General features: G+C 38.3%; 46 protein-coding genes, 1 rRNA gene and 1 other RNA gene. 18 read left to right on the plus strand and 30 right to left on the minus strand.

What is annotated here, in order from left to right; translation table 11 throughout:
* Nucleotides 1–72: 72 nt before the first annotated feature.
* The 5 genes from rrf to KO521_RS03825 all read left to right on the plus strand — a co-directional run bounded on the left by rrf (nt 73) and on the right by KO521_RS03825 (nt 7228).
* Nucleotides 73–182, plus strand: a 5S ribosomal RNA gene (gene rrf, locus KO521_RS03805).
* Nucleotides 183–437: 255 nt separating this feature from the next.
* Nucleotides 438–2324: a family 16 glycoside hydrolase gene (locus tag KO521_RS03810; RefSeq protein ID WP_215938590.1), complete on the plus strand. Its 1887-nt coding sequence runs from the start codon at nt 438–440 to the stop codon at nt 2322–2324.
* A gap of 10 nt (nt 2325–2334) precedes the next feature.
* Complete coding sequence (locus KO521_RS03815; protein ID WP_215938591.1) at nt 2335–4284, plus strand: sulfocyanin-like copper-binding protein; 1950 nt, start codon at nt 2335–2337, stop codon at nt 4282–4284.
* Nucleotides 4285–4329: 45 nt separating this feature from the next.
* On the plus strand, nt 4330–4950 hold the full coding sequence (trhA, locus tag KO521_RS03820; RefSeq protein WP_252729845.1) for a PAQR family membrane homeostasis protein TrhA: 621 nt from the start codon (nt 4330–4332) through the stop codon (nt 4948–4950).
* Between the two features lie 46 nt (nt 4951–4996).
* Nucleotides 4997–7228, plus strand: a complete 2232-nt coding sequence (locus KO521_RS03825) for a DUF7133 domain-containing protein (RefSeq protein ID WP_215938592.1) — start codon at nt 4997–4999, stop codon at nt 7226–7228.
* Between the two features lie 8 nt (nt 7229–7236).
* Here the strand turns inward: KO521_RS03825 and KO521_RS03830 are convergent, their stop codons facing one another.
* Genes KO521_RS03830 through KO521_RS03840 form a run of 3 tightly spaced genes read right to left on the minus strand, consistent with a single transcriptional unit; the run spans nt 7237 to nt 10036 of the window.
* Nucleotides 7237–8052, minus strand: a complete 816-nt coding sequence (locus KO521_RS03830) for a DUF6503 family protein (protein ID WP_215938593.1) — start codon at nt 8050–8052, stop codon at nt 7237–7239.
* A 37-nt stretch (nt 8053–8089) separates the two neighbouring features.
* The gene (locus tag KO521_RS03835) at nt 8090–9004 is read right to left on the minus strand and encodes a ThuA domain-containing protein (RefSeq protein ID WP_215938594.1); all 915 of its coding nucleotides are present in this window, start codon (nt 9002–9004) and stop codon (nt 8090–8092) included.
* Nucleotides 9005–9019: 15 nt separating this feature from the next.
* The gene (locus KO521_RS03840) at nt 9020–10036 is read right to left on the minus strand and encodes a LacI family DNA-binding transcriptional regulator (protein ID WP_215938595.1); all 1017 of its coding nucleotides are present in this window, start codon (nt 10034–10036) and stop codon (nt 9020–9022) included.
* Between the two features lie 336 nt (nt 10037–10372).
* Here KO521_RS03840 and KO521_RS03845 point away from each other — a divergent pair, with 336 nt between their 5' ends.
* The 5 genes from KO521_RS03845 (at nt 10373) to uxuA (ending at nt 15490) form a co-directional block, all read left to right on the plus strand.
* Nucleotides 10373–10576 (plus strand): carboxypeptidase-like regulatory domain-containing protein, encoded by a 204-nt coding sequence (locus KO521_RS03845; RefSeq protein WP_215938596.1) that lies wholly within the window; start codon nt 10373–10375, stop codon nt 10574–10576.
* Between the two features lie 17 nt (nt 10577–10593).
* Complete coding sequence (locus tag KO521_RS03850) at nt 10594–11970, plus strand: Gfo/Idh/MocA family protein (RefSeq protein WP_215938597.1); 1377 nt, start codon at nt 10594–10596, stop codon at nt 11968–11970.
* Nucleotides 11971–12089: 119 nt separating this feature from the next.
* Nucleotides 12090–13466, plus strand: a complete 1377-nt coding sequence (locus KO521_RS03855) for a putative oxidoreductase C-terminal domain-containing protein (RefSeq protein WP_215938598.1) — start codon at nt 12090–12092, stop codon at nt 13464–13466.
* Nucleotides 13467–13471: 5 nt separating this feature from the next.
* Nucleotides 13472–14290 (plus strand): SDR family oxidoreductase, encoded by an 819-nt coding sequence (locus tag KO521_RS03860; protein ID WP_215938599.1) that lies wholly within the window; start codon nt 13472–13474, stop codon nt 14288–14290.
* Nucleotides 14291–15490: a mannonate dehydratase gene (gene uxuA, locus KO521_RS03865; protein WP_215938600.1), complete on the plus strand. Its 1200-nt coding sequence runs from the start codon at nt 14291–14293 to the stop codon at nt 15488–15490. It begins immediately after the preceding gene.
* Between the two features lie 2 nt (nt 15491–15492).
* On the opposite strand, the gene KO521_RS03870 is transcribed toward uxuA, so the two are convergent.
* Entirely contained in the window at nt 15493–15921 is a 429-nt protein-coding gene (locus tag KO521_RS03870; RefSeq protein WP_215938601.1) for a DUF4268 domain-containing protein, read from the minus strand.
* A gap of 1 nt (nt 15922) precedes the next feature.
* The gene (locus KO521_RS03875; RefSeq protein ID WP_215938602.1) at nt 15923–16594 is read right to left on the minus strand and encodes a ZIP family metal transporter; all 672 of its coding nucleotides are present in this window, start codon (nt 16592–16594) and stop codon (nt 15923–15925) included.
* A gap of 204 nt (nt 16595–16798) precedes the next feature.
* Between KO521_RS03875 and KO521_RS03880 the strand changes: the two genes are divergently transcribed.
* A complete protein-coding gene (locus tag KO521_RS03880) occupies nt 16799–17968 on the plus strand; it encodes a THUMP domain-containing class I SAM-dependent RNA methyltransferase (protein WP_215938603.1) in 1170 nt (389 codons plus the stop codon).
* A gap of 22 nt (nt 17969–17990) precedes the next feature.
* Here the strand turns inward: KO521_RS03880 and KO521_RS03885 are convergent, their stop codons facing one another.
* The 4 genes from KO521_RS03885 to KO521_RS03900 all read right to left on the minus strand — a co-directional run bounded on the left by KO521_RS03885 (nt 17991) and on the right by KO521_RS03900 (nt 22075).
* The gene (locus KO521_RS03885; protein ID WP_215938604.1) at nt 17991–18818 is read right to left on the minus strand and encodes a DUF6048 family protein; all 828 of its coding nucleotides are present in this window, start codon (nt 18816–18818) and stop codon (nt 17991–17993) included.
* The gene (locus tag KO521_RS03890; RefSeq protein ID WP_215938605.1) at nt 18799–19287 is read right to left on the minus strand and encodes a DUF6452 family protein; all 489 of its coding nucleotides are present in this window, start codon (nt 19285–19287) and stop codon (nt 18799–18801) included. The genes KO521_RS03885 and KO521_RS03890 overlap by 20 nt, the downstream gene beginning before the upstream one ends.
* Nucleotides 19288–19291: 4 nt before the next feature.
* Nucleotides 19292–20701: a 23S rRNA (uracil(1939)-C(5))-methyltransferase RlmD gene (rlmD, locus tag KO521_RS03895; protein ID WP_215938606.1), complete on the minus strand. Its 1410-nt coding sequence runs from the start codon at nt 20699–20701 to the stop codon at nt 19292–19294.
* 198 nt (nt 20702–20899) lie between these two features.
* Complete coding sequence (locus tag KO521_RS03900; protein WP_215938607.1) at nt 20900–22075, minus strand: mechanosensitive ion channel; 1176 nt, start codon at nt 22073–22075, stop codon at nt 20900–20902.
* A 230-nt stretch (nt 22076–22305) separates the two neighbouring features.
* Here KO521_RS03900 and rocD point away from each other — a divergent pair, with 230 nt between their 5' ends.
* On the plus strand, nt 22306–23586 hold the full coding sequence (gene rocD, locus KO521_RS03905) for an ornithine--oxo-acid transaminase (RefSeq protein ID WP_215938608.1): 1281 nt from the start codon (nt 22306–22308) through the stop codon (nt 23584–23586).
* Between the two features lie 78 nt (nt 23587–23664).
* Here rocD and KO521_RS03910 read toward each other — a convergent pair whose 3' ends face one another.
* The 3 genes from KO521_RS03910 to KO521_RS03920 are packed head-to-tail and all read right to left on the minus strand — an operon-like array spanning nt 23665 to nt 24620.
* Nucleotides 23665–23970: a CCC motif membrane protein gene (locus KO521_RS03910; RefSeq protein ID WP_215938609.1), complete on the minus strand. Its 306-nt coding sequence runs from the start codon at nt 23968–23970 to the stop codon at nt 23665–23667.
* A gap of 4 nt (nt 23971–23974) precedes the next feature.
* On the minus strand, nt 23975–24304 hold the full coding sequence (locus tag KO521_RS03915) for a CCC motif membrane protein (RefSeq protein ID WP_215938610.1): 330 nt from the start codon (nt 24302–24304) through the stop codon (nt 23975–23977).
* A gap of 4 nt (nt 24305–24308) precedes the next feature.
* Entirely contained in the window at nt 24309–24620 is a 312-nt protein-coding gene (locus KO521_RS03920) for a DUF2752 domain-containing protein (RefSeq protein ID WP_215938611.1), read from the minus strand.
* Between the two features lie 62 nt (nt 24621–24682).
* On the opposite strand from KO521_RS03920, the gene KO521_RS03925 reads away from it, so the two are divergent.
* Nucleotides 24683–25228: a Smr/MutS family protein gene (locus KO521_RS03925; protein WP_215939553.1), complete on the plus strand. Its 546-nt coding sequence runs from the start codon at nt 24683–24685 to the stop codon at nt 25226–25228.
* On the opposite strand, the gene KO521_RS03930 is transcribed toward KO521_RS03925, so the two are convergent.
* Nucleotides 25225–26238, minus strand: a complete 1014-nt coding sequence (locus KO521_RS03930; RefSeq protein WP_215938612.1) for a hypothetical protein — start codon at nt 26236–26238, stop codon at nt 25225–25227. The genes KO521_RS03925 and KO521_RS03930 overlap by 4 nt on opposite strands.
* Before the next feature lie 102 nt (nt 26239–26340).
* Between KO521_RS03930 and KO521_RS03935 the strand changes: the two genes are divergently transcribed.
* Nucleotides 26341–27489, plus strand: a complete 1149-nt coding sequence (locus KO521_RS03935; RefSeq protein WP_215938613.1) for a cysteine desulfurase family protein — start codon at nt 26341–26343, stop codon at nt 27487–27489.
* A 28-nt stretch (nt 27490–27517) separates the two neighbouring features.
* Here the strand turns inward: KO521_RS03935 and KO521_RS03940 are convergent, their stop codons facing one another.
* Genes KO521_RS03940 through KO521_RS03950 form a run of 3 tightly spaced genes read right to left on the minus strand, consistent with a single transcriptional unit; the run spans nt 27518 to nt 32350 of the window.
* Nucleotides 27518–28171, minus strand: coding sequence for a hypothetical protein (locus KO521_RS03940; protein ID WP_215938614.1), 654 nt, complete (start codon nt 28169–28171; stop codon nt 27518–27520).
* A gap of 11 nt (nt 28172–28182) precedes the next feature.
* Nucleotides 28183–30651 (minus strand): TonB-dependent receptor, encoded by a 2469-nt coding sequence (locus KO521_RS03945; RefSeq protein ID WP_215938615.1) that lies wholly within the window; start codon nt 30649–30651, stop codon nt 28183–28185.
* Nucleotides 30652–30658: 7 nt separating this feature from the next.
* A complete protein-coding gene (locus KO521_RS03950; RefSeq protein WP_215938616.1) occupies nt 30659–32350 on the minus strand; it encodes a M23 family metallopeptidase in 1692 nt (563 codons plus the stop codon).
* A gap of 193 nt (nt 32351–32543) precedes the next feature.
* Between KO521_RS03950 and KO521_RS03955 the strand changes: the two genes are divergently transcribed.
* The 4 genes from KO521_RS03955 to rny all read left to right on the plus strand — a co-directional run bounded on the left by KO521_RS03955 (nt 32544) and on the right by rny (nt 35001).
* Nucleotides 32544–32834, plus strand: a complete 291-nt coding sequence (locus tag KO521_RS03955; protein ID WP_215938617.1) for a hypothetical protein — start codon at nt 32544–32546, stop codon at nt 32832–32834.
* Between the two features lie 15 nt (nt 32835–32849).
* The gene (locus KO521_RS03960; RefSeq protein WP_194527991.1) at nt 32850–33146 is read left to right on the plus strand and encodes a cell division protein ZapA; all 297 of its coding nucleotides are present in this window, start codon (nt 32850–32852) and stop codon (nt 33144–33146) included.
* Nucleotides 33147–33201: 55 nt separating this feature from the next.
* A non-coding RNA gene (ssrS, locus tag KO521_RS03965) (6S RNA) lies at nt 33202–33312 on the plus strand.
* A 120-nt stretch (nt 33313–33432) separates the two neighbouring features.
* Nucleotides 33433–35001, plus strand: coding sequence for a ribonuclease Y (rny, locus tag KO521_RS03970; RefSeq protein WP_215938618.1), 1569 nt, complete (start codon nt 33433–33435; stop codon nt 34999–35001).
* 75 nt (nt 35002–35076) lie between these two features.
* Here the strand turns inward: rny and KO521_RS03975 are convergent, their stop codons facing one another.
* The 14 genes from KO521_RS03975 to KO521_RS04040 all read right to left on the minus strand — a co-directional run bounded on the left by KO521_RS03975 (nt 35077) and on the right by KO521_RS04040 (nt 57633).
* Nucleotides 35077–36558, minus strand: a complete 1482-nt coding sequence (locus tag KO521_RS03975; protein WP_215938619.1) for a sulfatase-like hydrolase/transferase — start codon at nt 36556–36558, stop codon at nt 35077–35079.
* 66 nt (nt 36559–36624) lie between these two features.
* A complete protein-coding gene (locus KO521_RS03980) occupies nt 36625–38229 on the minus strand; it encodes a sulfatase (RefSeq protein ID WP_354668192.1) in 1605 nt (534 codons plus the stop codon).
* 17 nt (nt 38230–38246) lie between these two features.
* Nucleotides 38247–40262 carry a glycoside hydrolase family 127 protein gene (locus tag KO521_RS03985; protein ID WP_215938621.1) on the minus strand — a complete coding sequence of 672 codons (2016 nt, stop codon included), beginning with the start codon at nt 40260–40262 and terminating at the stop codon, nt 38247–38249.
* 63 nt (nt 40263–40325) lie between these two features.
* Entirely contained in the window at nt 40326–42371 is a 2046-nt protein-coding gene (locus KO521_RS03990; protein ID WP_215938622.1) for a glycoside hydrolase family 127 protein, read from the minus strand.
* 185 nt (nt 42372–42556) lie between these two features.
* Complete coding sequence (locus KO521_RS03995; protein ID WP_215938623.1) at nt 42557–44527, minus strand: glycoside hydrolase family 127 protein; 1971 nt, start codon at nt 44525–44527, stop codon at nt 42557–42559.
* Between the two features lie 14 nt (nt 44528–44541).
* Entirely contained in the window at nt 44542–46122 is a 1581-nt protein-coding gene (locus KO521_RS04000) for an MFS transporter (RefSeq protein WP_215938624.1), read from the minus strand.
* A gap of 39 nt (nt 46123–46161) precedes the next feature.
* Nucleotides 46162–48243, minus strand: a complete 2082-nt coding sequence (locus KO521_RS04005) for a glycoside hydrolase family 127 protein (protein ID WP_215938625.1) — start codon at nt 48241–48243, stop codon at nt 46162–46164.
* 250 nt (nt 48244–48493) lie between these two features.
* A complete protein-coding gene (locus tag KO521_RS04010; RefSeq protein ID WP_215938626.1) occupies nt 48494–50263 on the minus strand; it encodes an arylsulfatase in 1770 nt (589 codons plus the stop codon).
* A 34-nt stretch (nt 50264–50297) separates the two neighbouring features.
* The gene (locus tag KO521_RS04015) at nt 50298–52382 is read right to left on the minus strand and encodes a hypothetical protein (RefSeq protein ID WP_215938627.1); all 2085 of its coding nucleotides are present in this window, start codon (nt 52380–52382) and stop codon (nt 50298–50300) included.
* 27 nt (nt 52383–52409) lie between these two features.
* The gene (locus tag KO521_RS04020) at nt 52410–53057 is read right to left on the minus strand and encodes a bifunctional 4-hydroxy-2-oxoglutarate aldolase/2-dehydro-3-deoxy-phosphogluconate aldolase (RefSeq protein WP_215938628.1); all 648 of its coding nucleotides are present in this window, start codon (nt 53055–53057) and stop codon (nt 52410–52412) included.
* Nucleotides 53047–54000 (minus strand): 2-dehydro-3-deoxygalactonokinase, encoded by a 954-nt coding sequence (locus KO521_RS04025; RefSeq protein ID WP_215938629.1) that lies wholly within the window; start codon nt 53998–54000, stop codon nt 53047–53049. The genes KO521_RS04020 and KO521_RS04025 overlap by 11 nt, the downstream gene beginning before the upstream one ends.
* Entirely contained in the window at nt 53997–55448 is a 1452-nt protein-coding gene (locus tag KO521_RS04030; protein WP_215938630.1) for an aldehyde dehydrogenase family protein, read from the minus strand. Before KO521_RS04030 ends, KO521_RS04025 begins: the two co-directional genes overlap by 4 nt.
* Nucleotides 55423–56589: a mandelate racemase/muconate lactonizing enzyme family protein gene (locus tag KO521_RS04035; RefSeq protein WP_215938631.1), complete on the minus strand. Its 1167-nt coding sequence runs from the start codon at nt 56587–56589 to the stop codon at nt 55423–55425. Before KO521_RS04035 ends, KO521_RS04030 begins: the two co-directional genes overlap by 26 nt.
* A 36-nt stretch (nt 56590–56625) precedes the next feature.
* Nucleotides 56626–57633: an L-rhamnose/proton symporter RhaT gene (locus tag KO521_RS04040; protein WP_215938632.1), complete on the minus strand. Its 1008-nt coding sequence runs from the start codon at nt 57631–57633 to the stop codon at nt 56626–56628.
* Nucleotides 57634–57671: the final 38 nt, after the last annotated feature.

Raw genomic sequence — 57671 nt, forward strand, 5'->3', positions numbered from 1 at the left:
TAAAGGAAACGCTGTTTTTTTTATTCTTCTTAAACTGTCCCATTATTTTTATGTCATTATAATATTCAAAATTTAGGTGGCCATGGCGGCGGGGCCCACCCCTTTCCATTCCGAACAGGGAAGTTAAGCCCGCTAGCGCCGATGGTACTGCCAACAGGTGGGAGAGTAGGAAGCCGCCTTGCTTCGAGGTCCCGATCAGTTCAACTGGTCGGGACCTTTTTTTTTGGACTATAACGAAATGAGGATGACGAAGTCCACTGAAAATAACTTTCTTTTTTATTACCGCTCATTTAATTAATCCAACTTGACAAAAACTCGCTTAACGTATTAATTAGGTAGAGTTTTATATGAAATTGAGCAATATGTTATAGTAGTTGAACCAATTGATGTATTTAGATGCTGGGCTATTTTATATATTTGGATTCATACTATACCAAATGAAAATAAAATTTACCATTCTACTTTTGGGTGTTCTAGCATTTTCTTGTACCGAGAGGAAAAAACAAAAGGAAGTTGTCAGTAAAGACGCTCAGATTCATTCACTACCATTTCAAAAAATTGATTTAACTAGCTTAAGTGATTTCAAAGAGTCCACTGAAAATTGGCAAATAGTTGGTGGTGTTACGGTTGACCGTTCCAAAGAAAAAATATTGAACGTAATTGATGGAAATGGAGTTTTGGCCAATATTCCGGATGAAAATGCTAAAAAAAATTTAGTGACCGCTTTTGATCATGGTGATATAGAGCTGGAAGTGGATGTAATGATGCCAACAGGTTCTAATTCTGGATTGTATTTTCAGAATAGATATGAAATTCAGCTTTTTGATAGTTGGAAGGTTAATGAGCCAACTAGTGGCGACATGGGCGGCATATATCAAAGATGGGATAAATCTAAAGAGGCTGGTCAGGAAGGTTACGAGGGACATGCACCTAAAATAAACGCAGCAAAAGCCCCGGGTTTATGGCAGCATTTAAAAATTATTTTTCATGCTCCTAGATTTGACGATGCTGGTGAAAAAATTAAAAATGCTGAATTTGAAGAGGTATGGCTAAACGGTATTCTTATCCATGAAGATGTTGAACTCAAGGGTGCAACACGAGGGGGAATTTTGGCAAAAGAGGTGAGTATGGCTCCATTAATGATACAAGGGGATCATGGGCCGGTAGCATTTAAGAACTTAAAGTACAAGTTGTACTCGCATGATAGGTTGTCTTTTGGTGATATGAAAATGAAAGAATTTAAGTATCAAGATAAGACGATACCTAATGTAGATACTCTAGTTCCAATACGTGAAGTATCTACAGATACGTTGTCTGCATCTATGGCGATTGGGGATAAAGTGACCCGTATATTAGATTATCAGGGGCAATTAGTGGTGCCTACTTCTGGTGAATATATTTTTGATTTTAGATTAAATCAAGCCGGTGGACTGCTTATCATAAATAATGATACGGTTGTCAATAGAGATGGCAACTATATAATTGACTCAGCTGGGATAGCAAAGATTGCGTTAGTCAAGGGAAAAGTTCCATTCCGGTTAATATACAACAAACACAATCCCTGGGTAATTGGTTTTAGTTTGTATGGAGAAGGCCCTGGAATACAGAATTCAGCATTGCACGCACCCAGTTCCTTAGCAGGAAATAAGGCAGGTGTTAGCCGAAAGATAATGGTTGAGCCAGCTGATAAGGCGGTTACTCAACGAAGTTTTCTTATGCATAAAGGATTGAAGCGTACGCATTGTATTTCTGTGGGTACTCCGGAACAAATAAATTATGCTTATGACCTAAACACCGGAAGTTTGCTGCAGGCTTGGAGTGGAGAGTTTTTAGATGCTACTCAAATGTGGCATGCTAGAGGAATAAGACAATTAGGGGATCCCGTCGGTTTTGCAATTTCCTTTCACGGTACTCCTGAATTTTCTTCTTTAGCTTCTGAGGAATCTGAGTGGCCAAGTACCGTTACGGAGGAAGGATTACAGTTTTCTGATGGTTATGAACTGGGGAAAGATGGAATACCTTTATTTATTAGAAATCTAGGCTCTAAAATAGTTAAGGATAAGATTGAGCCTTCCTCAAATGAGCGTAAGTTGGTCAGAAATATATCTCTTATTGGCGATGGTATTATTTGGCATAAGGTAGCTTCTGGTGAAACCATAGAAAAACTTCCGGATGGTTCATATATAGTTAACGATGAAAGTTATTTTGTGGATTTTTCAGATGATAGTTTGGCTCCAGTAATTCGTAAATCGAATGGACAGGACGAGTTATTAGTGAAAATTCCAACAGGGGAGCAAAAGGTTGAATATAGTATCATTTGGTAAAAAGAAAAGCATGTCCACTTTATATAAAACAGTATTATTTTTAGTTCTATTTAGTAGTTATCAATTTGGTGCCGCACAATCTATAATAGCCAAAAAGGAGGCTCAATTTTATGATATTATAGATGTACCTATTCCAAAAGATGTTGTTCTAGAGGTTGGCGGCTTGGCGCTTACCGATGATGATAAACTGGGGGTTTCTACAAGAAGAGGAGAAGTTTGGGTAATTGATAAGCCCTATGGTAAGTCTCCAAATTATACCAAATTTGCTAGTGGTATGCATGAGGCACTCGGCCTTAATTACAAGGACAATAGTTTTTATCTCGCCCAAAGGGGAGAATTAACACGGCTTACTGATAGGGACAATGACGGTGAAGCAGATGTGTATAAAACCATTTATTCTTGGCCATTATCCGGTAATTATCATGACTACTCCTATGGTCCAAAATTTTTGGAAAATGGTGATATGTTAGTAACGTTAAACCTTTCATGGATAGGTCATGGGGCTAGTTTGGTAAAATGGAGAGGTTGGATGTTGCAGATTACGCCAGAAGGAAAAATGACTCCCATAGCAACAGGATTACGTTCACCTTCCGGATTTGTACTTAATGCTGCAGGAGATATTTTTTATTCTGAAAATCAAGGGGATTGGGTGGGTTCTGGTCGTATAACACATTTGGAAAAAGGAGATTTTGCAGGTAACCCTGAAGGTTTGGTTTGGAGCGGTGACCCTAAATCGCCTTTAAAATTAAAAAAAGAGGATATTGAGGAGCAGTCCGGTCTCAGTTTGTACGAGTACTCTAAAAAGGTACCTGAACTCAAAGCACCGGCAATATGGTTACCACATACAATTCTGGGAATCTCCACATCAGATATGATTTATGATACTACTAAAGGCCAATTCGGACCTTTGGAAGGGCAAATGTTTGTTGGCGACCAAGGCCATAGTAAGATTATGCGTGTATATATGGAAAAGGTAAATGGTGTTTATCAAGGTGCTGTTTTTCCCTTTGTAGAAGGTTTTTCATCAGGAATACTTAGAATGTTGTGGGGTAGCGATAATAGTATGTTTGTAGGAATGACAAGTAGGGGTTGGTCATCCACAGGTAAAAAAATGTTCGGGTTACAGCGGTTGAAATGGAACGGAAAAGTTCCTTTTGAAGTTAAAACTATGAAGGCCGAAGATGATGGGTTTCTGTTAGAATTTACAAAGCCTATAAATAAAAGTTTAGGAGCGGATGCATCTAGTTATGATATTACAACCTTCAATTATTTGTATCATAATACGTATGGAAGTCCAATTGTTGATCAACAAAAAGCCATAGTTACAAAGGCAGATATTTCTGAAGATGGTCTTTCTGTAAGATTGACGGTCAACGGAATGCGTTTAGGCTTTATACATCAATTGAAAATACCCGATTTAAAGGCTAAAAGTGGGGAAAAGCTTTTACACGATATTGGGTATTATACGTTGAACGAAGTTCCAGGAGGTACTTTAAAATCTACTCCTATTGAAAATACGTCGGGGAAAGACGGATTGGTTCAGCCTAAAAGAGTTAATGAAATGCCATTAACTTGGGTAAGCGGTCCGGATGAAAAAATAGTAATTAGTACTAAGCCAGGTCTAAAATATGATGTTACTGAGTTAAAGCTGAAAAGGAAATCCAAAGTAGCGATTACCTTTAGCAATAATGATGATATGCTTCATAATCTGGTGATTACCGAAAGAGGAGAAGAATCTGTTAACAAAGTTGGGGATTTGGCATTGCTTTTAGGTTTGGATGGTGCGGATTTAAATTATGTTCCGGATACGGATTTGGTTCTTGCTCACACCGGAATTGTTCAACCGGAAACAGATGAAACCATTTATTTTGATACACCTAAATTTGCTGGTGAATACTGGATTGTTTGTACCTTCCCAGGACATTCGGCTTCTATGAGAATTAAACTTATAGTAGAATAATTTAGTTCTGAATGTGCTAGTAGTTTTGCTTGCATAAACGAAAGTTTGATTTTTACTAAAGAAGAAAAATTTAATAGCGTCTCACATGGGCTTGGGGCGCTATTGGCTTTTGGAGGTATGATACTTCTTTTAATGAAAAATGGAAGCAAATCACCTTACGCCACATTTTCTATTTTATTGTATTCGGTAACCCTAATTTCTATGTTAGGTGTATCAGCAATATATCACCTTACCACAAATCCTTTGTTGAAAAATAAATTAAGAGTTACCGATCATATCAATATTTATTTTTTAATAGCGGGTACATATACGCCAATAGCTCTTATCACTTTAATTGAAGGAAATGGATGGCTAATTTTCTATACTATTTGGGGAATTGCGGTGATGGGTATGTTGTTTAAACTATTTTATACCGGTAAATATGAGTTTTTGTCCTTGGTACTTTATGCTGCAATGGGGTGGTTAATAGTGTTAGACTTTACTAGCCTTCTGAAAAGTGTTTCTGAGCAAGGTATTTGGCTTTTATTTCTTGGGGGCATTTTCTATACGGTCGGTATTTTTTTTTATGCTTGGGAGCGCATTCCTTTTAATCATTTTATATGGCATGTTTTTGTACTTGGTGGTGCTACTAGTCACTGGTTTCTTATGTATTTGTACATAGTTTAATGTATCTTTAAATGATATAATTATTTGCATAAAGTTTTCTTATAGAATGAAGTATTTGAAATTCCCTATTCTTTTTAGTACCCTTCTTATTTTATTGTCCAATTGTAATACTTCGTATGAAGAACCTCGCATTTCTTTGGAAGGCTATGAGGTTGAAAGTGGGTTTGAATTAGCTGTTATAGCATCAGAACCGCATTTAAAAGCTCCTGTTGCTATAGATTTTGATGATCAAGGTAGAATTTGGGTAGCTCAAATGCCTGGTTATATGAATGATATGCAGGGTAGCGATGAGACTAAACCTAATGGGAGTATTGATATATTGGAAGATTTGGACAAGGATGGTGTTGTAGACCATGTCAAGACATTTTTAGACAGTCTAGTTATGCCAAGAGCCTTGGCGCATGTTTACGGTGGACTTTTGTATTCAGAGCCACCATTCCTTTATTTTACTGAAATTAAAGATGATAAACCTGTTAATAGGGTTGTCGTAGATTCTATTTATGCCGTAGAAGGCAATCCAGAGCATCAGCCTAATGGTTTGATGATGAATACTGATAACTGGATATATAACGCAAAGTCCAATTTTCGCTATCGTCGGGTTAATGGCGTTTGGAAAAAAGAGGCAACTACTTTTAGAGGACAATGGGGAATAAGTCATGATAATTTCGGAAGACTTTATTTTAATGATAATTCAAGACAGTTGTTAGGAGATCATGTTCTGCCAAATGTATTGGTAAGAAATAAGTACTTTACGCCGCAACAGGGGGTAAACAGGATGTTAACAACCGATCAGCGGGTTTATCCTGTGCATGCTACAACTGTAAATAGGGGCTATGCAAAGGGGGTTTTGAACCAAGATAGTATTTTGGTCAAGGCTACGGCCGCTTGTGCTCCATTGGTGTATAGAGGAGGGGCTTTTCCACAAAAGTATGATGAGAATGTATTTGTATGTATACCTGAAGGAAACCTTATAAAAAGAAACCTGCTCACGTTTACAGGAGACTCTACCATTGCAAAACAAGCTTATGAAGGTAAAGAGTTTTTAACCTCTACGGATGAAGGTTTTAGGCCTGTAAATTTGAATAATGGTCCTGATGGTAGTATGTATATTACCGATATGCACCGAGGTATGATCGGTCATCACGCGTATTTGAGTCCATATTTGAAGAAGAAAGTAGAAGTGAACAAATTGGATACACTTGTAAACTTTGGGCGCATATTACAAGTAAGAAACGTGAATCAAGGTCATGAGCCGGTTCGTGACTTTAAAAAGTTAGGTTCTACGCAACTTGTTGCATTGTTAAAAGATAAGAATGGATGGGTTCGTGATCGTGCGCAACAATCGCTGGTATATCAACAACAAAAAGAATCCGTAGATGAATTAAAAAATCTAGTTGGTGATGCTCAAAATCCTTTAGCTCAATTACATGCACTATACGCGTTAGAAGGTTTAGGGGCTTTGTCGTATGATTTTCTTAGCGAGGTAGCCAGAGGTGGCACAGCCAACTTAACAGCGCATGCTCTTATACTTATAGAGCCATTTTTCAATAAGGCGGATATAGATAAAAGTGAAGCTTTGGTTACTGAGCTTTTAGCAAAGAATGATGTAACTGTAGACCTATACTTAAGTAGTGTTATAGGTAGTTTAGTTTCTTTGGACAAGGAACGGTTTATGCCTGTAATGGTGGAATTAAGTTCAAAATATGCTGAAAAACCAATTTTTGCGGAAGCTTTGGCTAGTGGAGTTCAAGGAGATGAAGGTGCGGTATCGGACGCTTTAAAGTCTAAAAACGAAAGACTCTCAAAAGCACTGGTGTTAAGCGAGGAAAAGAGAAAGGAAGACAAAGTCAATCCTATATTTGCGAGGAAGTCGTTAATAGAAGATACGAGAACTAGTGGTGCAAAAATGTTTTATGAGATTTGTGCATCATGTCATGGAGTTAACGGCCAAGGTATAGAAGGGCTGGCACCACCTCTAATGGGGTCGGAACATGTAGCGGATACAGAAAGATTAGGTCTGATTATTCTACATGGTCTTGAAGGACCTATTACGGTTAAAGGTGAACGTTACGATTTGAATCTGGCCATGCCTGGTCTAATACGCAATGAAGATATTTCAAACAAAGATATAGCTGATATTATCTCATATGTGACGAATGCATTTTCAGATGAGCCCAAACGATTGTCTATTGATAAGATTGAGGAGTTACGTAACACCAAGCCTGAAAGTGGAGCGGAATATACGGAACAAGAATTGCTGGACTTCTCTAAGAAATAGGTTTTGTATTAGTTTATTTCTTCGGTTTTGGCGTCTTCTCGTATTTCAAAAACAGTTGTATCCGCAATGGTATCTAGAAATTGAAAATCACTAACCAATCTAATATGGTTGGTGCTTTCTCCCATTTCGTTATTTTTCCATTCAAAATTTTCTAGTTTCGTAGGCATCATGATACCTTGAACCTCCTTGTAGTTAGAGTACACTTTGGCTGAATTTATTCCAGCATTATTCTTATCGAAAAATGAAACGGAATACGTAAGAATTTCTAATCTAGAAGTTTCCGGGTCTATATACAGGTAATAGATATCTTCTGGTGTAAGGCCTATTTCCGAGCCAAAGGTGATTTTTAGTGTTTCGTATGATTTTCCATTAACTAGAGAATTACCTTCATCGGTGGCGATTACTCCTGGGTCTTTTAGCAAAAAGGGAATCCCGATGAAATAAAAGTCAAGATTGTAGTAAAATGAAGCTGATTTACCTGGAATTTTGGAGGCATCTGGAAATGCCCAAGCTGTTTTTCCGTCAAAACCGACTTCAAAATCCTTTGATTTTAAGTAGGCTCTGCGGTCCTTTATATTCGTTAGTTGCTTTACTTCTCTACCTTTTTCATTAATAGTATAGCTCAAGGCGGTATAAGAATTCCATACATCTATACCGCCATGTGCGGCAATGCATCGATCAAGTAAACTTATGGTTTCGGTAGTATCTGTATTTGAAACAAGGGTACTGTCAGTTGTTGTTTTGGAGGAGTCCTTCTTTTCTTCCTTGCAGGCAATAGAAAAAAAGAAGGATAAGACCAATATAAAGAGATGTTTTGCTTTCAAAATTCTATTATTTTAGGCAAAATTACTCCAATGGAATCTATTTTCCTATTGGAGAGTCGTCACATTCAAGGTCGCCCACAACATATTGTAGGCCATCCAAGAAGAACTGGAGGAGCTCAGGGTGATCTAAGCTTTGTGCATTGTGAGAAGGTGAGCTGTAAAAAACGCGACCTTTACCATGTCTCTTGATCCAAGAAACATAGTTAACTTTTTCATCTACTTCCTTTTTCATACCTTCTAACTTATCTATTTCAATATAAAGTAAGGGTCTAAAATTATAATCAAAATAGGCATTGTTGAAAAAATAAGGCTCATCTACATGTGTAAGTCCATTCCCCTTAAAAGCTTGGACTAAAGGGTGTTTAGGGTCTACTTCCATAACATGCATTTCTTGTTGCTTAGGGTGGTAGTCAAAGCTTCCTCCCGTCATTTTACTAAACTCTTTAGAGTTGTTTTGAACCGTAATAGCTCCGTGCAGTATCATTAACCCGCCTCCGCTAGCCACGTAATTCAATAAATTGGTTTCATATTGTTTGGAAAGAGCAGCTATCTTATTATCGGAAAGGTTGGAATTCATTTGTAATAAGTCCCAAAATAAATCACGCTTTGGTCCTGATGGGTTGCAATTGTTGAAGACTACGGCATTGTACTTTTTCAGGCTGTTTTTTTCAAAACTATCAATATCATATGCTATGTGTATTTCAAACGCGCCTGTTTTTTTTCCTAAAATTTTCAGCATTTCGGCGTTATGCGGTATGGTCCAATGATCAAATCCCGTAGCCTTCGAAAAAACTAATATTTTCTTTTTGGATACATTTTTTACGGTAGTCTCAGAAGGCGCCAATTGTTCAATTTTGGCAAGCCATTCATCTGTAATTTTAAGCTCTTCAATATGCTGAGAAAAAATGAGACCGGAAACAAATAGAAATAGGGCAGTAATATTTTTCTTCATAGGTAACGATTGTGTTTAGATCTTGGTAGATTCTCTTATGATTAATTTATGTTTGATTAGTATTTGATCCGCAGACTGAATGTTGATAGACCCGCTCAAGTGACTGATTATACTTTGTCCGGCCAGCATACCCATTTTATAACCAGGGTATTCAATAGTGCTCAAGTTGGGAGAAATAACCTCAGAGACGGGGTCGTTATTGAAACCAATAATTTTTATGTCCTCAGGAATTTTGTATCCTTCCTTTTTCAATTCTTTTATACAGTGTACCGCAAATGTATCGTTCGATACAAAAATACCATCTACCTTATGTTTGGAGTCTCTGATGCGCTCAACAAATTTCTGTACATTCTCTATACTTAGGTCACTTTCGTATAAGTTCTCTTTGTGAAATTCTATAGCATTTTTGTGTAGCGCCCTTTGATATCCGTCAAACCTGTCAGCATAAACGTTACGCTTTAGGCTACCGCTTATATGAACTATATTTCTGCAGCCCTGCTGAATCAAATGTTGGGTGGCATCAAACCCTGCGGCATGGTTGTCTATAGAAATAGTAGGGCAATTTGGTAAATCACATACCCTATCAAAAAATAATAAAGGAATTTTTCTATCCGTATAGGTGGTAAAGTGATCAAAATTCTCTGTTTCGTAAGCAAGTGAAACCAATAAGGCATCAACTCCGCTATCAAATAGAGTTTTTGCATTCAACTTTTCTTTTTCCTCGGACTCTAAAGACTGACTAATAATTAAGTTATAGCCAACATCATTTGCAATCTTTTCAATACCGGATAAAACGGTAGACATAAAGTTGGAATTCAATTTAGGAACTATAACTCCTATAGTATTTGATTTTTGCTTGCTAAGATTTGCAGCGAACTTGTTCGTTCTATAGCCTGTTTCCTTGGCTACTAATAATACTTTGTCTTTTGTCTTCTGGCTAATTGCCGGATGGTCGTTTAAGCTCCTGCTGACGGTAGCAGGAGAGATGTTAAGTTTCTGTGCCAGGTCATATATGGTTATTTTTTTCGTCATTTAGTTAGTGCAATGTTAGTGCAATGTTAGTGCAACAAAATTACGTAACAAATTGAAATAAACAATAAAAATTGAATTTTTGTCCTGAAAATAAAGTTTTTATTGTCTATGTGTGCCAATTCTAACGTTGAAACCTAAATGATTATAAGTATATGTGTAATTTATTTATGTAATCGGTTGCGCAATATATAATATTTTATAGTTTTGTTTTAAGTCAACCAGATTTTAATAATCCAACTCAATTTAATTTGCGCTCTATGAAACAACTATTAAGCCATTTTAAGCTCTTTAAGCGAACGCCACTTCTACTTGGCACTCTTGTAATATTGTTCGCTAGTGGCAGTAGCTCAAAAAGACTTCACCGTGACGGGTACCTTGATTGACGATTTTAACGTACCATTGCCCGGAGCTTCTGTAATAGAGAAGGGTGCCACTAACGGGGTGTCTACAAATTTTGATGGTACTTTAAATGCTGAGGAGGCAGAAGCGTACTGGCAGTCGTTCGCAAAACAGAACCAAGTAGAATTAATCAATAAATAGAAATACCGAATACCACGATGGAAAGAAGAAAATTTATAAACAGAACAGCTTTAAGTACCGCCGCTTTAGTAGGTTTTCCTAGTATTGTACCGGCTCATGTTTTGGGTAAAAATGCACCCAGTAATAAAATAAACATAGGTCAGATAGGTTGTGGGCGTATTGCTAGGAGCCACGATATTCATGATACAATCAGGTTTGATCAGGCAAATTATTTAGCCGTTTGTGATCTTGATTCCAAGAGAGCGGCAGACGCTAAACTTTTGGTAGATGGTTTCTATCAGAAAAAAACGGGCAAGGCTAAGTATGACCGTACAAAGGTTTATGATGATTATAGAGAAATGCTTTTGAATAAAGATATTGATGCCGTAGTAATTAGTACACCGGACCATTGGCATTCGCAACCCGCTATGGAAGCTGCTTTGGCGGGAAAAGATATTTACCTTCAAAAACCTACATCCCTAACGGTTAGGGAGGGACAGCAATTAAGAGATGTTATTCAGAAAACGGGTGCCATTCTTCAGGTAGGAACACAGCAACGTGCCATGCCTCAATTTAGAATTGCGGCAGAATTAGTGAGGAATGGGCGCATTGGCAAAATACATACCGTAAAAATTGGTTTGCCCGGTGATCCTGCAGGTCCTGAGGCACCTGCAATGCCCGTGCCGTCAAACCTGAATTTTGACATGTGGTTGGGGTCTACTCCAGAAGTTCCTTATACGGAAATTGGGGTGCATCCTCAAGCCGACTATAGCAGACCGGGATGGTTGCGCTCACGAAATTATGGAGCGGGGATGATTACCGGTTGGGGTCAGCATCACTACGATTCTGCCGCATGGGGTATGAATACAGAATTAAGCGGACCAGTATCCGTGGAAGCTCTAGCAGAATTTCCAAAATCGGGATTATGGAATGTACATGGAGATTTCTTCGTGAAGCATGAATATGATAATGGTATTACCGTTTACACCAGTGGCGGCTATACCAACGGAATCCGTTATGAAGGTTCGGATGGATGGATTTTCGTCTCTCGTGGTTCGTATCAAGCTTCGGCTACAGACCCAGTGGATAAAGAAAAGAGTAATAAAGCGTTAAACGCTTCGGATCCTAAAATTTTGGAATCCGTAATCGGTGAAAATGAAATCCATTTAGAAAAAATTGATGACCAACATGGTAACTGGTTAGATTGTATCAAAACCAGAAAAGCCCCTATTTCTCCTATTGAAAAAGGGCATAAGGCTTGTGCTATTTGCTTGATTAGCGATATAGCCATGCAGTTTGATAGAAAACTGGAATGGGATTATGATAAAGAAGTATTTATTAATGATGATGAGGCCAATGCTATGTTGCGCCGCGAGCAAAGAAAACCTTACGGAACGGATACCGTAAAGTATTAAATTAGGAAAAGCCCGTTCATTGCGAACGGGCTTTTTAAACCGCTCACAAAACATGTATTATATAGATTGAAGTAGCTTTTGCCCACCTTTGGTAAAAGCCAAAGACTAACAACCCATATATGAAAAAGAATATTACATTTTTAGTTTTACTGCTCGGTATTGCTTGTGGTGAAAAAAAAACAGAAGATAAAATGGTTGAAACCGATACACAAGCTAAAGTTAAGTTAATGACATTGGATCCAGGTCATTTTCATGCGGCTTTAGTACAGAAAACAATGTATCCCCAAGTAGATTCTACAATTTATCTTTTTGCTCCTGATGGTCCTGAAGTGAATGATTTCCTTAATAAAATAGATTCTTATAATTCCCGGGAGACGGACCCTACTGCTTGGAAAGTAAATAAATACTTAGGCGATGATTATCTGGAAAAGATGATTGCTGATAAACCTGGTAATGTAATGATTGTGGCAGGGAAAAATAGTAAGAAAATCGATTATGTTCTTGAGGCAGTAAAAGCAGGGTTGAATGTATATGCGGACAAACCTTTGGTGATTAATCCCGAAGGGTTTAAGAAGTTGCAGCAGGCTTTTGAGATAGCGGAAAAGAACGGAGTGTTGATTTACGATATCATGACCGAGCGTTTTGAGTCCACTACTTTAATGCAGAAAACTTTTTCGGATATACCAAAAATATTTGGGGAATTAATTGATGGTTCTGTGGAAGAGCCCGCTATTAGCAAAGAAAGCGTACACCATTTTTTTAAGTATGTCTCCGGTCAACCGTTGGTGCGCCCGGCCTGGTTTTTTGATGTGAACGAAGAGGGCGAAGGTATTGTAGATGTTACCACACATTTGGTAGATTTGGTTCAGTGGGAAGCTTTTCCGAATCAGATAATCGACACTACTAACATTAATATGGTGAAAGCCAAACGATGGCCTACCGTTCTGACCAAAGAAGAATTTCAGAAAGTTACGGGTCTTGATTCCTATCCAGAGTATTTAGAAAAGGATATAGAGAATGATAAGTTGAATGTTTTTTGCAACGGAGAGATGATATACAACATCAACGGAAAGTACGCCAAGGTTTCGGTGATATGGAATTATCAGGCACCAGAGGGTACTGGGGACACGCACTACAGCATCATGCGGGGTACAAAAAGCGATTTGATAATCAAACAAGGAGAAGAAGAAGGCTATAAGCCAACTTTATACATTGCACCGAAAGAGCAAAACGGGTTTGATGGACTATTGAAAACCGCTATTGATGATAAGATAAACGCTCAGTTTGCAGGAACGACCATGGAAAAAATGGATAACGGAACGTATCGCATAAACATACCCGATGAATTTAAAATTGGTCATGAGGCGCATTTTGGACAGGTTACAGAGAATTATCTAAAATATTTGGAAGCTGGAGAATTACCAGAGTGGGAGGTGCCCAATATGATCAGTAAATATTACACGACAACAAAAGCATATGAACTGGCGAAGAAATAATACATATGAACGAGCTTTTTGATTTAAAAGAAAAAACAATAGCCCTGTCTGGTGGTACGGGAGTTTTAGGTGGTTCCATAGCGGAATACCTTGTACAGAATGGTGCTCGTGTGATTTTATTGGGAAGATCTCCTGATAAACTGGACGCCAAGCGTGAGGCGTTAAATACGATCAGTGAAAAAAGTGCTGCTTCATACGTTGTTGATGTTATGAAAGAAAGCCAGCTAATTAGCCTTCGTGAAAAAATAAGGGACAATCACAGTAAAATAGATGGCTTGATAAATTTGGCTGGAGGTAACCTTCCGGGAGCTACATTGCAGCCTGATCAGACTATTTTTGATATTTCGTTGAGCGATACAAAAGAAGTGGTTGATTTGAATCTTTTTGGTAGCGTACTGCCAACCATTGTGTTGAGTCAATTGATGTTAGAGCAGGGGAAAGGCACGATAATAAACATTTCTTCCATGGCTTCTAAGCAGTCCATAACAAGGGTGTTGGGCTATTCCATGGCCAAGGCCGGTATCGAAATTTTTACTAAGTGGATGGCGGAAGAACTGGCTGCTAAATTCAGTGATAAAATTAGGGTTAATGCTATTGCACCAGGCTTTTTCATTGGAAATCAAAACAGAAAAATTTTAATTAATGAAGACGGTTCCCATACGGAGCGAAGTAAAAAAATACTGGCAAAAACACCTATGAACCGTTTTGGTGATGCCTCCGAACTCAACGGAATGGTGCACTATCTTTTAAGTGAAGCCTCTTCTTTTGTCACGGGAACGGTATATGACGTAGATGGAGGTTTCAATTCTTTTACCGGAGTTTAGATGGAATATTTAAAGAAAACATACCGCTGGTTTGGACCAAATTTTGGGGTGACTTTAGCCGATATTGCTCAATTGGGAGCAGAGGGTATAGTTACGGCTTGCCATAGCTTGGCTACAGGAGAGGTTTGGCCGGAAGTGACAATATCGGACATTAAATCTGAAATAGAAAAACACGGTATGGAATGGTCCGTTGTGGAAAGTGTGAATATTCACAATGCTATAAAATATGGACTGCCGGAAAGAAATCTCTATATTCAGAACTACATTCAAACCTTAAAAAACTTAGCAAAGCATAACATTTATACTATTTGTTACAATTTTATGCCGCTTATTGATTGGACTCGTACCAACCTCGATTACCAGTTGCCCAACGGGACTTCTAGTTTGCTTTATGACCCAATTGCCATAGCTGCATTTGATCTTTTTATTTTACAACGGGAACGTGCTGTTGAGGTATATGAAGAGCAGGATATTTCTAAAGCGGAAGCGTATTTTAAGCGTTTGACAATTGAAGAAAAGAAAGGATTGGAGAGTGCTGTTTTGGCAGGTTTACCGGGTAGTAAGGAACCTATTCCTATATCCGTTTTTAGGCAAAACCTATCCGTGGTGAGTCAAATTTCAAAAGAAGAGCTTCGGGAAAATCTGGTGTATTTTCTTAAGGCTATACTGCCCGAAGCCGAGAAGTTGGGTATTAAAATGGCGATACATCCGGATGATCCACCGTTTTCGGTTTTTGGTATTCCACGAATAGCTTCTTCCTATGATGATTTTCAGTTTATTAAAGACTGTTACCCTTCAATTAATAATGGTTTTACTTTTTGCTCCGGCTCTTTGGGCGCATCGGAGAAAAATGATTTGGTAAAAATTGTGGAGGACTTTGGTGATTCTATTCATTTTATCCATTTAAGAAATGTACAGCTAAGTACCACAGGAGAATTTTATGAGGCGGAACACCTTAAAGGTACGGTGCCTATGACAGCAGTTATGGAAGCTTTTATAACAGAGCAGCTAAAAAGGATAGGTTTAGGTCGTACGGATATAGCTATTCCTTTGCGGCCCGATCACGGTCATGTTTTACTAGACGATAAAAAAAGACAACAAGAATTTTACCCGGGATACTCACTAATTGGAAGAGCTCTGGGTATGGCACAGCTTTCGGGACTGGAAAGAGGTATTCGTCATCAGATGAAGCTTTCCTGAGGCTATTCTAAAATCTCCCTAAAATCTTCAAAGAATAATTCTACTTGGTTCATTTGTTCGCTCAAAAATATCATGGTTTCTTGCCATGTATTTTTATTGTGGATGGATACGTTTTCTAGGGTAACGTATATTCTAGAAATCTCTTTCCCGATGGATAGAAAAAAGGCTTCGTCAAAAATAGCATCTGGCAGGTAGTTTTCAGATTGAAGTAACGATTGCAACGATTGAAATTTTTCCCAAAGTGTAATGCGTTTTTCAAGGTCATCGGTTTCAATATCAATGGAAACCATCGCTTTTTTTAAATCGAAATGAAACTTAAAAACAAGACCTTTTATCTTGGTATTATAGAGAGTCCATTTTCTAGGATATGATTTGCCAAAGGAAATCCAGAAGTCTTCTCGTAGTTTTTTTGACTCGGCTTTGCTAAACATCCTATAGAAAATAAGCGATTGCAATACCAAAAATAATTGCTGCTATTTTTCGCAAGTTGAATGTATGCCCTTCGGAGCTTTCAAAAAGAATAACTGTGGAAATATGTAAAAATACACCGATTACCAAAGCATTAATTGGAACGAAATAGGTGTCTGCCCACTCTACATGATTGGCAATAAAACTTCCAAAGGGCGTCATTAGTGAAAAAACAGTAATAAAAGAAAAGGCTTTAGTTATAGGTATTTTTGAGTTTAATAAAAAGATACTTAGTATAACAGCAATAGGAATTTTATGAATTAATATTCCGTAGATAATAGTATTGTGATCATGTATGGGGAAACCTTCTAAAAATGAATGAAGACAAAGACTACCGAACAGCAACCATGGAAAAAGCTTTTTCTCGCTATCTAAATGAACATGCCCGTGTTCTGCCCCTTTTGAAAAGAACTCAAGAAAAATTTGAAGTAAAATACCTAGCATTACAAACAGACCTACTTTTTTGGGATTTCCGTGTTCATATACAGACGGAAAAAGTTCAAATAAGGTAAGAGCCAATAAAAAGGCTCCACTGAATGCCAAAAGTAGCTTAAAGTGACTTCTGTTCTGTGGCTTTGCAATATATACAAAGGCAAAACTCAACAGAACGGCAAAAATAGGTAAGGCGTAATTCATTAACGGAAAATCGTTTTAAATGGGAGCTCTTGGTTCTAGTGTTATGACATTAATTACATTAGTTGACCCAAAATCTTTCTGAATCGGAAATGCAATTATTTCCTTTAGAGAACAAAAGGGCGAACGGCATTTAAGAAACCAGAGGGCGGGTTCCTATTTCTCCGGCTAAAATACTGTATTTTTACGGCAACTTTAGAATAAGACATGAGTAAAAATTTTAAAATGGTAGCTAAGACACTCTTTGGTTTTGAAGAGATTTTGGCTAAGGAAATTCGTAACCTAGGTGGTGGCAATGTAGTTGAAGGAGTTAGAAACGTTTCTTTTGAAGGAGATACTGGCTTTATGTACAAGGCCAATTTATGTTTGCGAACCGCCATTAAGATTATAAAACCTATACATTCTTTTTCGGTACGTAATGAGAACGAGTTGTATAAAAAAATCTATGCGATGGATTGGGCCGAATATCTTTCGGTAGATACCACTTTTGCGATTGATTCTACGGTTAACTCGGATAATTTTACGCATTCCCTTTATGTATCTCAAAAAGTAAAAGATGCTATTGTAGATAAATTTAGGAATATGGATGGGAGCCGTCCGGATGTAGATGTTAAGTTTCCCGATGTACGTATCAATATCCATATTCATAATGACCATTGCAATGTGTCCTTGGATAGTTCTGGGCGTTCGTTGCACCAACGCGGTTATAGGACAGCTACGAACATTGCACCTATAAACGAAGTGCTGGCAGCTGGTCTTTTACTTATGAGTGGATGGGATGGCCAGTGTGATTTTATGGATCCAATGTGTGGGAGTGGTACCATGTTGACGGAAGCAGCTATGATTGCTTGTAATATTCCTGTAAATATTAATAGAAAAGAATTCGCTTTTGAAAAATGGGACGATTTTGACCAGGATCTTTTTGATAAAATCATTGAAGTTAGTTTAAACAAGGTGCGTGAGTTTCACTTTAAAATAGTAGGTTACGATAAAGCACCTTCTGCGGTTAGAAAGGCAACAGACAATGTTGAGAACGCTAATCTCTCTGAATACATTTCTGTAGAACGAAAAAACTTTTTTGATACGGAAAAGTTCACAGAAGGAAAGTTACATATGGTCTTCAATCCGCCTTACGGAGAAAGATTGAATTTAGATATGGAAGATTTTTATGCTTCTATTGGAGATACTTTAAAGCAAAAATATCCTGGTACGGAAGCTTGGTTCATTACCTCAAATATGGAAGCGCTAAAATACGTTGGGCTTCGACCTTCTCGAAAAATAAAGGTCTTTAATAGTCACCTTGAATCTCGACTAGTGAAATATGTAATGTACGAAGGCAGTAAAAAAGCAAAATATATGAACAAGGATAAGGAGTAGTACTTCTTGCCCTAACAAGTAACTATTGTTTTTTTGGCCTATCCTTAGGGTCAGGTCTTGATTCTGGTTCTGGCTGTAGCTTTTCTTTCTTTGGTTCGTTTTTCTTCTTGTAAAGGGGAATTAGGTAGCTCATAGAAAAATTATAACCTATACCAAATCTACTGCCGTCCGTTACCTTATTGAAACCGGGAATAAAAAGGTCGTCCAAAATACCTTCTGGTCGTTTGTTCGTTATTAATATGCCCAAACGCGCACTTGCCCCAAAGTAAAAGTTTCTTACGATTTCAGCTTTTATTCCGGCCACAAACTCTAACCAAGATTTATTGCGGCCATCATATTTTCCTAGGGCACTCGTACCAGTAGCAAAATCATCTGGGTTCCAATAACGGCTGGTATCAAAAATTTTATAGGCGTCAAGCTCTTGACTGAAAGTGCTAAAAGCATAGCGGCCACCTATGTAAATCATATTCTGTTCACCATACCAATTTCCATAGGTATTATAGTCTATTCCTAATTTAATATAACTTCCAGATGTAGTAAAAGTGTACAGGTCTCCTTCGGGATTATCATTATCAATACCAAGTGGAGTTCCTATTGTTTTTTTCTCGTTGCCAAGTTCTGCGGCTAAATAGAGGTTTTGAGTAATTCTATAATCCCCTACAATTTCAAAACCGGTATAATCATCGTCAAAGAATGAGTTTACCAGTCTGCTTATGTCGGCGCCTACTCTAAGTCCATACCGTTGTTTGTAAACGGTTGTGTCTTTTTTATTAAGGTCTATAGGTTCATTCTGAGAGAACCCCATAGCAACAACTAAAAAGAAAAAGAGACTAGTGAAATATCTTGACATGGGCGGAAGCTGTGTTTTCAATAAGTGGATTATCAACATCTATAGTCTGAACCCAAACCGAGTCATCTTGTTTGACCGTTGCGGTTAAGTTTTCAAAATTGGCAATATACCCGCAAGCTCTAGATTTATAGATTTCCTTTACATCGTAATTAAAGGTTAGGGTGTCTACATTTACATCATCAATACTTAATTGTCTTGATAGGGCAAACGTGGTGCTGGTGGCATCTACCCGTAACGGCAAAACAATAGAATCTAGGGCTATATTTTCTATGGTATCTTTTCCTTCATTTTCTAAAATACCCCACACAATTAGGTTTTGTACATCTTTAAATTCCGTTGGATTTAACACATCATAAAAACGTATCACCATTTGAGGTGTATCGGATTCGGTACAGATATCATCTTTTTCACATGCCGAAAAAGAAAGTATGACCAAAAGAATGATGAAAGGTATTTTGAGTTTGTTCATAAAGCTATAGCTTTTTCAAAAGTACGATATTTTCAACATGATGGGTTTGTGGGAACATGTCTACCGGTTGCACTTTTATTACTTGGTAGGCATGTTTCATCAATTCTAGGTCACGAGCTTGGGTTGCGCTATTGCAACTCACATATACAACTTTTTCCGGAGCAATGTTAAGTATCTGTTGAACTACATCCTTATGCATGCCAACACGTGGTGGATCGGTGATGATAACATCCGGTGTGCCATGTGTCTGGATAAAATTTTCGTTAAAGACGTTTCTCATATCACCTACAAAGAAATCTACATTGTCTATTTTATTGCGTTCGGCGTTTGCTTTTGCATCTTCAATAGCTTCGGGTACGGATTCAATACCAACTACCTTTTTTGCTTTTTTAGAAACGAACTGAGCAATGGTTCCCGTACCTGTGTAAAGATCGTAAACTAGTTCATTACCCTTTAAATCAGCAAATTCACGGGTAAGTTTATATAGTTCGTAGGCCTGTGCCGAATTGGTTTGGTAGAATGATTTGGCATTGATCTTAAATTTTAAACCTTCCATCTCCTCAAAAATATGATTGCGGCCGGCAAAACAAATAATTTCTTGGTCGTAAATAGTATCATTTTGTTTTTGGTTGATAACATATAAAAGCGAGGTTATCTCAGGAAAAGTTTCCTTTAAGTGATTCAGTATAAGCTCACGATTTACTTTATTATCATCATGAAACTGAATCATGACCATCAATTCTCCTGTTGAGGCCGTACGGATCATAAGGGAGCGCAATTCCCCATGCTGATGTCTTGGGTTAAAAAACGTAAGCCCATTTTTAATCGCAAAATCACGGGTATCCAAGCGAATTGCATTAGAGGGATCCTGCTGTAAGTGACATTTTTTAATATCAAGGATTTTATCCCACATTCCAGGAATATGAAACCCTAGAGCATCACGATCCGTAATTTCCTCATCAGATTTAATTTCGTCTAAGGTCATCCATCTGCTATCGGAAAAAGAAAATTCCATTTTATTACGATAGAAATACTGTTTCTCAGAACCTAAAATAGGTGTTGTTTCTGGTAGTTCTAGGTGTCCTATTCGTTTAAGGTTGTTTTCAATTTCTTGTTGCTTGTAGAAGAGTTGGTGCTCGTAGCCCATATCTTGCCATTTGCAACCGCCACAAACTCCAAAATGTTCGCAATGGGGTTCAACACGTTTATCTGAGTATGAGTGAAAAGCGGTAGCAATTCCTTCAAAATAAGCTTTTCTTTTCTTTGTAGTTTGTACATCAACAACATCACCAGGAACAGTATTCGTCAAAAAAATGACCCTTCCATCGGGTGCTTTACCAATCGTTTTTCCTTTCGCCCCGGCATCTACAACCTCTACGTTTTCAAATACCTGTCGCTTGTTCTTTCTTCGCATCCGGCAAAAGTAAGCATCCCATTGCATTTATAATAACTAAGATTACAATCCGCCTTATTAAAAATAGTTAAATGTGGATTTACGGTATAGAAATAGGAGGAATCATTTTATTTCTTTTGAGCTATATCATAAAAAAAGCCAAGAAACCTCATTATAAGGAATCTTGACTTTACAAACAACGAGAAAATCGAGGGAACTCTATTGCTTGTTATTGTTGAATTTGTTTAGAATACGTTCCATTTGTTTTCCAGCAGCTTCTCTTCCTCCTAATCCAAAGGATAAAGCAACGGTAACCGCAATTGTACCTAAAGTTATTCCAAAGGCCATGTTTATAATATCATCACCTATACCCATTGTCTTTAAGCCCATTGCTAAGAAAATTGCTAAAATGCACATTCTAACTATGGAGGCAACAAACAAGTTGTTTTCATCTTTGGCCATTGCCTTATGAGCAATTGATGCTATCCAGTTTCCGATAATTAAAATAACCAAACCGAATAGGATGTTCCCTGATACGCCTACTAGGGTATCTAGAATTTCTGTAAGTTTTGCGAATTCTAATTTTTCTAAAGCGGTAGTAATACCAAAAAGAACAATAAAGAAAAATGCAATGTTACCAATCAACTTAGGAAGATTGGTGTTAGAAGAAATACCACCTAAATTCATTTTTTGAACAATACCATCTAACTTAAGACTCTCTAATAAGTCCGTTAAAAGACCGGCAACAAATTTTCCGCCTACAACAAAAATTATAATGATAATAACAGCTACCAATATTTTTGGTATCGCATTAAAGAACTGTTCCAGCATATGTGTAGCCGGTACAGAAATGGAGTCCATATTCAAAATGTTCAGAGCCGTAATTAAAAGGGGGATGAAAATAAAAATGAATACTACCTTTTTAAGGATATTCACCAAATCAATATTTTCGGGTAGTTTTAATTTAGGCACTAAACTTTGAATGGTATCACCGCTAAGTCCTACAAGTTCGGAAACTATGGTTGCAAGCATATAGCCTATGTAGCCTACTAAACCGGCACCAACTATATTAGGAATGTAATCTGTAAAACCGTTAAGTAGATTTTTCACAGGGTCTAAAACGCTGGTCATACCTAGCTTTTCCAAGGCAAGCATGAAAACAAAAATCATTACGAAAAAGTAAATAAGCTTACCGATAAGTGAAGAAATCACCACTTTACCTGTACCCATTTTATCATCTATTTTGGTACGTTTGATCAGCTTAGTGATTAATCTTTTAATAAAGCCGGCTACAAACCAACCAATAATCAGTATTAAAATAGCACCAACCGTGCTTGGTAAAAAGTCGCCTACCGAGTTTGATAGACTGTTCATCATGTTCTCTAAATAATTCATATTTCAGTTTTTAAAAAGTTGGATCTATATATTAAGACACCAGTTTTTAAAGGATGTCACTATATTTTAGATATTTAGGTGAATATAGTTTTCATGTAGGAAGCAAGAAATATTTATTAAGTTTGCAATTCTACAAGGATGATTTCTCTCCCACGCTGAATTTTCGAGTCTTCGAAAGGAAAAAGGTATAGAAGGAATTACTGAAGTTTTATTTAAAAGTAATTTTTATTATGTCAGTTTTAGAAAAAATCACTTCTGAAGGTGCAATTGCCTTAGAAGAAAAGTACGGAGCACACAATTACCACCCATTACCAGTTGTATTGAACAAGGGAGAAGGTGTATATGTGTGGGATGTTGAAGGAAAAAAGTATTATGATTTTCTTTCTGCATACTCCGCAGTCAACCAAGGACATTGCCATCCAAAAATTGTGAAAGCAATGACAGATCAGGCGCAGACCCTGACCCTTACCTCAAGGGCATTTTATAATGATATGCTAGGAAAGTACGAAAAGTACGCCACGGAAACATTTAAATTTGATAAGCTTTTACCTATGAATACAGGTGCGGAGGCTGTTGAAACTGCATTAAAATTATGTAGAAAATGGGCCTATGAGAAAAAAGGTTTAGCTGAAAACGAAGCACAGATTATTGTTTGCGAGAATAATTTTCACGGAAGAACAACAACCATTATTTCTTTTTCCAATGACCCTGTAGCACGTAGGAATTTTGGTCCTTATACTGCGGGATTCATCAAAATTGAATACGATAATTTAAATGCCTTAAAGGAGACTTTAGAGAGCAATACCAATATAGCCGGGTTTTTGGTAGAGCCTATTCAAGGTGAGGCAGGGGTTTATGTTCCATCTGAAGGGTATTTGGCCGGAGCGAAAGCATTATGTGAGAAACACGGAGTTTTGTTTATTGCAGATGAAGTCCAAACCGGTATTGCTAGAACAGGCAGACTTTTGGCTACTTGTGGGAACTGTTCTTGTGAAAACAAGCACTGCAGTGGAGAACCAGAGATAAAGCCGGATATCCTAATTTTGGGAAAAGCTTTGTCCGGAGGTGCGTATCCCGTATCTGCTGTCTTGGCAAATGACGATATTATGGGAGTTATCAAACCAGGGAACCATGGTAGTACTTTTGGTGGTAACCCTATAGCAGCTGCTGTTGGCGTTGCTGCTTTAGAAGTTGTGAGACAGGAAGAACTGGCTCAAAATGCTTTTGATTTGGGTGAATTGTTCCGAGCGGAGCTTAGTAAGTTTATTGAAGACTGCAACATTGTTAATGGAGTAAGGGGCAAAGGGCTTTTGAACGCCATTCTTATTAATGATTCAGAAGATAGCTCTACCGCATGGAATATCTGTATGGCATTGAAAGAAAACGGACTTTTAGCAAAACCAACGCACGGTAATATTATTCGCTTTGCACCACCTTTGGTAATGAATAAGGAGCAACTATTAGATTGTATAAATATTATAACGACTACATTAAAACAGTTTGAAAAATAATTCGAAATCAATGAACTAGAAAAAAGCCTGAAACTTAGTTTCAGGCTTCTTTTTATAATTTAAAAATCTCTTAGGTTATTACTTATTGCCAGAGGCTGCCGATGCAATAATTGCGGCTATGACTCCAAAATATAAAATACCAATGAGTAGGTAGACAGCAGCAATTGCTAAGCCTACATAGGACAGTATTTTCCCCGTTTTTACATTTTCAATGCCCGAATATTCGCCATTACTTTGGTCAAATGCTTGTTGGGCGGTTTTTGCATTAGATAAGCCAATAAAACTGAATATAGCTCCAAATGGTCCGCAGCAAATAAGAGTAAGAACTATGGAAAGGATTCCAAAAGTTAGGGCATTACTAGCGCCCGGTAGGGGTTGTTGCATAGTTCTATCCTAATAGTTCTTCCATTTTTTCGCGCATCAATTCCGGATCTTGCATGTCTTCAAATCCAAAGAAAGCAATCATTCCAATGGTCATCATCAAATAAAGAACACTTAATACGATACCAATGATAGCCAGAATCTTTCCGGTCTTTACATTGCCATAATCAGTGTAATTTTCTGGATTTTCCAGATAAATAGCCGTGGCTTTATTAGCTAAAACCAAGGCAACGACGCCAAAAATAATACCTAGAATACCATAACAACAGCATGTAACTATTGATAGTATACCAAATACAAGAATAAGCGTAGCGTTGGGTAGTTTGTGTTGTTCCATTTTTTTAGTGGGTTAGGTGAGTCATTTTTAAAATATAGTTAACTAATATAATAGCTCCACTAACAAATCCTAGGGTTACTTTTATAGAAGTTTCAAAACGAAATCGTATAAATTGACTTGCTAAGGCAAATAACGCAAGTGGAATGAGTGTAAAAATTGCGGGGTACATATCAAAGGCAGCACTAAATTCACCCTTGAAAAAAAGAAAGATAGAACGCTGAAGACCGCAGCCGGGACAGTCAATGCCAAATAGCTTTTTGTTCAAGCATGGTAGCATGTAATCTTCAATAACTAATAGAGAGGTGGCTAACTGCATTTTTCCTGTTTGGCAATTCTTTCACGAAAATTACCATTATTTTTGTGGATACAAAACAAATTATGGCCGTTTTTCAAATAGGGGACAAGGTAGAGACTATAGATGATGTTATCTCAGGTAGGGTAACAAAGGTTTCGGAAGGCACGGTTACCATGGAAACCAATGACGGGTTTCTTCTTGATTTTGACGCTAATGAGTTGGTGAGAATCGATACTGGCGATATAAGGGTAAGTAATTACGAGATAAGCCAAATCAAGGCAGAAAAAGAAATTCCCAAAAGAAGACAAACCCAGGTTACTAAGCCTAAAGAACGTAACGCCCCTAAAATGGAAGTGGATTTGCATATTCATCAATTAACAAAGTCAAGTAAGGGCATGAGCAATCATGAAATGCTTAATCTTCAAATAGATGCGGCAAGGCGTCAATTAGAATTTGCCATTAAAAAGCGAATTCAAAAAGTAGTTTTCATCCATGGAGTAGGTGAGGGAATACTAAAAGAAGAGTTGTATTATCTGTTTAGAAGGTATGACAATGTAAAACATTATGACGCCGATTACCAGAAATATGGTCTAGGAGCAACGGAAATCTATATTTACCAGAATGCCTAATTTTCTACTGTGGTATAAATACCTAAGATAAAGCTATCAATTGCGGCTAGGGTAACATCTGTCTCATCTTCTTTTTGGGCCTTGAGAACAAGTACCACGTCATTGAGTGAAATAGTGTGAGAATATGTGATAGTACCTGCAGCATCAGGTTCACTGGCTTCTGTAACTACGTTAATGGTTCCTCCTGACGACACAAAATTAGAACTTACGATTTCTTCTGATAGTGCGGCTGTTGTACAAACCATTTCATCGGTAACAATTGCATCTAGAATCGTATAATTAAATTCTCCGTTTTCCAAGGTAGAGGTTCTGGGTTCACCTTCTACTGTTGCTTCGTTCACTAAAATGGATAGGGGAACATCTAGTGTAATGTACTCATCGTTTATTTTGTTATAAAACCTTAAGCTACCATCAACAATTGCGTTATCGCATTCAGAAATGGTGGTGATAGCCCCATAATTCGAAAAAGGAACCTCAAGGTTTAAACTGGTAGGAGTAGAGGTCTTGAACGTTCCATAGGTTAAAGTGGAGGTGTCCGTAATACTCTCATTTTGCTCGTTCGTCAGGACAAGACCGCTTATTAAAATGGTATGTGAATAGGTCTTAACATCTTTGGATACTGCTGTAACTTTTGTATTTATGGCAATATCTCCAGCAGTAGCTGTATTTTCACTAATTACGGTTGGTTCTAAAGCAGGTATCGTAGAACAAAAATAATCAGAAGAAACATCATCGGAAAAAAGGCGATAAATTAAATCTGAAGAACCTCCCAAAGTACTCGTAAGTGTACCTTCGGTAGACGTTTGGTCTAAAAGAAGTCCGCTTTCCAATTCTAACAAAAATGCTTCATCACCATCTATCTTAAAGAAAAAGGTAGTATCTAATGGGTCATCTTCATTGTCACAGGTAGCAAGGGCAATAGCATCAAAGTCTACATTTTCAATTTGGAGGTCGCCATCGTCACAGGCAGATAAAAGGATTAGAATACCTAAAAGCAGCGTTTTCTTCATATGCCAAATTTAATGGAAATAAAGGACAAGTTTATTGAGAATTAGGGAGAAATTAACTTTAATTGAGCTAATTTTGAACCCTCTTAATTGAATTTTTCGGGAATGAAAAAGGTTTATTTGGATAATGCGGCCACTACGCAAGTACGTGATAATGTTATTGAAAAGATGCAGGACGCTTTGGCTAATTTTTACGGCAACCCGTCTTCTACACATAGTTTTGGGCGATCTGCTAAGACTGCGGTAGAAAGTGCCAGAAAAACCATTGCAAAATATATAAATGCCCACCCATCGGAAATCATATTTACTTCAGGAGGTACCGAGGCAGATAATATGATTTTGCGTTGCGCTGTTCGGGATTTGGGTGTAACTACAATAATTACATCTAGAATAGAACATCATGCCGTTCTGCATACGGTTGAGGATTTAGCCAGTGAAAAAGGAACCCGAGTGCTATATGTTGATTTAGATAAATATGGTAATCCAGATCTATTACATTTAAAAGCATTGCTTCAAAAGGATGATGGTAAAAAATTAGTAAGCTTAATGCATGTGAATAATGAAATAGGGAATAAAATGGATATAGCAACAGTTTGTGAGCTATGTCATTCAAACGGGGCTCTTTTTCATTCGGATACGGTACAGTCTATTGGGCATTATGCCTGGGATGTTAAAGCGGTGCCTGTAGATTTTATGACTGCTGCGGCCCATAAGTTTCACGGCCCTAAAGGAATAGGTTTTGCTTACGTAAAGAGGAATTCTGGATTAAAACCTTTTATATCGGGAGGCTCTCAGGAGCGTGGTAATCGTGCGGGAACAGAATCTTTCCATAATATTGTTGGATTGGAAATGGCTTTCATTGAAGCGTATGATAACCTAGAAGCAGAAACGGCTTATGTAACTGATTTAAAATCTTATTTTATCGATAGAATGAAGGAGGAGATTCCTGCTGCTAAATTCAATGGGCATTCCGGAGACATGGATAAGAGTACGTTTACGTTGGTGAACGTTTGTTTGCCAATTGACCCTCAAAAAGCACTGATGCTTTTGTTTCACCTAGATATTAAAGGAATAGCCTGTTCAAAAGGTAGTGCTTGTCAATCTGGAAGTGACCTGGGTTCTCATGTGTTGACGGAGATTCTGTCCGAAGAAGAGCTTAAAAGACCCTCGGTTAGATTTTCGTTTTCAAAATACAACACTAGAGAAGAGTTGGATTATACCGTGCAGGTATTAAAGGAATTTGTTGAAAAATAAAACTTGCGAATTAAGGACAATTGAATATTTATTTCTGTTTACGGTCTTTTCGCTTTTCCCGGTCATAAGGAAATTTACGCGCAGCTAATTTCATCATCCGGTCAATAAGATCAGTGGTATTCTTTCCTGATTTTTTATTGATTTTCTTTTCATATTTCCAAAGAAGTTTGCCGCTTGTGCCGTCGCTAATTTTCACACCTATCCTTCCATAGTTGGCATTTCCTGAAAAGTAATCCATAAAACTAAATTCCGTAGGAATCCCTTTAGAAAGTAGAACATTCAGATCCATATTCCCACTTATAATTCCGTCTACACCTAGAATTTTACTAAGTTGTTTAGTAGTATATACATCAATATTGTTGTAGTCAATATTGTTTTGGGATAAGATGGCATTGGTGTTCTTTACATCTTGAAAGTCCACGTTGAATTTCTTTTTTTGTTTTCTTTTTGAAAAATAAGTCTCCAGTGCATTTTGAACGGCATAACCTTCTTTTTGTTCCAGAGTATTAAGTTCTTCGTGAGAAATATCATCTTTAAGCTCCAGGTTGGCTAAAAAGGGAACAATGGCCAATACTTGGTGCGTGTCGCTGAGGGCATCAAACTTATCACTTTCGTAAATGTTTTTTTGGGCGTTAACCAAAATGGAAGTCAAAAGGAGTGCGGCAATAAAAATCTTCTTCATTGGTATATCTTCTAAAAGCGCATGCGTACCCTTACGTTCAGCACACGACTTGTCATGAAATTTGGAATAGCAAATTGTTGTTTACTGTCTACATCCCTAACCCATGTATTTGTAATTGAATTTTGATTGTTGAACAAATTAAATATCTCAACTCCTGCGCTCAGTTCATTAAATCTGTGCAACCAGTGGTTTTTTTGATAGGTTTTGTTTCCACCAACAAAAATATGGGAAATTCCTAAATCGGCACGCTTATAATCCCTCAATCTTGTGTTATATATGTAAGGATCGGCATAATTTGGAGAACCGCCAGGAACACCGGTGTTGTAAACTAAGTTTAGGTACATCTTAAAATTGGGAAACTCGGGAATATAATCTTGGAACAAAACCCCTAACTTTAATCGTTGATCGGAAGGCCTTGCAGTATAGCCTCTATTGTTACTGTTCTCCTCGGTTTTTAAATAACCTATGCTTACCCAAGATTCCGTTCCGGGAACGAAGGCGCCGTTAAGGCGTAGGTCTGCACCGTACACGTATGCCTTGGCATTATTATTCGCTGCATAACGTATGCGAACGTCTTCTAGAGTGTAGGTGTTAACATTCTGTAGTTTTTTATAATATACTTCACTCATAAGCGTGAACGGGCGTTCCCACATGTCAAAAGAATATTCGTTGCCCAAGACAAGATGAATGGATTCTTGTGCTTTTACGTCAGGATTAATGGTTCCTGATTGATCACGTAATTCCCTGTAGAAAGGTGGTTGGTGGTAAAGACCACCTGAGAATCTAAAAACCATATCCCTTTTCCAATCCGGTTTTAAGGAAACTTGACCACGCGGACTAAAAACTGATTGTGAGTTAGATTTTATGTCCTTACCGTTAATTGACCAATGTTGCGCTCTAACACCTAAATTATAGTAAATATCGTGAGATGAAATGCTTAGTCTATCACTGAATTGAATATAGCCGGAAAAACGATTGGTCTTTGCAAAATTGATTGCACTAACACCGTCATAAGCTTCAAGTGGGGAGTCAAAGGGTTTTTCGGGTTGGTTATTGCTAAATTCTGGTAATGGCGGTCTTACAAAAAAGCCAACGGAATCTATGAATTCCGATTCTCGTAGTTGATCTCGAATATCTTCATGGGTGTATTTTATGCCCCATTCCAATACTTTGTTTTCCACGGTATGATTCCCTTTATGGGAAAAATTAAAAATCAGGGCGTCCAATTCATTTCTGGCACGGTTAAATTGTGTGCCTATTCCGCGTAGGTTGGTGGCACTACCGAAAGAATCGCTGTAGAGGTCATTGTTAACATCGCCAAGGGCATATTGGGCAATTACATCAGAATATTCTTCTTCTGTAGTATGGTAGAGCGAAGCAATCAGTTTTAAGGTAGTTGTTTCATTTAATAAATAAGTCCCTTTGAGAGCTCCTAATACAGTATTATATCTATTGTTTTCCTCGCCTTGATAATAGACAATGAGCGATTTAGGTTCTGCAAGGGTTCCGAAATTTGTCTGTCTTTTTAATGGTTCATTTTGGTAATCATTAATAGAAATGTTGCCTAAAAAGTCTAAATTAAATCTGTTTGAAAACCGATAGCTTATAAAAGTTTGGGCATCTGCAAAAGTAGGGTTGAAGTTGGTATTGGTCTGTTGACTGTTAACGAGTAAGGCGTTATTTCTGTAGCGAATACCGGTAATGGCACTTAACTTTTTGTCTTTGGAAACGGTTTCTGCAGTTGCACTTGCGCCTAAAAAACTAAGGTCTATTTGGATGCTCGTTTCCAAAGGTTTCTTGTAAGTGATGTCTAAAACAGAGGATAACTTATCTCCATATTTAGCTTGAAACCCTCCTGAAGAAAATCTTACATTTTGAACCATGTCACTATTTACAAAACTCATACCTTCCTGCTGAGCAGAACGTACCAAAAAAGGACGATACACTTCAATTTCGTTTACATATACAAGGTTTTCATCATAATTACCGCCCCTTACATTGTATTGGGTACTTAATTCATTACTTGAAGAAACACCGGGTAATAGTTTTAAAATGTTCTCAACACCAGCATTGGCTCCTGGAATTTTTCGAACAATTTCAGGACTTACCGTTGTGATTCCTGTAACCGTTTTTTTGCCGGTTGGGGTAATGGTAACTCCCGAAATTTGTATGGCATCCGTACTCAAAACCGGATTGAATTCAAAAATCTCATTGGTATTGATAATTAAGTTTTCCAGAACTACATCCTTGAGACCTAGATGAGAAAAAGTAACTGTAATAGCCTCGTCAGCGGTTACTTGAAGTGAGTAAAATCCGTTTGCGTCAGAAAACGTTCCGGTAGTTCCTGTTGATATATTTACCTCCTGTAAAGGTTTATTTTCATTGCTTAATACAATGCCCGTAAGTGTAGCGGTCTGTGCACTCGTGTAGAGTGAAAAACCTAAAAAGATAAAAAGAATACTAAGTTTAGAGCACTTCAAAAAAGTATTATTTTCTGTAGAAAGTACTGGTTAAGGTATTGGTGTTACCAACATTATCGGTTACCGTAACCTCTAATTTACATTCTTTCTTATCTAGAATGACATCATCGAAATTATAGGTAAGCGTGTTGGTCTTGGGCTCGTATTCCATTAGAATCCATTCCCCGTTTATAGTAGCGGAATAGGTGTCTACACCACTAAGGTCGTCCGTAATACGCACACTAAGGTAATGGTAGTTGTTCAACCATTGTTTATCCTTGAAGTTTTTAGTTGAAATTTTTGGGGCGATTGTATCTTTTGCCAAAGTGTAGGTACCTAAATTCCTTGTTCTAGTCGTAAAGGTAGTACCACGCTTATATGTAGATGTATGAGATGGACGTAAGCGGCTATTAAGGCGTGCTATGAACATTTGTTTCTTTTCGGCTTCGGTGTATTTAGATACATCAAAGGTAATGGTGAAATTACGGTGGGCGGGAACACGTGCGTTATGTATTCTAACGGTATCGTCGTCTTTCTTTAAATCGATATAGAAATCATCATAAAAAGTATTTGCGGGAAAATATACTTTTGCGGCACCTAAATCGTAATTATTAGGTTTTTTTGCAATGACGTAATTTTCGGTTTTCTTTTCTTCCTTATCAACTTTTACAGGTTGTTTTTTGCCTTCAACAGGAATAATTGCCTTGGTAAGGTTGCCCTCAAAATCTTTTATCAATAACTCCACTTTATAGCTTAATCCTTCGCGTATAGCTATTTTACCATCGTTTTCTAGCTTGTTATAAATACTTAGTTTATTGCCAGGAGATTTATAGAGCAATTGTATTCTTTGACGGTATTTGCCATAATAGTAATAATCAATAAGTGTGTTGATGTATCTAGTTTCTCCAAAAGAGAAAGATTCAAGGTCGTAATCTGTATAGACCTTGCCGTTAACCACCTGTTGAACTGAATATAGGCCATTGTGGTTAGCCGCTAGGTCTTGACGGTCATATCCAATAAAACCAAACCCTATAGTACCAGAGGCATATACTGGATCGGCCAAAAAGGTACCGTCTTTTTGTCTGGTAAAATGAATTGCGGTAGTATTTTTGTTTTGGTTGATCTGTGCGTCGTCAGATAAAGGGAAACCATAAATTTTCTGCAACGTAGGATTAGTGGCGTCCCGCACATCAAAACCATAAAGTAAAGGGTTTGTAGGTTTTTCTGAGATGCTACTTCTAATTTCAAAATGGAGGTGAGGACCGGAAGACCCTCCTGTATTTCCACCGTATGCTATGATTTCTCCTTTCTCAACTTTTATCTCTGCGTACTCAGGAAAGTCTTCAACTTCGTACGATTTTTTCTTGTATTGAAGCTTCTTTATAAAATCTTGAATCTTGGGAGAGAATTTTTGTAGATGGCCGTAAACAGATGTGTAGCCATTTGGATGCGCTATATATAATACTTTTCCGTAGCCCCAAAGAGAGACCTTTATACGGGTAACGCTACCATCTGCAATGGCATAGATAGGTAATCCTTCCCGCTGTTGCGTTTTTATATCAATGCCCGAGTGGAAGTGATTAGAACGCAGTTCGCCAAACGTACCCGCTAAAACTAAGGGAATATCTACCGGAGATCTAAACGCATCTTGCGGATACTTCTCTTGAGCTATGCCTATAACGGTGATAAAACATAAAAGACCTACAAATAGTTTTCTCATAATTCTTTGGACAGTGATACGAAATTAGCCAAACGGTTTGAATTCTTGAAAATATCAAGCATCAAAAATGATACATCTTGTTTAACCAACGTTATTTAAGGGCTTAAAGTATTACTTGAAGAATAAATCAAAAAAGTATTGCTAAGTAAGGGCAGGTATGTTAACTTTGTGTAAAATGCATTGCGTTTGATTTATGAGTGAATTAGTCAAAGTCGTAGACTCGTTAGAGAATAAAATAAGTAAGCTTTTGCATAAGTTGGAGGTGCTACACCAATCCAATACTAAATTGCAAGAGGAGCTTAATTATCTTAAAGAGGACAAAGACAAAGTGTTGGATTCTGTTTCTATGTGGGAAGAGAAATACAACTCGTTGAAGCTCGCAAACTCAATGCTTGGCAGTAATACGAATAAAACCGAAGCTAAGCTTAAAATAAATACATTGATCAGGGAGTTAGACTATTGCATAGCACAACTTTCAGAATAATGTTCAAAAAATAAAATGTCGGAAAAGCTAAAAATTAAGCTTTCTATAGCTGATAGGGTGTACCCTTTGACCATTGATCCAAGCCAAGAAGAAGGCTTGCGCAAGGCGGCAAAGAACATTGAGCAATTGGCAAAAAAGTTTGAACAAAGTTACGCCGTTCGAGATAAGCAAGATGTTTTGGCCATGTGTGCCTTGCAATTTGCTTCTAAGATCGAGCAACGTGGTATTGATCAGTCCGAAGGAACCGAAAATGCGACCGAACGTTTGAAAGCGTTGGATCAATTGGTGACATCTAAGCTAGGTTTAAAATAAATACGTTCTTTAAAATACATAAGTTACTGCCCACATTGGTATTACCTTTTGACAAACTCAACATTTATTTTGTTTAAAAAGGGTGAGTTTAGATTGTAAAAGCGGGCCCTACTAGTATAGGGATTCTTGATCAGTCTTGTAGCCCTAAACCTGTTTATTGGAGTTTGTTCAAAACTTCGCTGATGTGGGCTTTTTTTATGGATTTGTTTGAGTAATGGTGGTCGGTACATGTATTTCCATGTAACTTCTAGTGCTCAAGCTTGTTCAAACCTAAATTGTTAGATATATGGATAGTGCAACACTTATAATAGCCGGCATCGTCGGCCTTGCGATTGGATTTGCCATCGCAAAATTTATGGAAAAGGGAAAGGCATCAAAAACGCTTTCCAATGCCAAAAATGAAGCAAATACGATTCTTAGTGCCGCAAAGACCGAAGGCGAGAATATAAAAAAGGACAAGATTTTTCAGGCCAAAGAGAAGTTTTTAGAGTTAAAGGCAGAGCACGAAAAAGTTATTATTAACAAAGACAAGAAAATTGGTGAGGCAGAAAAACGCACTCGTGATAAAGAGTCGCAAGTTAGTAATGAGTTGGCCAAAAGCAAAAAACTCAACACTCAGCTTGATAGTAAGTTAAAGGAGGTTTCCCATAAAGAGCAGTTCCTTGAAAAAAAGCAAAGCGAACTAGAAAAGCTTCATAAAAATCAAGTACAACAGTTGGAGGTAATCTCGGGACTTTCTGCAGATGATGCAAAAGGTCAGTTAATGGAGTCTCTAAAAGAGACTGCAAAAACAGATGCCATGGCCTACATTCAAACAACGGTGGAAGAGGCTAAACTAACTGCTCAGCAAGAAGCTAAGAAAATTGTTATTAACACCATTCAACGTATAGGAACAGAAGAAGCGGTAGAAAACTGTGTGTCTGTTTTCAACCTAGAATCGGATGATGTTAAGGGTAGGATTATTGGTAGAGAGGGTAGAAACATCCGTGCATTGGAATCTGCTACGGGTGTTGAAATTATAGTTGATGATACTCCGGAAGCTATTATTCTATCTTGTTTTGATTCAGTTCGTCGTGAGGTGGCGAGACTTTCGTTGCATAAGTTGGTAACGGACGGTAGAATTCATCCAGCGCGTATTGAAGAGATTGTTAAGAAGACAGAGAAGCAGATAGAACAAGAAATCGTTGAGGTAGGAAAACGTACGGTTATCGATTTAGGAATTCATGGTTTACACCCAGAATTAGTCCGTGCGGTGGGTAGAATGAAATATCGTTCTTCTTACGGACAGAACTTGTTACAACACTCTAGGGAAGTTGCTAAATTATGTGGTGTAATGGCTGCGGAGCTTGGGTTGAATCCTAAGTTGGCAAAACGTGCAGGTCTTTTACATGATATTGGTAAAGTGCCAAATACGGAAGCAGAGGTAGAAACTCCACACGCTATTTTAGGTATGCAGTGGGCAGAGAAGTATGGCGAGAAACCGGACGTATGTAATGCTATAGGCGCTCACCATGATGAAATTGAAATGAAGACACTTATCTCACCGATCGTTCAGGTTTGTGATGCTATTAGTGGTGCAAGACCAGGTGCACGTAGACAAGTGTTGGATTCATACATTCAACGTTTAAAAGATTTAGAAGAAGTAGCATTCAGTTTTGGAGGTGTTCAAAAGGCTTATGCCATTCAAGCAGGGCGTGAACTAAGGGTAATCGTTGAAAGCGAAAAAGTGAATGACGAAAAAGCAGCACAGTTGTCTTTTGAGATTTCACAAAAAATACAAACAGATATGACATATCCTGGGCAAGTAAAGGTTACCGTAATTAGGGAAACCCGTTCAGTAAACGTAGCGAAATAGGTTATTTACTACTTTATACAAACAAAAAGAGAGCCGCATATTGCGGCTCTCTTTTTGTTTAATGACTATGACCTGTTATTTGTGATAGGGATTGTCTACCAACTTCTCTACTTCAAAAGTTTCATCGTAAGCCGGCATGCGACCGCTGTCCCACAATTCTTTGTCTTTTACAGAATAGACCCATAAAGGTTTTACAAAGCTTTTGGTCCACTCTTGTGTTCTAGCTATCATATCCTTTAAACGTTCTGGATAACGGCCAGCAAGGTTTTTCTTTTCACCTATGTCTTGTGTTATATTGTGAAGTCTCCAAGGTTCATTGCCCATTCTGGTTATTTTCCAATCGCCCAGTCGGGCTCCAACATCATTATAACCTTCACGGTAGCGCAGAGAATAAATGAGATCGTTTTCATAAGGCTCTGTATTTTTCAATACGTCGTTAATGATATTCTTTCCATCCAGTTTTTTTCCTTCCGGAAGTTTAGCTTTGGCAAGCTCTGTAAAGGTAGGGTAGAGGTCCAATGCGGAAACAGGGAACTCAAAACGTTGCTCCTTTTTAATTTTTTTAGGCCAATGAAAAAACATGGGTACGCGGTAGCCGCCTTCCCAAGTATCTCCTTTTGTTCCTTTTAAGGGATAATTATTAGCTCCATGGTCAAAATTCCCTCCATTATCGCTTAGAAAAACAATTAATGTGTTATCAAATTGATTGGTTTCTTTCAGAGTTTTTACGATGTTCCCAACACCGCGGTCAACCGCATAAACCATTGCGGCATAGGTTCTTCGGTCTTTGTCTTCTATGTTTGAAAATTTGGCTATGTCTTCAGCTTTCGCTTGAAGTGGAACGTGTGGTGCATTGTATGCCAAATAGATAAAGAAAGGTTGCTTTTTGCTAGCAGCAATTTTTATATCCTTACTAGCTTCACGGGAAAAACCATCGGTTATGTATTCGGTTTCGTTGGCTGGTTTTCCATTGTGTTCCATCGGAAAAACATAATCTCTTATATTCTTTTTACCAGCTTTCATCTGTGAATTATAGGTCTTGTTATATTCACTTGGAAAGTAATCGTGGCCTCCGCCTAGAAAGCCATAAAAATTATCAAATCCTCTTTTATTCGGATGAAATTTAGGAGCGGAGCCCAAATGCCATTTCCCGATGGCACTGGTATAGTAACCTGCATTTTGTAATACATTGGCCATGTACGTTTCTACTAAGGGAACGCCCATGTTATCTTCATCATTTTCACTACTATTGTGAAACAAGTTGTAAGCGGTACCGGTTAGATGTGGATACCGTCCGGTAAGAATAGCAGACCTACTTGGTCCGCAAAAAGGATGCGCAACATAGGCCGATGTGAAAATGGAACCGTTACTTGCCAGTTTATCCAATTCAGGAGTGATAATATCTGTTGATCCGTTAAAACCAACATCTGAATAACCGAGGTCATCACATAAGACAACCAGAATATTGGGTCGAGTCTCTTGGGCTATACCCATTGTAGAAACAGACAGAAAGGCTGCGTATAGAAGCCGTTTAAGATGATGATATTGAATTTTCATAAATGTGAGTTTAATTTTTATATGTGTTAGTGAATGTTTTTTTTGAGTTATCAGTTTATAGTATTCCTATTTTTTTTCTTCATTGAACTGGGATAATAATTGAGCTACCAATTCTGGATTTTTAGGTGCAATATTTGTTGTTTCGTCAGGGTCGTTTTTATGGTCATAGAGTTCAAAGTATAGAGGAGTAGCTTGTAGCTGTGTTTGGTCTTTCCAAACAATAAAACGGTATTGTTCCGTTCGCATGGCGTATCCCATTAATTTATTTTCAAATAGATCTCTATTCCATTTTTGTTTTTGCTGAGATTTTATTTTTGTTTCAACCTTTTCAATTAACGGGCCAAAGTAGGTTTCTCTCATAGCTGGCCGTAATGGGTAAGAACCCCACTCTCGTAAAGCCGGGGATGGAAATTGACTGAATACCGCTGTTTTCCATTTTTGTTTTGGATTCTTTAGAAGAGGAACAAAACTTAGGCCTTCAATATGTTCTGGTTTTTCAATTTGGGCTAGTTCGCATAGCGCGGGGTAAATGTCAATCAATTCAACTAAGGCATCTGTTTGAGCTCCTCTTTTTGTTTCGGGCATATCCGGAGTCCATATCATTAAAGGGACTCTCGTTGCTATTTCGTAATTGGTGGCTTTCCCCCAAATGCCCATATCGCCAAGATGATACCCATGATCACTCCAAACAATAATAATGGTATTGTCACGTATTCCAGCATCTTCCAAAGCTGTAATGGCACGGCCTATTTGTGCGTCAACATAGCTAATGCAAGCCAGATAGGCATGTTTTAAGGTTTTGGAAAGTTCTGGATCAAGTTTACCTTTTTTAGGAATACCAGAGCGAACACGCAACTCAAACGAGGGGTGTAGTCCCATTGCGGCACCATTTTCTGGAGGTATACTATCGGATGTCATTGGTATTTTTGCTTCATCGTATAAATCCCAGTATTGTTTAGGAGCTACCCAATTTAAATGAGGCTTATGAAAACCCAGGCCTAAAAAAAAAGGTTTATCACTGTCTTTGGCCATCTTTTTGATGTCGGCAACTGCCAAATCCGTATTATAACCGTCACTATACGTATTATCAGGAACATCTGCAGATTCGTAGGCAGGCCCCATGGCTAGGCCATATTTAGCAACATCACCATATTTGGTGAACATTTCCTTACGGGTTTCTTCCCGTATTTGCTGGTTTTCGGGAAGGGCAAAGCCCACAACAGATTTAGGTTGTGGGCCTGGCACTCTACTCCATGATAAAGAATCGTCTAAGTCTCCGTGATGGAATATTTTACCATAATAAACGGATTCATATCCGTTGTTTTTAAAATGCTGAGGTAGGGTAACAACATCAGGGTGGAGTTCTCGGATTTTTAAATAGTTGTGATAAATTCCACTGGTTTCTGGTCTAAGTCCGGTTAAAACACTAGCCCGGGATGGACCACAAATAGCTTGTTGACAATAGGCTCTGTTGAACTGAAGTCCTTCACTGGCTAGTTTGTCTAAGTTAGGGCTTTGAGCTATTTCAGAACCATACGAACCTAGTTCAGGCCTAAGGTCATCTATGGCTATAAAGAGAATATTGGGTTTGCGTTTATTCTTTTTTACAACGGGAGCTTCGTTTTTGCAACTAAAAGCAAGAAACCAAAGCAATATTATAGTTAAACTCATTTTCATTTTTGTTGTAATTATTCCCAAACAACAGGTAACCAAACACTCATTTCACTAGCACCTCTGTTTGCCCATGAAAAATACGGAACAAATTGTACTTCGCTAGTTTCCCATGTAGGTTTGGTAACCTCAGTGTACATGCCTTCTTTGATGTCTTTTCTTAGTTTTAGATTTCCTGTAATGGTAGATACGCCACCCAATAAATCCGGATTGAAAGTTGCTGTAAGACTAGAGTTAATAGGAAGATATACATCTAAAATATCTATGTTTTCAGGTAAGTCCGGAGTTTCTACACAATAAACAACAGGGCCTCTTTTTACAGCTACTTGATTACGGACTTCTTCTATAAGAGCGTTACCTTCCAATAGCTTTACATCCATAGGCATGTCTAAAGTAATGACATCGCCTTTTTTCCATTTTCTATTGATAGTGGCATAAGTACCAGTAACTATCTCTGTATTGCTACTTTCACCATTTACCAATATTTTGGAACCAGCTGCCCATTCTGGAATACGTAATAAAATATCGAAAGCCTCTTTTTTGGCTTTTTCAACGGTAATATCTACTTTACCTTTCCATGGGTATTGGGTTTCTTGTTTTAGCTGAATTTTAGAGCCATCAAGTAAGTCTGTTGTTAATTTATTTCCACCGTATAGATTAACAGAAATTCCGTTTTTAGATAAACTATAGGCCCAATTAGACATTTTTGCTATTGTACGCACCAAGTTTGGAGGGCAACAAAAACAAGGAATATACGGTTGACGAACATCAAACTCTGTATCATTGCCTGGGTCATGACCTTTATGGCTTACGCGTAACGGGTTGGCATAGAAGTAATCTTTTCCTTCAATACTAATACCGGACAAAGCACTATTAAATAGAACCAATTCCATGATATCTGCATATTTTGACTCTCCATGTAAGCCTAACATACGGTAATTGAACATGGAGTTACAGACATTGGCACAAGTTTCATTATAGGCACTTAAATTAGGCATCATGTACTCGCTAATAAAACCTTCGTGTATCATGTCTACATTAGAAGAGGCTCCGTGGTGCGTTTGCCCACAGGCTCCTGTAACATACATTTTTTTGTTCACCACATTGTCCCAAAGTCGGTCTAAAGCGTCTATCAATTCCTGTTCACCAGTTTCTGCAGCTACATCAGCAGCACCAGCATAAAAATATAGTGCTAATACGGCATGCCCTTCAGCGGTCTGTGCTTTTCTTAAGGGTGTTCTTTCTTGTGTCATATCGCCAATGAACTTGAAATTTGCCGTTTCATCTGGCTCTACTTTGTATTTACCCCTCATATTTATGAATAGTTCCGCTAACTCTAAATATTTTTTGTCTTTAGTGGTACGGTACAACTCAACAAGTCCCATAATTTGGGTTTGATTGAAGCCGAACCTTTTTAAATGGTCTGGTTCTGATATGAAGGTGTCATATAGGAAGTTCGCATTTTTAATGGCAAGGTCTAAAAAGTTTTTCTTACCCGTAACCCGGTGGTGGATACATGCACTAGTATACAGATGTCCGAAGTTGTACATCTCGTGATGTTGTCTGTTTCCAAAGCGGAACATATCATCTTCAATTTGCACTTTTGTGTGAATATATCCGTCTTCTTCTTGTGCTTTTGCAATTATTTCGATGTAACTATCTAAGTCTGCTAGTATTTTAGGGTCCTTGTTTTGGGCGTAAATGTAAATGGAAGCTTCCATCCATTTATAAAAATCACCATCATGCCATTTCATGCCTTGGTGCTTTCCTTCTTTAAGACCAGCAGCTATTTTAAAGTTGTTTAAGGCATGTCCCGTGTCACCTGTTAATAGTTCTCCCATGTAGGGAACCATGGTTTCTTCAGCTACTTTGAATTTTTCGGCCCAAAAACCATCGGTCCATTGGCAATCTTCTATGTTTATGCTTTTTAGCTTTACATGCTTACTCTGGCTATTATTAATTATTCCTTGTTGTTGGGCATTACCAACGCTGAAAAATAAAAGGCTAAAGACTATAAGTATGGATTTTTTCATTTCAATTCTGGTTATTGATTTTTGCTATTGGTATAGCAAAATGTACTTTTTTAGGTCTAAAAACTAATATTGTAATGGCAACCAAACGGACATATCATGAACGCCTCTATTCGCCCAAGCGAAATAGGGTATCATCTTGATCGGTGTTTTCTTAAGCTCTAGTTTAACCAATGGCTTATACAATTGGTTGGACCAATCTGCTTTGGGCAATACATTAGCCTCACCCTCCAAAATGGTAACACCAGACAAAAGATTGGCTTCGTATTTTGGTTGGAGCATAATATCCGTTGGAACTACAATATCGTTTATACTGGTTCCGGACTCTAAATCTCTACCCTCTAAACAGTACACAATAGGCCCACGTTTTACGGCAACTTGGTTTCTGGTCTCTTCAACATTTGGGTCTGCAGTAATGAGGCTTGGAGCCATTGGCAATTCAAGTTCAACTATATCACCCTTTCTCCATTTGCGGTTAACTTCGGCGTAAGACCCAGCTTTTGGAGCTTGATTTATTTGCTCTCCGTTTACTTTAATGGTTGCATTCTCCGCCCAGGCAGGAATACGTAACATCATTGCATATTCTTTTTTCTTTTTGGAATCCACAGTGATTTTGATATTTCCGTCCCAAGGGTAGTTGCTCTGTTGTGTTAGTTTGATGTTGGATCCATCCGCTAAATCAGTGTCTAGAACATTACTTCCATATAAATTTATCCAAATCCCTTTTTCCGAAGTGCTATAGGCATAGGTATGCATTTTGGCAATAGTACGGATGATGTTTGGAGGGCAACAAAAAACCGACATGAATTCGCCCCGTTTGCCTTCATCTTTTGTATTCTGCGGATGGCCTTCTATAAAACGTAAAGGGTTGGTGTAAAAGAAATGTTCGCCGTCCAATGAAATACCGGAAATGGCACTATTATAAAAAATCAGTTCCATAATATCTGCAAAACGGCCTTCACCGTTCATAAGAAACATACGCCAGTTCCACATGGCATTACCAATGTTGGCACAGGTTTCATTGTACGCTTTTATGTTGGGCAACTCATAATCTTTACCGTAAGCTTCGGCAACAATTGCATGATCGGATATTCCAAAATGATGAGGACCCGTGGCTCCGGTCAAATACATTTTTTGAGTTGTGACGTTCGTCCAAATTCGCTCCAAGTAGTCCTTTAGGGTTTGGTCACCGGTTTCCGCATATAAATCGGCTACACCGGCATACAAATAGTTGCCATGGCCAGCATGACCCACCGCTTTGGATTCTTCCCTAACAGCAGTACCTCTTTGGCTATGGTCCATACCACGGTGGTCCAAAGCTTCTTTTGGGGCAGTACCTAACATATTTACAAAAGTCTCCGTTAGCTCTAGATATTTTTTATCTCCAGTGGTGCGGTACATTTCTATCAGACCCATGTAGTGCGGTGGGTTCCAGTCTATACGAGCTAGTTCTGGGGAAGGTTTTTTAAAATGGTCGTAGATATTATCACTCGCTTTAATAGCTATATCAAGAAAGTTTTTTTTACCAGTGATCCTATAATGGACACAAGCAGCGGTCATGAGGTGTCCGAAATTGTAAAATTCGTGAGAAGGTCCGTTGGTATAGGGTTTTTCATCACTTTTAAATGGATGTGCGGATTCATGAAGAAAACCTGCAATACCGTGACCGATTTGAATTTTAGTATGAATGTAACCATCGGGACGTTGCGCTTTCGCAATTACAGCGATGATTTCATCCATCTGCTGATCTATCTTTTCATCTTTGGTCATGGCGTATTCGTATGCCAAGGCTTCAACATATTTATAGAAATCACCATCTGTAAATGACCATCCTCTAAACTCACCTTCTTCGAGACCTGCAGCTACTTTAAAGTTGGAATAGGCATGAATGATTTCCGGATCATCCATCAATCTTCCCAAATTAGGAATCATTACCTCATGGGCCGCTTTGAGTTTATCGGCCCAAAAACCTTCGGTCCATCGGCAATCATTTATATCAATGGTCTTAAGGTTCATGTGCGGGGTCCTTGAATTGTTCATGACCCCTTGTTCTTGTGCAAAGCTGTAAATAGATAGTAGTAAGCCGCCAGCAAGTGCTAATGTTCTTTTCATAGTTGAGTCTTAAAAAGGATAAATGTTTTAGTTAGGTTGAGATGTTTACTCAGGATTATAGTCTGAGTCTCACAAATAAAACACTAAAACAAATGTTTCCTTTTACGTGGGTTAACCGCTAATGGCACTATTTTATCTATTTGGTACGGTCTGGTCTGTTTTTTACAGAGTATGGGAAATGGGTTTTAATCCTTCCAAACAACAGGCATGAATACCGTCATTTCGGCCTGCCCGCGATTACTCCACGCAAAATAGGGTACAAGTTGCGTCTTGTATGGTGTCCATTCAGGTTTTTGCACGGTTCTGTAGATACCTTTGCCTTTATCTTTTCTAATTAAAATTTCTCCTTCAAGAACGGTAACGCCTGCTAAGAAATCAGGCTTATATTTTGGTTCCAGTTTTTTGTTCCCGTTGAAGTAAATATCCAGAATGTCTGTATTCTCTGGTAAATCTGGAGATTCAATACAGTAAACTATAGGACCACGTTTTATAGCAATTTGATTCCGTACTTCTTCAATTCTTGGGTGACCTTCAATAAAATCAACTTCCATTGGCATATTTAAAACGAGGGTGTCACCTTTTTTCCAATTTCGTTCAATTAAAGTAAAGCTTCCTGGTTTTAGAGTATTAGATATTTCTTCTCCGTTGAGTGTCAGTTTTGAATTTTTTGCCCATTTAGGAATACGCAAACTAATTGAAAAAGCATCTTCCTTACATTCCTCAACAATCAGTTTTACCTTTCCTTGCCACGGGTATTCTGTCTCTTGTGCTACCTTAATAGGGGAACCATCTTTTAACTGGGTGTCTAGATTATTTGCACCGTATAGATTTACGGTTACTCCATTTTCAGCAAGACTATAAGCCCATTCCGAAACCGTAGCAATCGTACGCACTAGGTTAGGAGGGCAGCAGAAACAACTCAGATAAGGCTCTCTATTTGGAGTTTCGGTTACATTTTCGTGAGCGTTATAATCTCTAGTATTATTGAGCATCCGCAATGGGTTCGCATAAAAGTACTCTTTGCCTGTTACGCTAATTCCGGAAAGGGCACTGTTGTATAGTACCAACTCAACAATATCTGCATATTTGGCTTCGCCATGAAGGTTCAGCATACGATAGCTGAACATGGCGTTACAAAGGTTGGCACAGGTTTCATTATAGGCGGTCATATTGGGCATCATATAAGCGTCTATAAATCCTTCTTCAATCATATCTCTATTTGCAGAAGCTCCATAGTGGGCTTGACCCACGGCACCGGTTACATACATTTTTTTGGTCGTCACATTTTCCCAAAGACGGTCTAAGGCATCAATTAGTGCTTTTTCACCTGTTTCTGCATATACATCTGCAGCACCGGCGTAATAGTATAGCGCAAGAACGGCATGGCCAACTGCTTCATTGGACTCACGTAAAGGTGTGCGCTCCTGAACCATGTCACCAATAGGGTAGCCCTCCGTTGTGGCATGATGCTCCACTTCGTATTTACCACGATTATCAATAAACTTTTCAGCAAGGATCAAATATTTTTTATTACCTGTAGTACGGTACAATTCTACCAAGCCCATTATCTGCGTTTGATTGAAACCAAAACGACCGTAATGTTTTGTATCAGGCATGAAAATGGTGTACAACAAATTTGCATGCTTAATGGCAATGTCCAAAAAGTTGCTTTGTCCAGTAACCCTGTTATGAATACAGGCAGTAATTAGCAAATGGCCGGTATTGTACATCTCGTGATACTTTCGGTTTTCGTAACGGTCTACGCCATCTCTCAGTTGAATTTGAGTCTGTAGATACCCGTCACTTTCTTGCGCCTTCCCTATGACGGTTATGTATTCGTCTAATTCCTTAAGCAGCTCTTTATCCTGGGTGTGCGCATAAACATAAATTTTAGCTTCCATGAATTTATAGAAGTCTCCATCATGCCAGAACATACCTTGATGTTTACCTTCTTTTTCTCCTGCAGCAATCTTGAAATTGTTGAGGGCATGTCCTACATCTCCGCATAAAACATCGCCCATATAAGGAACCATGGCAGTGGTACAAAGCTCAAATTTATCGGCCCAAAAGCCTGTGGTCCATTGGCAGTCACCAATGTTCATGCTGTTTAGTTTCGTATGCGGACTGTTTGAGTTGGCCGGAGTTGCTTGTTTCATTTGTACTAATGTTATTAAACTTTAGGTTTTCTTCGGGAGGATAATGCCAATTGTACTTCTTCTATGGTCATATTTTTAGTTTCTTTTAAATAAAAGTAAAGGATGACCAAACCGATACTTACCGTTATGGCATAGAATAATAAGGTGGAACTTATACCCATAGTTGCTAATTGCCAAGGGAAAAATTTCTGTACCAAATAGCTTACAAAACTCGTGACCAAAGTGAAAAAGGGTATAGCAACACCACGGAGGGAAATAGGGAATATCTCCGAAAACAAGACCCACATAATTGGACCTACGGAAAAATGAAATGCACCTATAAAACTGAGTATTCCCAATAGAATGAGCAGGGCATTTATATCCGCTGCTTTTTGGAGTAATAGTCCGGAATAATCTCTAGCATCGGTTTCTCCTAAAGTCTCGATTAAAGCAGCTTTAAAACTAATATCACTATCGTAAGGAACATCAACTAAAACATTTAATCTTTCGGCATTGGGAATAGAAGACATTTCAGAAATAGCATTTTCCGTTATCGTGTAGTCTGCAGTTTTAAAACCGTAATAGCAAATTCCTAGGCTGATAATAATCCACAACATTCCCCAAATAATCATAGGTCTTCTACCAATGCGGTCAACCAGTAGCAGACCTAAAATTGTAAATACAATACTAGTCAGGCCAATGTAAATAGCTTGGGCAAAAGCCGCATCTGTTCCAATGCCCAATTGTTCAAAAACAGTAGGTGCATAAAAAAGAATGGCGTTTATACCGGTAGCTTGTTGCGCTATGGCAATGGTCATTGCGATAATCATGGTAACCCGCATAGGTTTACCAAAAATTTCTTTTAATTGAGAACCTAGGGAACGGTCTTGATTACTGTTTATAAGACTGAAACGCATTTGAGCTATTTTTGCGGGAATTTCATCTTCAGGAGTTACCTTTTGCAACGTCTTTTTAGCTTCTGGCTCGCGGTCATTGTATAACAACCACGCCGGACTTCTAGGAACTAAAAACAACAATAGAAACCACAAAAAAGCGAAAATAACTTCAGTGGCTAGCATAAACCTCCAAGTATTTGCATCCAGACCCCATTCTTGAACCCATGGAGCTCCCGAGTTTGCCAAACCTAAAATCAGATAGTTGATAAAGTAAGCCGCTGAAAGGCCTACAACAATATTTATTTGTGTCATGGACACCAATTTTCCACGCCATTTTGGAGGTGCTATTTCTCCAATGTACATTGATGCTATGGAGATGGAACTGAAAGCCAACCCTCCTAAGAACCGAGCAATTAATAATAGGGTATAGGTAGGGGCCATTGCAGATGCTATAGCCGAAAAAAGATAGAGCGCTGCAGCAATCATTAAGGTGGTTCTACGGCCATATTTATTACATGCATAACCAACAAAAACAAGCGCCAGAAGCACACCCATAGCAGGTGCGCCTACAACAGAACCTAATTCCAAATCTGTAAGTGAAAATTCCTGAGTTATGAATTTTATAGTTCCTGAGATTAAGGCGGCGTCCAATCCAAAAACAAAACCGCCCATAGCAACTATGGTTGAGTATGTAAAAGCATTCTTTTTATGAGAATCCATAAATTATTTTAATTAAGTTATGGCCAACTACCTTACATCTCAATTCCAGATTACCGGTAAGAAAACCGTCATTTCTCCTTGGCCTCTATTGCTCCAAGCATAGTAAGGTATAAAATTGGTTTTAAAGGATTGGAATTCTGGTTCGCTTACTTCTTGATACATTTCTCCGAGCTTGTCTTTGCGCAATAGAATTTCTCCTTCTAAAGTGGTTACCCCTCCTAAGAAATCTGGTCTAGAGGTGGGTTTTAATTTTTTCTTTGAAGAAAGATAGACATTGGTGATATCTGTTTTTTGTGGTAAGTCCGCAGACTCAATACAGTACACCACCGGACCTCTTTTTAAGGCTACTTGGTTGCGAACTTCCTCAATACGTGGGTGCCCTTCAATAAATTTGGTTTCCATGGGCATATCCATAGTAATCTCATCTCCTGCACTCCATTTTCTTTCTATTCTAGCAAAAGTTCCAGGCGCAGCATTTTTCACTGCAACTCCATTTACTTTAATTTGAGTGCCCTTTGCCCAACTAGGTATGCGAAGCAGAACTTCAAAAGTATCTGCTTTAGATTCTTCTACTGTTATTTTAACGGCACCATCCCATGGATAATCTGTTTTTTGAACCAGTTTTATTGGAGAACCGTCTAATAATGTAGTATTCAATTCATTTCCTCCGTATAGGTTAACGGCAATTCCATTTTCGGATTTACTATAGGCCCATCCTGGGGATTTTGCAATGGTTCTTACTAAATTTGGTGGACAACAAAAACATTTAAGATACGGTTGACGTTCTGGAAACTCCACATTCATTTTCTCATAGTCTAATGCGCCTTCAATTTTCCGAAGCGGATTGGAATAGTAGTAATTTTTTCCATCTAAACTGATACCTGATAGTCCGCTGTTGTGAAGTACAAGTTCCATAATATCTCCATGTTTGGCATCACCGGTTAAAGTGAGCATTCTATAATTGAACATGGAATTACAGATGTTGGCACAAGTTTCATTGTATGCCGTCATGTTTGGCATCATATATTCATCAATAAAACCTTCTTCAATTTTATCAAGGCGAGAAGAACGTCCGTAGTGGGTTTGACCAATGGCTCCCGTAATGTACATTTTTTTGTTGGTCACATTATCCCACAATCTTTCTAGCGCATCGATCAGTTCTTTTTCTCCGGTTTCGGCATACACATCAGCAGCGCCTGCGTAATAATACAGAGCCAATACCGCATGGCCCACGGCTTCGGTTTCTTCGCGAAGCGGAACACGCTCTTGGACCATATCACCAATAGGATAGCCCAAAGTGGTTTCATCGTCCTCAATTTTATAAGTACCTCTCATATTTATGAATTGTTCGGCCAACTCCAAATAGCGCTTATCTTGAGTGGTACGGTACAATTCTACCAATCCCATAATCTGTGTTTGGTTAAAGCCAAACCGTTTAAGGTGGTCTGGTTTTGGTGAAAAGAGTTTGTAGAGATAATCAGCATGTTTTACTGCTATATCTAGAAAATTTGTTTTTCCTGTAAGACGATAATGAATACACGCGCTGGTCATTAAATGACCACTGTTGTAAAGCTCGTGATATTTTCTATTGGTGAAAGGTTCAATGTCATCACGGATGATTGCGGGCGTGGATAAATACCCATCATTCTGTTGTGCTTTGGCAATTACATCTATAATTTCGTCTATTTCTTCAACGATTTTCTCATCTTTATTTACACCGTAGATATACATTTTAGCTTCCATCCACTTGTAAAAATCGCCATCATGCCACCAGAATCCTTTATGTTCTCCTTCTTTTTGTCCTGCGGCTATTTTAAAGTTATTATAACCGTGACCTATATCTCCTTTTAGGATTTCACCCATATGCGGAATCATAGTTTCTTCGGCAACTTTCCATTTTTCGGCCCAGAAACCTTCTGTCCACTTACAATCGCCTATGTCAATGCTTTTTAGTTTTACATGCGGACTCTTTGTATTGTTGATAATGCCTTTACCTGTATCTAGATCGGCAGCGTAGTCTTTGGTTTTGGTTTTCTCTGAAGGTTGGTTTTGGTCAGTTGTATTTTGGTTACAGGAAGCCAAGGTTAATAAAACACAAATGGTGAAGCTGAGTTTTTTCATAATCCGAAAATTTATATAAAACGGTGCTCTGTTGTTTGTTGAGAATTCGCTTAATCAAAAAAACGAAAATTATAAAGCAGCGTAGCATACAAATTAAGGACAATAGGAGGGAAGGAGATTTGTAGATTTTATCTAGTTATAGCACTATTTTAACCTTGTAAGTTGTTGATTTGAGTGAATTGTGGTACTTAAGTGTGGCTCGTGGAAGTTTTGAAACAATGAAATTATGACTTAACCACCTAAATAAATCTTAATCAACACGCTCTACATCAACAAATAAAGGTCCTTTTGCGAGTCTTTCTGTTTTGAGAAAAGCATGGAAGTTACCTTTTCCTTCTGGAAGAGTAACGTCTCTAAAAACAACTTTCTTTTGATTTTTAACTATAGGAAGCTCTAAGTGAAGCTCTTTGTACTTTAAATGGGCCGTACCATCATTTTCCAAAGAAGGAAGATCAAAGCTGACATTATATAAACCAGCTTCTGTCTTCACGCGCCAATGGCCGAGTTCGTTTTTTGAAATTACTCTGGGACCTCCCCAATCAAACTGAGATAAATTTGTAGAACGTTGCATGGCGTTCCCAAGATAGATGCGTTGTATTCCTTTGGAGTCTCTTTCTTCGGTAACCTCGTCAAACCAATTTTCATAACGAGATAGAAGATTTTCTACAATTTCAGGGTGATCACCAGCTAGATTTATACGTTCGCTCGGGTCATTCTGAACGTCATATAATTCTAGGTTGGCAAGTATTTCTTTCAGTTCTTCGTCTTTTGGTTGATAAAGAATATGATGCGGATCATCATGCGGACTTACCAATTTATATTTTTGGGTGCGGACGGCAAAATGCATGTATTTAAAAACTGTGGGTCCGTAGTGCATTTGAGTGATGAACTCTCTGTCGTTAAAATCTGTGGGCTCATTTTTCCATAAGGGTAGTAACGAGCGGCCATCAATTTTAACCTCTTTTGAAGGTGCAATATCGCAAACATCCAAAATGGTAGGTAATACATCAATGACAGCACCCATGGTATTAGTTATTTGCGCTTTCTTTACATGTGATGGCCATTGCACAAAGAAAGGAACCCGAGTACCGCATTCGTAAACACTCGTTTTGGTTCCTCTTAGGTTAGATACCCATCTGCCCGGATACACATCATTTTTAGTACGACGGTTTCTTGGGCCATTGTCCGAAAGAAAAATAACAAGGGTGTTATCTTCTATGCCTAATTTCTTTAACCGTTTTAGCACGCGACCAACATTGGCGTCAATATTATCTATCATGCCATAGGTTCTCGCATTATCTTCATGCAAACCTATTTTTCTATACGGGTCTGCTTTTTCCTCAGGAACTTCTAAAGGAAAATGCGGCAGGTTGGTAGCTAAATAGGTGAAAAATGGTTTATCACTTTTTGTGCTAATGAAGTCCAATGCAGCATCGGTAAAAATATCATCACAATATCCTTCGTATTTTTTAGATTCATTATTGTGCTCAAGGATGGGGTCAAAATACGTGTTTCCGGCAGGGCCTGCAGCTTGACCAATGCCACCTCCTTTGTGCACCAAAGCTTCTTGAAACCCTTGGTCTGTTGGTCGCATGGGTGCATTATCACCCAAATGCCACTTCCCGAAAATCCCTGTGCGATACCCATTTTTGGATAAAATTTCTGCTATGGTTTCTTCCGAGGTATTCATAAGGTGGTCTACTTGAGTAACGCCAGTAACCCCTGTACGGTACGGATAGCGACCAGTCAAAATTGCCGCTCGGGTGGCAGAACAATTTGGGTAGGAAAAGAAATGAGTCATTTCAAGGCCTTGCTTACCTATTTCCTCAATATTAGGTGTTTTTAGATAGGGATTACCATGAGAACCCAAATCTCCATACCCTTGGTCGTCCGTGAGCATAATTAAAACATTAGGACGATTTTGCGCTAAAAGAAAATTGCTGCTACAAAAGAGTATACCAAGACAGAATATTAGTGTATAGCGATTAATTATTTTTGGTCTTATTGCAACGTATTTCATAATATTCTACCGGTTTATTTGCTATCGTTTTCTTTTAATCCATGTGTAGGCTTACTTGGAAGTGGCCACTCTTAACCGTGCCATCTTTCATGGTAATTTTGTATCCATATTCAGGAATAGAAGTGCCATCTTCAATTTTTTGGGCAACAGGGCCTAAGTTGGCAATTACTTCCGTGCCACTAGAAAAACGACTTCTTTGAACCTTGTAATCCACGCTGAGGTATTCATGGCTCTTTAATTCCGAATAGAAGGTTTCTTTATGAACGGGGCTAACCAAATCTCTAGCCATTTCAATCATTGGGCGCATGCCTTTAAATTCATAAGGCGAAAAGAAAATGGTAGTTCCTCTGCCAAACAACATACTCCTTAGGGCTTTGATTCTAAAGTCGCCATTGGCCGTAACCTCATTATCTGGATCTTGTATTTTGCCGAAGTTGGCGATGGCTTCATGATACACTAAGTTGAAAAGTGGGGCAGGGTGAGAGATTACCGAAAGCGGGCGATCTTCTAAATACGTCATTCCTTCAAACATATCAAAATATGGTATCCATTGTTCTTGGCCATGCTCGGTTCCGTTTACCAAATTAAAACTGTCTATATATTTGGCCAGTTCAATACGGCCCTCCTTACCGTTTTCACGGTAAGCGGCAAAAGTAATGTCAGTAATATCGGCCTCTAGACCTAAATATGAAATTTCGTTTGCTATGTTTTCTTGCGCCAGTCCTTTCTGGAATTTTGGGTCTACACGTGCCCAACGGCTACCGGTATTCATTAAGTTTCCATCGGCATCGCGCTGCATGAGGTCTGTAGTGAAATTTGGGTCGTTCTCTAACATAGGTGAATACGCATGATATGAGGAGTACAAATACCCGTAGGATTTAGCTAGATCAACAGCGGCTTTTAGTTTTTCTGGTCCGCCTAAAGCTTCACTAATAGGGTGATTATGCGGAACAAAATTGGAGAAGGTTCCCCATGCGTGAACAAAAGCTTTATCTACTTTTAAATCATCATGAATAGTCTGGATGGTGTTTTTTAACTCATCAAAAGTAAAAGCCATTCCAGGCATGTTTACATAATGTGGATACCCGCCATAGATACCAAAATAGATAGCTCCCGGTAGTTTGTCTACATTCGGATTTCTTTTCAGTTTTTCTTTTAACGAGACAAAATGACCGCGAATCTTAGCTTCTTTTTGATATACTTTAGCCATATCTACATAATTACCGCCAGGAATAAAATGGTAGCTCATACGCATCTTACCTTTTTCTTCTTGTAAATTCCAAACGGGGTCAAGAAAGGCAATGCGTTGGTAGGTAGACATTTTACCCTTAAAAAGATGCTGTCCGTTATTGTTAATATTGTATTGCATGCGCGGACGGGCGGAGACGTCAACAATACCCATTACCGCAGATTTTTGATTATACGTGCCCCACCACGGCATGGTCAACCCCGTACCGTTATTGAACAGTTCTAAAGAGCCTACAGATTTTCTATTGTAAGTAGCATCGTCCCATTTACAAAAGCGCCCCCCGTTCATAGGGAAAATATAAGAAGGACAAATAATTCCTTGTTTCTGCGGAATCACGGCAGCACCCTTGTCTTCATCTGTTTTTAGACTGAAAGCCCTAGCCGGATAGCGTAAATCCGATAATTTAAAACTACCGGGTTTGTGATCTACAACTTCAACATCTAGCTGAGCTGTTTTTGGGTTAAGTCTGATTTCGGTTGAAATAGTCACTCCTTTAGCAATAGAACCATCTTCAAAAGCAGGGTCTGAAAATTGTAGTGATACGGTATACTCACCCGTTTTTGACACCTCAATTTTTTTACTTTTGGAAATGTTGATGGTTTGCTTTTTTCCTTTAGAATCGGTCAAGGTCAATAAACCCGCGGCATTTTCCCACGGGTCCGATTTCCAAACGTGGCCCGATGTTTTCTCGGTAACCGAGAAACATCCTGTTGCCTCATCAACACTAACATTTAATTTTTCATTTTCTAAAACAATAGATTTAACAGGGCCAACATTACCAGTGTTTATAGCGAAGCCATTGTAAAAGCTTAGTCCTGTAATGACCAAAAGTAAGATGGTCAGTTTTGCCGTTCTTCTATTGTTTTTCATTTTCTAAATAATTGATAGTGTTAAACTTTATTCTTTAATAAAATCTTTTATCTCGTTTTTCATCTTAATAAAATGCTTTTCCAAATCGGCATAGTTTCCTTCACGAATCATCTTTTTGTCGAAAAGTGCACTTGCCAAACCGGCACCAACTGCTCCCGCTTCAAAAAATGATTTTATGTTGTCTGCGGAAACACCGCCTGTGGGTAGTAATTTTATTTCGTTTAAAGGAGCTAGAACATCTTTTATGTATTGAACTCCCAACTGCGTTGCCGGAAAGACTTTTACCGCAGAAGCACCCCAAGACCATGCTTTGTAGATTTCAGTAGGAGTATATGCTCCTGGAAAAATAGGAATGTTATTAGCTACGCAATGTTTAATTACCTCCTCGTTAATAATTGGGGTTACAATAAATTGAGAGCCAGCATCTAAAGCAATTTTTAAATCTTCCATAGTACAAACTGTACCAGCGCCTACATTAAGCTCAGGATACTCTTTGGCTAAAGTTGCAATGGTTTCAGCAACCTTGGGTGAGTTCATGGTAATTTCAATCGTGTAAAAACCAGTTTTTATGTAAGAAGGCATAATCTTAAGAACCTCTTCCGTTGTTAGCCCTCTTAGGATTCCTACTATAGGGTTTTGGTTGTATTTATCCCATGAAAATATATTATTCTGCATAAGTCCGTAATATTTGTTGTTGTCCTGTTAGTAATGCTTTTTCTAAAATTTGCTCCTCAAAGCAAACGATTTGTTCGGTTGGTAAAAACGATTCTAGGGCTAGCTTATAGAGTATACTGTATATGCCACTTGCCGCTAGAAAGATGGTTCCGGTCTGGTTCTGTAAACTTGCCAACTCACTACCAATCATAAGTCCTGATAAAAAGTAAAAGTTCTGTTCGCCCGAAACATCTTTTATTAGGGTGTTTGCCCTAATCGAAAACAGTGACTGCATCTGCATGTTTGCCAGTCCGTTCTTAACACCCTCTAAAAAAATAGTTTTAAAAGAAGGGTCCCAAGAAGCTTTGGTCAAAGAGGTGGATAAAATGGTATGATTGCTTATGGTTTCAAAAAGCTCACCGGTCATGTAAGTATTGAAATCATTGAAAACTTCTGCTTCAAAGGCAATGTGTTTACAGTGGGTGCCCGGTAATAATAAGGTTCCCTTTTCGTGTTTAGAAAGTTCGTTTATTAGACCAATGGCCTGAACTTCTTCTCCCCGCATCACATCAGAATCTGTTTTAGCACCCGAAACAAGTAACAGGTCCGGCATATCATCAAAAGGAATATACTTGCTAATTAAATCCTTACCATTAAAGGCTATGGGCATGTTGGCATAATTTAATTCATGCATGCCTATGGATGACGAAAGCATTCCTGATGCTACAATACAATAGTCATTACTTATAGTACTGTCTAATTTTTTAATCTGATCCTTTAAATACTTGGCAAAAAATTGTTCTTGGGTTAATTTTGATTGCGCTTTAAACTCCTGAAAGCATTTTTTAATGCCCATATCCGTCGTGTGTTCCGATAGAATTTTGAGCGATTCAGTGTCTATTAAGCGTAGTCTAAAATTGGTTGTGCCCCAGTCGCAACTAATAAATTTTTCTGGTAATTTCATTGAAGTTGTAAGGCTTTAGTTACTCTTTTTTTCGCAAGATAATCATCTAGCGCATAAGTAGAGCAATCTACACCAATACCACTATTTTTCACTCCGCCGTGCGGCAGGTATATATCATATTTTACTCCATTAAGTTGTACTTCTCCGAATTCTAGTCGGTTCGCAAAGAATTCTAAAGTGTCATCATTTTTAGAAAACACGTAAGAAGCTAGCCCCGCATCTGTATTATTGGCTAGATCAATTACCTCTTCTTTTGTTTTAAATGGAACAATAAGAGCAACAGGACCAAAAATCTCATGTTGAAGAATTTCAACATCGTTTTTATCGAATACTACTACAGTAGGTTCAAAATAATAGCCGGTACCATCTATAGCCTTGCCGCCATAAAGCAATTGGCCACCTTGTTCAATAGCTTTTTCTACGATGCCTTGGACTTTTGTGACCGATTGTTTGTTGGTTAACGGACCCATATCAGGTTTGTTCTCACGGCCGAAACCTAGTTTAGTAGTTTTAAACTTTGCAACCATACCGGCGGTAAAATCTTCTATTAGTGATTCGTGAACAAAAAAACGATTAGGTGCCACACAAATCTGTCCGCTATTACCAACTTTTAAAGCTGTGCCTATATTGATGGCCAATTCTAAATCGGCATCTTCACAAACTATGAACGGAGCGTTTCCGCCGCACTCCATACTGTATCTTTTTATGGATGTTTTTGCACTTTGTGCGATAAGTTTCTGTGCTGTTTCCGTAGACCCTATCATGGTAATCAACCTTGGGATTTTACTTTCGCAAAGTGGAATGCCTACGTCTTTTAAATCACCACAAAGAACAGTTATTACCCCCTTTGGGAAATTTATTTCGGTACACAACTCACCAATAATATAAGCTGATAAAGGTGAAAATTCAGAAGGCTTTAAAATGATGCTAGAGCCGGAAGCCAAAGCAGGACCCAATTTAAAACCTAGGTTTAGAAGCGGAAAATTATAGGCAAGAAAAGCAACGGCAACACCTAAAGGTTGAGATACAAATTGGTGTTCATGTGTACCTTCTTTATCCTCAAGAGGAATATCCTTGCGTTTTTGAATTTCTTCCGAATAGTATTGTAATGAGTTGGTTATACTGGTCAGGTCTTCCTCGGAGCCTTCCCATGTTTTTCCCATTTCATACATGATGCTTTCACGCAATAAATCGCTATTCTCAATAATTTTATTTCTAAGTTTATCAATCCACATTAAGCGTTCCTCAAGCGGAAGAACAGACCAAGTTTCAAATCCTTTTTGAGCACTTTTTAAAGCTCTTTCTGTATCTTCTGCACTTGCCCAAGCTATGGTAGCCGTTGGTTTTTCGTCCGCAGGACAGATTACTTCAATAGTCTTACGATTAGAGGCCTCTACTAGGGCACCGTCTATATAAAGTTTCTTATGACCGAATTTTAACTGCTCCATCTTTATGTATTTCTTTATCTAAATAGTATTCTAATTTATCCATATCAACATCAACGCCTAAACCAGGTGCACGGGGTACTTCTAAATGTCCGTTTTCAATTTTGACGTTATGTAAGGTAACCTCGTCACGTAGGGCATTTTCAGTTCTGTCCAATTCCATAGTAGGCAAGTCGTTATACATTCTGCCCGGATTTTTATCAAGGTTGGCAACTAGATGTATTGCGGCACTAATGGCAATCCAAGTTCCCCAAGTATGGGGTACCACATCTTTATTATAGGCCTGTGCTAGCGTTGTAATTCTTTTAGCTTCCGTTAATCCGCCAGTGGCACAAATATCAGGTTGTGCAATGTCTACCGCATCATTATCAAAAAGGCGCTTAAAACCGAATTTTAAATACTCGCATTCACCTCCAGCTATTGGAATAGTCGTGTTTTCTCTAAGTCTTCTGTACCCGTCGTAATCTTCTGGAGAAACAGGTTCTTCAAACCAAGAAATGTCATATTGTTCGGATTTTCTAGCTAGTTCAATAGCCTCTTTATAACTATAGGCGTGGTTGGAATCTATCATCAAACGCATATCGGGTCCAATGGCCTTTCGTATTGCGGCAATATATTTTAGATCTTGCTGAATGCCTAGACCTACTTTCATTTTTGTGGCTTTGAATCCTTGGGATTTGTACAATAGCGCCTCTTCAACCAAAAGCTCTTCAAGGTTTTCGCTTCGGGTAAAATATAATCCAGTGGCGTAAGGTTCAATAATTGGGTTTTTAATACCGCCCAATAGCACGGAAACGGGCTGGTTTAAAAGCTTACCTTTAATATCCCACAATGCAACATCTATAGCACTGATAGCCGCTTGAAAAGCTCCGCTACGTGCGTAGTCCATAGAGCGCCTGTACATTTCTTGCCAGAGCGTCTCATGCTCCAAAGCATTTTTTTGCAAGAGGAAAGGCGTGAAAAAATCGATACCAGATTTAATTACAGCTGCAGGTCCGTAGCCTTCACCCCAGCCATATGTACCATCATCCAAGGTTATTTTGACGATACATATTTTTCGCGTGTCATACTGCCATTGCGAAAAATAGAAGGGCGTGTCAAGAGTATGAGTAATTACAAAAGGCTCTATCTTCTTGATTTTCATAGTTTAATGTGCTTATAGTTTAAAGAAATGGTTGGTTTAATAATTGGCGTATCCTAAAATACAAATAGCAATAATCAGTACGGCTAAGCCGCCCAATAAAATTTTAAAGGGTTTTGCTGCATTTTTCCATTCACCTTCACGATAACCCCAAATATTACTAATAATTAAAGCTAGTCCTAAAAGTATGGGCCAGCCTACAACTGGGCCTAAGTTTCCCATAAGTGCAGCTCCTTGACCATAAACACCTAGTGCCGCGAACCAGAAAATACCGGCTACAACAGCCCATTTTAAAGCTTTGCCTTTGTTGGGAATAGTAAAAGCATCCCATGATTTGTTTTTTGTAAAAAGGTAAAGAGCGTATCCTCCATTCATGACAAAAGCACCTAAAAGAACAACTACCCACGAGGCTAAACTAGCATCTTTGGCATCTACCCCATACTCGTTTACAGCAATTGCTGCGACTGGAGCGGCATTAGAAAAGCCTACGTTTAAAAAGGCAGATAAAACTCCCGAAGCTACAGCTATTAAAACACCAATTTTTATAGATTTTGTTGTTGTGGTAGACTTACTGTGTAATTTGTCTCTCTGAACACCTGCAATTGCAGTAATGGCGACGCCCACTAAAAGAAGGGCAACTCCAATCATTATAATAGGAAATGAAGGTTGTTCAAATGCTCCTTCAATCTGAAAAAGCGGAATAATAGAACCTACCGAAGCCGCAAGCCCCATAACAATTCCATAGGTGATTGATATACCGGTCTTTTCAACACTAACACCAAAGAGAATACCTCCAATTCCCCATAAAAAACCATAAAACGCAGCTAGGAATAAGGTGTTGCTCTCTGCTTGTGAAATGATTTCAAAGAGATTTGGAATGACAATGAGCGCCCAGATTAAAGGAAATAAAATCATTGCTGTAAACGTGTGAACAATCCACCAAGCTTCCCATTTTAAAGGTGCTATATGTTTCATTCCTAATCCAAAAGTTCCTTGAAAGAAACTAGCGAATACTATTAAAACAATAGCCAGTAGATAAGTATCCATGTATGTTGATTTGTTTTATTGATGTTCAGATAGTGAGG

It is taken from the genome of Zobellia uliginosa, from assembly GCF_018860745.1.
Lineage (GTDB): Bacteria > Bacteroidota > Bacteroidia > Flavobacteriales > Flavobacteriaceae > Zobellia > Zobellia uliginosa_B.

What these genes read in the sequence shown, in the direction of transcription:
- KO521_RS03810 (WP_215938590.1), top strand. Translation starts at nt 438, where the DNA reads ATGAAAATAAAATTTACCATTCTACTTTTGGGTGTTCTAGCATTTTCT.
- KO521_RS03815 (WP_215938591.1), top strand. Translation starts at nt 2,335, where the DNA reads ATGTCCACTTTATATAAAACAGTATTATTTTTAGTTCTATTTAGTAGT.
- KO521_RS03825 (WP_215938592.1), top strand. Translation starts at nt 4,997, where the DNA reads ATGAAGTATTTGAAATTCCCTATTCTTTTTAGTACCCTTCTTATTTTA.
- KO521_RS03835 (WP_215938594.1), bottom strand. Translation starts at nt 9,004, where the DNA reads ATGAAGAAAAATATTACTGCCCTATTTCTATTTGTTTCCGGTCTCATT.
- KO521_RS03840 (WP_215938595.1), bottom strand. Translation starts at nt 10,036, where the DNA reads ATGACGAAAAAAATAACCATATATGACCTGGCACAGAAACTTAACATC.
- KO521_RS03850 (WP_215938597.1), top strand. Translation starts at nt 10,594, where the DNA reads ATGGAAAGAAGAAAATTTATAAACAGAACAGCTTTAAGTACCGCCGCT.
- KO521_RS03855 (WP_215938598.1), top strand. Translation starts at nt 12,090, where the DNA reads ATGAAAAAGAATATTACATTTTTAGTTTTACTGCTCGGTATTGCTTGT.
- KO521_RS03860 (WP_215938599.1), top strand. Translation starts at nt 13,472, where the DNA reads ATGAACGAGCTTTTTGATTTAAAAGAAAAAACAATAGCCCTGTCTGGT.
- uxuA (WP_215938600.1), top strand. Translation starts at nt 14,291, where the DNA reads ATGGAATATTTAAAGAAAACATACCGCTGGTTTGGACCAAATTTTGGG.
- KO521_RS03870 (WP_215938601.1), bottom strand. Translation starts at nt 15,921, where the DNA reads ATGTTTAGCAAAGCCGAGTCAAAAAAACTACGAGAAGACTTCTGGATT.
- KO521_RS03875 (WP_215938602.1), bottom strand. Translation starts at nt 16,594, where the DNA reads ATGAATTACGCCTTACCTATTTTTGCCGTTCTGTTGAGTTTTGCCTTT.
- KO521_RS03880 (WP_215938603.1), top strand. Translation starts at nt 16,799, where the DNA reads ATGAGTAAAAATTTTAAAATGGTAGCTAAGACACTCTTTGGTTTTGAA.
- KO521_RS03885 (WP_215938604.1), bottom strand. Translation starts at nt 18,818, where the DNA reads ATGTCAAGATATTTCACTAGTCTCTTTTTCTTTTTAGTTGTTGCTATG.
- KO521_RS03890 (WP_215938605.1), bottom strand. Translation starts at nt 19,287, where the DNA reads ATGAACAAACTCAAAATACCTTTCATCATTCTTTTGGTCATACTTTCT.
- rlmD (WP_215938606.1), bottom strand. Translation starts at nt 20,701, where the DNA reads ATGCGAAGAAAGAACAAGCGACAGGTATTTGAAAACGTAGAGGTTGTA.
- KO521_RS03900 (WP_215938607.1), bottom strand. Translation starts at nt 22,075, where the DNA reads ATGAATTATTTAGAGAACATGATGAACAGTCTATCAAACTCGGTAGGC.
- rocD (WP_215938608.1), top strand. Translation starts at nt 22,306, where the DNA reads ATGTCAGTTTTAGAAAAAATCACTTCTGAAGGTGCAATTGCCTTAGAA.
- KO521_RS03910 (WP_215938609.1), bottom strand. Translation starts at nt 23,970, where the DNA reads ATGCAACAACCCCTACCGGGCGCTAGTAATGCCCTAACTTTTGGAATC.
- KO521_RS03915 (WP_215938610.1), bottom strand. Translation starts at nt 24,304, where the DNA reads ATGGAACAACACAAACTACCCAACGCTACGCTTATTCTTGTATTTGGT.
- KO521_RS03920 (WP_215938611.1), bottom strand. Translation starts at nt 24,620, where the DNA reads ATGCAGTTAGCCACCTCTCTATTAGTTATTGAAGATTACATGCTACCA.
- KO521_RS03925 (WP_215939553.1), top strand. Translation starts at nt 24,683, where the DNA reads ATGGCCGTTTTTCAAATAGGGGACAAGGTAGAGACTATAGATGATGTT.
- KO521_RS03930 (WP_215938612.1), bottom strand. Translation starts at nt 26,238, where the DNA reads ATGAAGAAAACGCTGCTTTTAGGTATTCTAATCCTTTTATCTGCCTGT.
- KO521_RS03935 (WP_215938613.1), top strand. Translation starts at nt 26,341, where the DNA reads ATGAAAAAGGTTTATTTGGATAATGCGGCCACTACGCAAGTACGTGAT.
- KO521_RS03940 (WP_215938614.1), bottom strand. Translation starts at nt 28,171, where the DNA reads ATGAAGAAGATTTTTATTGCCGCACTCCTTTTGACTTCCATTTTGGTT.
- KO521_RS03950 (WP_215938616.1), bottom strand. Translation starts at nt 32,350, where the DNA reads ATGAGAAAACTATTTGTAGGTCTTTTATGTTTTATCACCGTTATAGGC.
- KO521_RS03955 (WP_215938617.1), top strand. Translation starts at nt 32,544, where the DNA reads ATGAGTGAATTAGTCAAAGTCGTAGACTCGTTAGAGAATAAAATAAGT.
- KO521_RS03960 (WP_194527991.1), top strand. Translation starts at nt 32,850, where the DNA reads ATGTCGGAAAAGCTAAAAATTAAGCTTTCTATAGCTGATAGGGTGTAC.
- rny (WP_215938618.1), top strand. Translation starts at nt 33,433, where the DNA reads ATGGATAGTGCAACACTTATAATAGCCGGCATCGTCGGCCTTGCGATT.
- KO521_RS03975 (WP_215938619.1), bottom strand. Translation starts at nt 36,558, where the DNA reads ATGAAAATTCAATATCATCATCTTAAACGGCTTCTATACGCAGCCTTT.
- KO521_RS03980 (WP_354668192.1), bottom strand. Translation starts at nt 38,229, where the DNA reads ATGAGTTTAACTATAATATTGCTTTGGTTTCTTGCTTTTAGTTGCAAA.
- KO521_RS03985 (WP_215938621.1), bottom strand. Translation starts at nt 40,262, where the DNA reads ATGAAAAAATCCATACTTATAGTCTTTAGCCTTTTATTTTTCAGCGTT.
- KO521_RS03990 (WP_215938622.1), bottom strand. Translation starts at nt 42,371, where the DNA reads ATGAAAAGAACATTAGCACTTGCTGGCGGCTTACTACTATCTATTTAC.
- KO521_RS03995 (WP_215938623.1), bottom strand. Translation starts at nt 44,527, where the DNA reads ATGAAACAAGCAACTCCGGCCAACTCAAACAGTCCGCATACGAAACTA.
- KO521_RS04000 (WP_215938624.1), bottom strand. Translation starts at nt 46,122, where the DNA reads ATGGATTCTCATAAAAAGAATGCTTTTACATACTCAACCATAGTTGCT.
- KO521_RS04005 (WP_215938625.1), bottom strand. Translation starts at nt 48,243, where the DNA reads ATGAAAAAACTCAGCTTCACCATTTGTGTTTTATTAACCTTGGCTTCC.
- KO521_RS04010 (WP_215938626.1), bottom strand. Translation starts at nt 50,263, where the DNA reads ATGAAATACGTTGCAATAAGACCAAAAATAATTAATCGCTATACACTA.
- KO521_RS04015 (WP_215938627.1), bottom strand. Translation starts at nt 52,382, where the DNA reads ATGAAAAACAATAGAAGAACGGCAAAACTGACCATCTTACTTTTGGTC.
- KO521_RS04020 (WP_215938628.1), bottom strand. Translation starts at nt 53,057, where the DNA reads ATGCAGAATAATATATTTTCATGGGATAAATACAACCAAAACCCTATA.
- KO521_RS04025 (WP_215938629.1), bottom strand. Translation starts at nt 54,000, where the DNA reads ATGAAATTACCAGAAAAATTTATTAGTTGCGACTGGGGCACAACCAAT.
- KO521_RS04030 (WP_215938630.1), bottom strand. Translation starts at nt 55,448, where the DNA reads ATGGAGCAGTTAAAATTCGGTCATAAGAAACTTTATATAGACGGTGCC.
- KO521_RS04035 (WP_215938631.1), bottom strand. Translation starts at nt 56,589, where the DNA reads ATGAAAATCAAGAAGATAGAGCCTTTTGTAATTACTCATACTCTTGAC.
- KO521_RS04040 (WP_215938632.1), bottom strand. Translation starts at nt 57,633, where the DNA reads ATGGATACTTATCTACTGGCTATTGTTTTAATAGTATTCGCTAGTTTC.